Here is a 56147-nt window from a genome sequence, read left to right as displayed (position 1 = left end):
CAGATGGTGCGACAGAGCATGGCGGCGATGCGGCACAGGTCTACTGCCCGCCGCTTCGTGAGATCCGCCTGTCGCTTCATGGGTCCGATCGTAGGGACGTACGGGCGGGCATGTCACCGTTGTGTCGTATATTGAGACACGATCGTCCACAATGCGGGACAAGAGCAAGCTTGCCGCGCCGCGCGGGCCGGACCGGGGCTGATCGGGCCCCTCGGCCATCTACGGGTCGGACGTGTCCGTCTCATTATGTGGCGCAGTGGCTGTCGGGGCTCCTACCCAGCCGCGGCACGCCTCACGTATCGGGCCGCCTATCCGCCGAGCGGGATGTCCGAACCCGTCACGGAGATCTCCAGGCCGTTCTTCGCCGGCTCGATCCTCTGCAGCTTCAGGCCGTTCGGCAGGGCCCCGATCTCCCGCTCGAAGTCGGTCTTCCTGCGCACCAGGCCTTCGAGGCCGGGGATGCCTTCACCCGGCACCTTGTCCGCGTGCACCCGGATCGTGCGGCCGTGGACCAGGGTGACGGTGGAGGTCACGCTGCGTGTGAGCGTGCGGCCGAGGATCTCGACGGCGCCGGTCACCTTCACCTTGCCGTTGCCGCCGTACTGGACGACGACGCCGTCGTCGGCCGCGTGCGTCAGGTCCTCGTACGAGACGGTCGCCGTGCCGGTGGCCCGGGCGGCGGTGGCGCTGGAGAAGCCGTCGGCCAGCCTGACGTCGTGGAGTTCGGCGTTCATCTCGCTGATCCGGATCCTGCGGCCGGCGGCGTCGGTCTCGATGCCGGTGAGCTTGATGTCGACCTCGTCGAGCGCGGATCCGGCGACCTGCGTCAGAAACGGGAAACCCTTGATGGAGATGTCCGTCGAGTCGACCGTGGAGCCGCTGATCTCGACCCTGCCCTCGGCCTCCGACTCGGCGAAGTACACCGCCGCCCGGTCGACGGCGATGAAGATGCCGCCCAGAACCACCACCATGACCAGCAGTATTCGCAGTGCGCGCATGCCTGTTCTTCCCCCACCCTGCATCCGATCCGGCCGGACCCGCCTGGTGTCCGTGAGCCTACTGCGGCTGCACGGCACCCCCGGGGTGACCGACGAGCCGGGGCCCTCCCCGGTTCCCGGGCCGATGCACAGGTATCGGCCCGGGACGGGCCGGGGCGTGTGGGGCACAGGGGGCGTGCCGGGTCAGGAGAGGGCACGGCCGATCAGATAGACAGCGGGCGCCGCTGCGGTCAGCGGCAGCGCCACACCGGCGGTCATGTGCACAAAACGTGACGGGTAGTCATAGCTGGCCACCCGCAGCCCGATCAGCGCGCAGCCACCGGCCGCGAGCCCGAGGAGGGCGCCCTTCGCACCGAGGTCGGTGAGCCCGCCTGCCGCGACACCGGCGCCCGCGGCGGCGAGCAGCGCCACCACGACCGAGGCCGGCCCGGGCAGCGGCAGCGCGCGGGCGAGCACGGCGACCGCGACGGCCGCACCGCCCACCGTCACCGCGTCCGGCACCGCCGCGAGATGCCCGGCGGCGAGGATCGCCAGGGCCGCCGAGGCGACGGTGGCCATCAGCCCGTACATCCGCTCGTCGGCGCCCGCGTGGCTGCGGAGCTGGAGGACGACGGTGAGGAGCACCCAGATGCCGAGGGTGCCGAGGATCGCCGCAGGGGCGTTGTCCCGTCCTGCGGCGAGCAGCACGACATCGGCGACGAACCCGCCGGCGAAGGCGAGTGCGATGCCCTGCCGGGCCGGCCACATGCCGTTCAGCCGGAACCAGCCCGCCGCGGTCACGGCCTGGAGCAGCACCAGCGGCACGAACAGGGCGTACTGCCCGATCGCGGCACCGAGGGCGAGCAGCAGCCCGAGACCGGCGGTGATCGCGGCCGGCTGCATACCCGGCGCGATGATCGGCGACCGGCCCTCTGCGCGGGCGCGCTGGGCGTCGGTGACACGGCTGTTGCCCAGGGTGGTGGGCGCGCTGTAACCGGAGGTTTCGGGCCCCGCCGCGGTGTCGGGGGCGACCTCGGCCGCGCCCGCCTCGGCAACCGCGACGGCCGGGACCTCGGGGGGCAGCGGATACGAGCCCGAGGCGCCCTGCGGAGTGGGACGGGCGTCGGCGGCGGCCGGGGCGACCGGCTGCTGCGGCTGTGCCGGCCGGACCGGGTACGGCTGCTCGTACTGCTGCTGGGCATAGGGCTGCTCGTACTGCTGCTGCCCGTACTGCTGGTCGTACTGCTGCTGGTCGTACGGCGGCTGCTGGTACTGCGGCCGGTGCTGTGCGGGCCGGACGGTCGGCTGGTACTGGGTGTCCCAGGTCTGCCCCTCCCACGTCTGCGTGGCACCGGGGTCCTGGAACGCCTGGTTGTCCGGGTCGTACGGGGCCTGCTGCCCGTACGGCTGCTCGCCGTACGGCTGCGGCTGCCCCTGTCCGTACCCGTACCCGGCCCCGGACTCCTGTCCGTACGGCTGCTGCTGATCGCTGCTGGTCATGTTCTGCGGTTCACCCTCCTGCGAACGGCGGGAGCACCTCGACCGTGCCGCCCTCGGCAAGGCGTACGGTCTCATGGCTGCGGGTCCCGACGGGGTCGCCGTCGATCAGGAACGAGCACCGTTGCAGCACTCGGGTGAGCTCACCGGGGTGCCGCTCACGCACCGCGTCGAGCGCCTCGGCGAGCGTCGCAGCTGCGTACGGCTCCTCCGCGGTTCCGGCGGCCGCCTTGGCGGCGGCCCAGTAGCGGATCGTTCCCGCTGGCATGGCGGCGCTCCCTTCGTCTCGCGTCAGCTGTCCATCATGAATCACGCGGCGACCGACCAGTCCGCGATACGGGTGAGCAAGTTCTCGTCCGCTGCATTCTCGGCGTGCCCCATGCCCCGCTCCAGCCACAGTTCGGCGCCGCCCTGTGCCGCGTCCACCAGCATTCTCGGGTGGTCGAGCGGGAAGTACGGGTCCTTGTCGCCGTGCACGATCAGCAGCGGGGCCGGGGCGATGAGCGGGACCGAATCGACCGGGGAGAGCGGCACGGGGTTCCACTCGTTGTGGTCGATCCGGGTGCGGAAGCCGTACCGGCCGACCAGCCGGCCGGTGGGCCGGGTGACCACCCAGTGCAGACGTCGCATCGGAGCCGTACCCCGGTAGTACCAACGGGCGGGAGCACTCACAGCAACCACTGCATCCGCGTGCGCTTCTGTGCGCCCCCCGTGCGCGGGAACCATATGGGGCAGCTGTTCCGTGGCCGCAGTCGTGCCCGGTGCCGTATACAGCGCGCCGTGCCGAAGCACTACAGAACCCCCCATCGAGAATCCGACCGTAACCACCCGGCGGTGCCCGAGGGAGCGCGCCCAGGCCACCGCGGCGGCCAGGTCCAGCACCTCGCGATCACCCACCGTCGACCGCCCGCCGGACCCTCCGTGCCCCCGGAAGGAGAACGTGACCACGGCCGCACGCTGGGAAAACACACCCGCCGCGCGCCGCACGGCGGGCCGGTCCACCGATCCGGTGAAACCGTGCGCGACCACGATCGCCGTATCGGCGGCGGCCGGGTCGGCGGCAGGCCCGGCACCGGCCGTACACGGTTCGTACACCGCCTCGATCGACAGCCCGTCATCCGTCCGCAATGTCGTACGCCGGGCTCCCGGGGTGATCAAGCAAACAGAAGAACTCCGAAACGAACTCTCGGACACAGAACTCATGTGGGCTATTCTGCTGGGAAGAGGATCCGGGCAATGCAGCCCCCGGGTCCTTTTGTGCTTTCCGCGCGTTGTTACGACGACGTTTCGACAAGCTCAGCGGTCCCAGGGCGTGGGGCCGCACCGTAAAACCCGTATGACAGATGTCGTACGGCCGCACCGAACTGTACGAAGAAGTGCCGCATACTCCCCCGGGCCCCGCCCGGGAGTGCCCCTCTCGCAGGGAACGAGGAGGACCGACGTAATGGGCGAGCAAGGCGAGCAAATCGTGCACGATCATCGACCGACGACCCAGGCAGGTGGGCGGCGATGAGTTCACTGCTGCTTCTGACGAATGCCCTCCAGCCGTCGACGGAGGTGCTTCCCGCCCTCGGTCTGCTTCTGCACAGCGTGCGGGTGGCCCCCGCCGAAGGACCCGCTCTCGTCGACACCCCCGGTGCCGACGTCATCCTGGTGGACGGCCGCCGCGACCTGCCGCAGGTGCGGTCGCTGTGCCAGCTGCTGCGGTCCACCGGACCGGGCTGCCCGCTGATCCTCGTCGTGACGGAGGGTGGCCTCGCGGCCGTCACCGCCGACTGGGGCATCGACGACGTGCTGCTGGACACGGCGGGACCGGCCGAGGTGGAGGCCCGGCTGCGGCTCGCCACCGGCCGGCAGCAGCTCACCTCCGACGACTCCCCGATGGAGATCCGCAACGGCGACCTGTCGGTCGACGAGGCGACGTACAGCGCGAAGCTGAAGGGCCGGGTCCTCGACCTGACCTTCAAGGAATTCGAACTTCTCAAGTACCTCGCGCAGCACCCGGGCCGGGTCTTCACCCGCGCCCAGCTGCTCCAGGAGGTCTGGGGCTACGACTACTTCGGCGGTACGCGGACGGTCGATGTCCATGTCCGGCGGCTGCGAGCCAAGCTCGGCCCCGAGCACGAGTCGCTGATCGGCACGGTCCGCAACGTCGGCTACCGCTTCGTCGCACCGGAAAAGGTGGAGCGTGCGGCCGGGGAGGCCAAGGCCCAGGCGGCGGCGAAGACTGCGGCGGCCGCACCGGCCGAACCCGTCACCCGTCCGGAGCACTCGGAGGTAGCGGAGGTCACGGACGAAGCCCCGGTCCGGCCTGCCTAGAGGTAGTTCCATCCGCGTAGACTGCCGCGCGTGGCCAAGGTGACGCGGGACGATGTGGCGAGACTGGCGGGGACGTCGACCGCGGTCGTCAGCTACGTCATCAACAACGGACCCCGGCCGGTTGCCCCGGCCACGCGCGAGCGGGTGCTCGGCGCGATCAAAGAGCTGGGTTACCGGCCCGACCGGGTCGCGCAGGCGATGGCGTCACGGCGGACCGATCTCATAGGAATGATCGTTCCGGACGCCCGGCAGCCGTTCTTCGCAGAGATGGCGCACGCGGTCGAACAGGCCGCGGCCGAGCGCGGGAAAATGGTCCTCGTCGGCAACTCCGACTACCGCGACGAGCGCGAGGTCCACTACCTGCGGGCCTTCCTCGGAATGCGGGTCTCCGGGCTGATCCTGGTCAGCCAGGGCCCCAGCGAGCGGGCGGCGGCCGAGATAGAGGCGTGGGACGCACGCGTCGTGCTGCTGCACGAGCGGCCGGAGGCGATCGACGACGTCGCGGTCGTCACGGACGACATCGGTGGCGCGCAACTGGCCACCCGGCACCTGCTCGAACACGGCAACGCGTACGTGGCGTGCCTCGGCGGCATGGAGACGACCCCGGCGGTCGGCGACCCGGTCGCCGACCACGTCGAGGGCTGGCGGCGGGCGATGCACGAGTCGGGACGGCCGACGGAGGGCCGGCTCTTCCAGGCCCCGTACAACCGTTACGACGCCTACCGGGTGGCGCTCGGGCTGCTCGCCGGCCCGGACCGCCCGCCGGCGATCTTCTGCTCGACGGACGACCAGGCCATCGGGGTGCTGCGGGCTGCGCGCGAACTGCGGATCGATGTGCCCGGGGAGCTCGCGGTGGCGGGCTTCGACGACGTGAAGGAAGCGGGTCTGACCGATCCGCCGCTGACCACGATCTCCTCGGACCGCCCGGCGATGGCGCGGGCCGCGGTGGACCTGGTGCTCGACGACTCGCTGCGGGTGTCGGGGTCCCGGCGGGAGCGGCTCAAGCAGTTCCCGTCGGCGCTGGTGGTGCGGCGGTCGTGCGGGTGCGGGGAGCCGGCGGCCGGCCAGGGGCGGTAGGCGGCGACGCCTGTACGGCCTTTATATCGGGCATACGAGGTTCTGCCGGGCTTCTCAGGACGTGCTCAGGCTTCTCTCATGTTCGCTGGACACAGTCGGGGACATGACTGAGAGCCAGCGCCCGAGCGGCGAGTACCCGATGTACCCCTCGTACGGCAACGGCGACGCGGCCTACCCGCCGCCGCCTGCGCACCAGCCCGCGCAGCCGATCTCCACAGGCCCCGGAACGACCGTATGGCCCGGCAACGGCGGCGCCGACGGTCACGATGGCGGCGGCTACGGCGGCTTCGGTCAGGGGCTGCCGCAGCCCGCCCCCCAGCCGTCCCGGCACGGGCGCCGGGCCAAGCGGCCGGTCGCCCTGCTGGCGGCCGTGGCCATCGCGGCGGCAGTCGTCGGCGGTGTCACCGCCACCGCCGTCGGTCAGTTCACCGGCACCGGTTCCAGCGGCGCCGACAGCAGCTCAGTGGTCAGCGGCACGACCGTCTCGCAGAGCAGCACGGGCACCGTCGCCGGTGTCGCGAAGGCGGTGTCGCCGACGATCGTCGAGATCGGTGCGACGTCGAGCGCGGGCGAGTCCACCGGCTCCGGCGTGGTCATCACGTCCGACGGCGAGATCGTCACCAACAACCACGTCATCGCGGGCGCCTCGTCGATCAAGGTGACGCTGAGCACCGGCAGGACCTACACCGCGAAGGTCGTCGGCACCGACGCCGACAAGGACCTGGCGCTGATCAAGCTGGAGGGCGCGAGCGGGCTGAAGACGGCAACGCTCGGCGACTCCTCCGGGATCAAGGTCGGCGACCAGGTCGTCGCGATCGGCTCGCCCGAGGGCCTCACCGGCACCGTCACCAGTGGCATCGTCTCCGCGCTGAACCGCGATGTCACCGTCGCCAAGGACAGTGAGGGCGGTCAGGAACAGGGGCAGCAGGGCGGCGGCAGTGACTGGCCGTTCGAGTTCGGCGGACAGCAGTTCAACGGCGACACCGGCAACTCCACCACCACGTACAAGGCCATCCAGACCGACGCCTCGCTCAACCCCGGCAACTCCGGCGGTGCGCTCATCAACATGAACGGCGAGATCATCGGCATCAACTCCGCGATGTACTCCGCGAGTTCGTCCGGCGGATCGAGCAGCTCCGGTGCGGGCAGCGTCGGTCTCGGCTTCGCCATCCCGGTGAACACGCTCAAGGCCGACCTCGACACCCTGCGGGGCGGCAACAGCTCCTGAGGAGATCAGCCATGAACCACCCGTCCGACACCCCCACCGGCCCGGCAGACCTGGCGCTGCCGCTCGCGTCGGCGGCTCGGTCCGCCGCGACGGCCCGGCGCGCCACGGAGCTCCGTGCGACCACCACGGTCACCACCGGCCGCAAGCGCCAGGCCGCGCGACGCCGCGCCACGGCCGTGCGAGGCTGAAGGCACCCCCGCAGAACAGAGAGAAGAGGACGACGAGCGATGAGCCCCGCCGAAGACGATCCGCAGCGCATCCTGATCGTCGACGACGAGCCGGCCGTGCGCGAGGCCCTGCAGCGCAGTCTCGCCTTCGAGGGATACGGCACACTGGTCGCCGTCGACGGAATCGACGCGCTGGCCAAGGCGGAGTCGTACGCCCCCGATCTGATCGTCCTCGACATCCAGATGCCGCGGATGGACGGCCTGACCGCCGCCCGCCGCATCCGTTCCATCGGCGCCACCACTCCCATCCTGATGCTCACCGCCCGCGACACGGTCGGCGACCGCGTCACCGGACTCGACGCCGGCGCCGACGACTATCTGGTCAAGCCCTTCGAACTGGACGAGCTCTTCGCCCGCATCCGGGCCCTGCTGCGCCGCAGCTCGTACGCGGCCGCGGCGGGCGGCGACGTCCCCGACGACAATGTGCTGTCCTTCGCCGATCTGCGGATGGACCTCGCCACCCGCGAGGTCACCCGCGGCTCGCGCCGCGTCGAGCTGACCCGGACCGAATTCACGCTGCTGGAGATGTTCCTGGCCCACCCGCGGCAGGTGCTGACCCGCGAGCAGATCCTGAAGGCGGTCTGGGGCTTCGACTTCGAACCGAGCTCCAACTCCCTGGACGTGTACGTGATGTACCTGCGCCGCAAGACGGAAGCGGGCGGCGAACCGCGGCTCGTGCACACGGTGCGGGGCGTCGGGTACGCGCTGCGGGCCGGCGGAGGTGACGGGTGACGGGCCCGCTGCACCGGATCCGCGCCCTGCCGCTGCGCTCCCGGCTGGCGATGCTGGTCGCGACCGCGGTGGCGGTCGCGGTGGCGGCGGTTGCCCTGGCCTGCTGGCTGACCACGCGGGATCGACTGATCGAGCAGCTCGACTCGAGCCTGCGGCAGGTCAATGTCGACCGGCAGATCGTCGAGAATCTCAACGCCGCCTGCCTGCAGGGGCTGCCGCAGGACAACAACCCGGGCGCGCCGGAGATCCCCTACACGATCCAGGTGGTGACGCCCACGAGCACGAAGCCGTGCACCTGGCCGGGCAAGTCCGCGATTCCGGTGCAGTCCGCCGACCGGGCCGTCGCAGCCGGGGAGCGGCAGGACGCGGTGCACACCACCGAGGCGAAGGACGGCGTCAAGATGCGCGTCCACACCTCGGAAGTCCACATCGGCCCGCTGGTCCGGCCCGGGCTCGCCGTCTCGGTGGCCTTGCCCATGGAGCAGGTCACCGCCCCCCTCAACCAGCTCGCGGTCGTCCTCCTCATGGTGTCCGGCATCGGCGTCATCGGCGCGGGCGCCGCGGGGCTCTGGGTCGCCCGCACCGGCCTACGCCCCGTCGACGAGCTCACCGAGACCGTCGAGCATGTCGCCCGCACCGAGGACCTCTCACTCCGCATCCCGGTCGAGGGCGAGGACGAGATCGCCCGGCTGTCCCGCTCCTTCAACTCGATGACTGCCGCCCTCGCCACCTCCCGCGACCGGCAGGCGCAGCTGATCGCGGACGCCGGGCACGAGCTGCGCACGCCGCTGACCTCGTTGCGTACGAACGTGGAACTGCTCGCCCGCAGCGAGGAGACCGGCCGGCCGATCCCGCCGGACGACCGCAGGGCGCTGATGAAGTCGGTCACGGCACAGATGACCGAGCTGGCGTCGCTCATCGGCGACCTCCAGGAACTGGCCCGCCCGGACGCGGCCCAGCCCGGCCCGCTCCAGGTCGTCGGCCTGCACGACATCGCCTCGGCCGCGCTGGAGCGGGCACGGCTCCGCGGCCCGGAGCTGACCATCACCGCGGACCTCGAACCCTGGTACGTACGGGCCGAGCCGGCGGCGCTGGAGCGGGCGGTCGTCAACGTCCTCGACAACGCCGTGAAGTTCAGCCCGCGGCACGGCACGATCGCCGTGGCCCTGCACGGTGGGGAGCTGACCGTGGTGGACCGGGGCCCGGGCATCCCCGAAGAGGAACTCCCCTACGTCTTCGAGCGTTTCTGGCGCTCCCAGTCCGCCCGCCAGCTGCCGGGTTCGGGCCTGGGTCTGTCGATCGTCGCCCGCACGGTCCAGCAGGCGGGTGGCGAGGTCGCGCTGCGCCAGGCGCCCGGCGGCGGCACGGAGGCATGGATCCGGCTGCCGGGTGCCCCGCAGCCGCCGCCGGAGTCCTCCTGAGCCGCCCCCGGCGACCGCTCAGGCCCCGCGGTTGTGCCGGATCAGTGATGCGACCAGGCCGGGCCGGGTGGCGGGGAAGTCCAGCGGGACGATCCCGAGCCCGGTCCAGCCGGACGCCTCGGAGCCGTCGAGGAACGACTGCACCTGCGGGTTGAGCCGGTCCGCGTTCCAGCGGGGCGGCATCAGGGCCGCCGTGCTCACGTAATTCATGAACAGCTTCCCGGGCTGCTGCGCGGCCCTGCGGAACTGGGACTCGATCTTCGGGTACTTGGCGAACGGCTCCGCCATGTAGTCGTCCTGGATGTCGAAGAGTGCGGGATCGGCGTAGCGGACGCCGGGCAGTCCACCGTTGTCGGCGAGCAGCACGACCTTGCCGCGGGCCTCGCCCAGCGCGGGCAGCGCGGGGTCGATCCGGAACAGCGGCCGCCAGCCCTTGGCGTCGAGGTACAGGTCGAAGATCCGCCGGAACTCGGCGTCGCTCCCCTCGGAGTACTCCTGCTTGACCCGCATCAGCACGGTCTCGGTGGGACGCTCGGCCAGGAAGTCCCAGCAGGCGCCGAGGACGTCACCGAACATCAGGTTCTGGTACGAGGCTCCGTGGTGGATCGCGAAGGAGTCGCCGGTGATCCGGCACCGTACATCGAGGAAGCGGATGCCGCTGCTGAGCTGTTCGGCGACGGTGGTGTTCTGGCACTCGGACCACGGGCCGCCGTAGCGGGCGCCGGAGTCGTGCGTTCCGGGGATGGTCAGGCGTTGCACGGGGGTGGCATCGGCGAGGCCGGCCATCCAGTCCTGCGTGGTGAGAGCTGCCCGGCGGGCTGCGGCGGTCGCGGGTTCCGTCCCGCCGAGAGCGGTGGCGGAGAGGGCGAGTGCGCCGGTTAAGAAGGTTCTGCGGGTGCTCATGCGGGTGCCTCCGTCGGCTGTGTGGGGGTCAGCCTTCGGAGTATGACGGGTACACGCCATAACGGGAACGGGTCCGCATCGCCGGGACAGGGGGCACCCGGCCACCCCTAGACCGTGGCCGGGCCCGTCGCCTGGCGCACCGCCGCCACCGTGCTCGCCTCCACCGCCGCGACGCCCGCTTCGCTCGCCGGCCCCAGGCCGTGGCGGGCGGCGAGCCATGAGGCGTCGTTGCAGGTCACCCAGGTGTCGCCGGCGGCGTCCTGCCAGGCCAGCGCCTTCGACGGGAGGTCGATCCCGGCGGTCTGCCGGTCCTGCATCAGCTGCGTGCCGCCCTCCGGCTTGCCGAAGATGAGCAGCTCGGTCGGCCGGAGTTCCAGGCCGATGCGGGCGGCATGGTCCGCATGGTCGATCCGTGCGAACACCTGGAAGCCCGAGGCGGTGATCGCCTCCTGGAGCCGGTCGATCGTTTCGCGGACGGACCCGTTGCAGGCGACGGTGACCAGGCCGTCGTCTGCGTCTGCTTCGGCTTCTGCAGTCATGCTTCCGACACTAGGCGAGGCCCGGGCCCGAACCCGTGACGACAGCGGGGCGGTGGGCCGGATGGCCCACCGCCCCGCTCACTCGATCACCGGACCTACTGAATGACCGTGATCCGGTCCGTGGCCGGCGGGGCCAGCGGCGCCGTGGCCGACGAGTGCGCCGCCAGATACGCGTTGAACAGGTCCAGGTCGGATGCGCCGACCAGCTTGTTGGTGCCCTGTCCGAGCGCCGCGAAGCCGTCGCCGCCGCCCGCGAGGAACTCGTTCATCGCGACGCGGTACGTCTTGGCCGGGTCGATCGCCGCACCGTTCAGCTTGATCGTGTCGACGACGACGCGGGCCGCACCCGTCTTCGTCATGTCGAGGGTGTACGTCAGGCCCTTGGACACCTGAAGGATCTTCGGGCTGGCCTCGTTGGCGCCGCTGACCTGCTGCTGGAGCGCGCTGATCAGCTGGGCGCCGGTCAGGTCGACGACATTCATCATGTTGGTGAAGGGCTGCACGGTGAACGACTCGCCGTACGTCACCACCCCGTCGCCCTCACTGCCGGTCGACTTGTACACCAGGTCCCCACGGATGCCGCCCGGGTTCATGAAGGCGACGACCGCCCCGCCCTTGTCCGCCGGGGCCAGGCCCTCCAGCTGCGCGTCGGCGATCAGGTTGCCGAGCGGCTTCTCGGGGGCAGTGGAACCGCGGCCGTTGATGTCGGCGGAGATGAAGCCCTGCGGCTTGCTCGCGATGGGAGCCGCGAGGGTGTTCCAGCGGGCGATCAGGGCCGTCATGTCGGTGGCCTTGGGCTGGTCCCGCGTGACGACGTGATTCGCCGAGATCGGGTTCGAGGAGCTCGACGACTTCACCGACGTACGCACGATGTCCTGGGTGCTGCGGTCGTACGTGAGGGTCGTGTCCGTGTACAGCTTGCCGAACGACGACGCCGAGGTGACCAGGCGCGGGTTGCCCGCCGGGTCCGGCACGGTGCACACGTACGCCTGGTGCGTGTGGCCCGTGACCAGCGCATCGACCTTCGGGCTGATGCCCTTGGCGATGTCCACGATCGGCCCCGAGATGCCGTCACCGGCGCCGGGGCTGTCGCAGTTGTAGTTGTACGAGGAGGAGGCCGGAGCCCCGCCCTCGTGGATGAGCGCGACGATGGACTTCACACCCTGCCGGTCGAGCTCCTTGGCGTACTTGTTGACCGTCTCGATCTCGTCGTGGAACTTCAGGCCCTTGACGCCGTTGGCGGTGACGATGTTCGGCGTGCCCTCCAGGGTCACCCCGATGAAGCCGATCTTGACGCCGTCCTTCTTCCACACCGTGTACGGCTTGAGGATCGGCTTGCCGGTCTTCTCGTCCGTCACATTGGCGGCGAGGTACGGAAAGTCCGCGCCCTGGAACGTCCTGTCCTTCTCGTAACACCCCTCGACCGGGTGGCAGCCACCGTTCTGGAGACGGGCCAGCTCGACGGCCCCCTCGTCGAACTCGTGGTTGCCGACGGTCGTCACATCGAGATCGATCTTGTTGAGCGCCTCGATGGTCGGCTCGTCGTGGAAGAGCCCGGACAGCAGCGGGCTCGCGCCCACCATGTCGCCGCCGGCCGCGGTGATGGAGTACGGGTGGCCCTCGCGCGCGGTGCGCAGCGAGGAGGCGAGGTACTCGACACCACCGGCCGGGATCGCCTTCGTCGTGCCGTCGGCCTGCGTCTCGGTGACGTTGCCGGCCGAACCGGCCGGCGGCTCCAGGTTGCCGTGCAGGTCGTTGAAGGACAGCAGCTGCACGTCGACGGTGCGGGCGGGCGTGTGGTCGCCGTGGTCCTGGGCGCCGGCCGGCATCGCCGCGACGAGTGCGCCGACGGTGGCCAGCCCGGCCGCGGCGGCGAGCACCCGCCGTGACGCACGGTTCTTCTGCGGTGTCGCTGACATCGGTCCCCTTGTGAGTTCAGCGGGAGGGTTCGGCCCGCAGCCTAGAGTCAACGCGCGTAGCGCGACAGGTGTTTCGCGTTACGAACCGGTTGCCATGTGGTCGGTAAGGGGATCAACTACCCTGCACCGCCCGCATCTCGCACCTATCCGATCGAAAACGTCACGGCAATGGCCGAGCCCCGCGACGCCGCACTGACCCCCTCACGACCCCGCCCCGCCGTACGCTCGTACGCATGACGACTGATGTACCCCTCCCCGCCCCCGGGCGTGAGATCCGGACGCTCGACGTGCTCTCTGCCGACCAGGCCGGAGCCGTCCTCGATCTGCTCGACGAAGCGACCCGCGCCGACGGCAGGCCCGCGGTCTCCGAGCAGGGCCGGCTGCAGCTCAGGGGCGGGCGTCGGGAGGGTGTGCGGCACCTTCTGCTCACCAGCTCGGGCACCCTCGTCGGGTACGCGCAGCTGGAGGACACCGACCCCGTCGAGGCGCCGGCCGCCGAGCTGGTCGTACACCCCGCGCACCGCGGCCAGGGGCACGGGCGGGCGCTGGGCGCCGCGCTGCTCGCCGCGACCGGGAAGCGGCTGCGCGTCTGGGCACACGGCGGGAAGTCCGCGGCGCGCCACCTCGCCCAGGTCCTCGGCCTCTCCCTCTTCCGTGAACTGCGTCAGCTGCGCCGCGCCTTGAGCCCGCTGGACATTGCGGAGCCCGTGCTGCCGCCGGGCGTCACCATCCGCACCTTCGTGCCCGGCCAGGACGACGCCGCCTGGCTCGCGGTGAACAGTGCCGCCTTCGCCCACCACCCCGAGCAGGGGGCGCTCACTCAGCGTGACCTGGACGACCGCAAGGCCGAGCCGTGGTTCGACCCGAAGGGCTTCTTCCTGGCCGAGCGCGACGGCGAGCTGATCGGCTTCCACTGGACGAAGGTGCACGCCGAGGAGCAGCTCGGCGAGGTGTACGTCCTCGGCATCCGGCCCGACGCCCAGGGCGGCGGCCTCGGCAAGGCGCTCACTGCGATCGGGCTGCGCCATCTCGCCGCCGAGGGGCTGCCGACCGCGATGCTCTACGTCGACGCGGACAACAAGGCGGCCCTGACGGTGTACGAACGGATGGGCTTCGCCACCCATGAGGTGGACCTGATGTACCGCACGGAGTCCTGAGCAGCCGGTACGGAGTCCTGAGCAGCCCGCCCGGAGTCCTGGGCGGCACAGCTCTCCCCGGGGCGGCGTCGCTTGACGCCGCCCCTTCTTTCCGACACCCTTTCACTACTCAATTAGTGAAAGGGGTGAACATGGCACGGTCCGCAGCGGTCGAGTTCCGCATCGACCGGCACAGCGGCGTCGCCACGTACCTCCAGATCGTCCAGCAGACCAAACAGGCCCTCCGTCTCGGCCTGCTGGAGCCCGGCGACCGGCTGCCCACCGCACGCGAGGTCGTCGAGGCCACCGCCATCAACCCGAACACCGTGCTCAAGGCCTACCGCGAGCTGGAACGCGAAGGTCTCGTCGAGGCCCGGCGCGGGCTCGGCACGTTCGTACGCCGGGCCCTCGGCTCCACGGCCATCACGGACACGCCCCTGCGGGGGGAACTCACCGACTGGGTCCGCCGGGCCCGGGAGGCGGGACTGGAACGCGACGACGTGAACGCGCTCTTCACCGCCGTACTGGACAGCACGTTCAAGGGGGACAGACACACATGACAGGCGCTGCGATCGAGGCGAACGGCCTCGGTATGAAGTACCGGCGCAGGGACGGGGAATGGGCGCTGCGCGACTGTTCGTTCCGGCTGCCCACGGGGCGCGTGTGCGCGCTCGTCGGGCCCAACGGCGCAGGCAAGTCCACCCTGCTCGCCCTCGCCGCCGGGTTCCTGCGGCCGGCCGAGGGAACGGTCCGGATCCTGGGCACCACGCCCGCCGAGGCACGGTCCCGGATGGCGTTCGTGGCCCAGGACAAGCCGCTGTACCCGCAGTTGACGGTCGCCGAGACACTCTGGGCGGGCGCCGAGCTGAACCCCGCCACCTGGGACCAGGACACCGCCGAGCGCGTCATCGGGGACCTGCCCAAGGACGCCAGGGTCCGTACGCTCTCCGGCGGCCGGCGCACTCGCCTGGCCCTGGCCCTCGCGCTCGGCAAGCGGCCCGAACTGCTGCTGCTCGACGAGCCGATGGCCGACCTCGACCCGCTCGCCCGCCACCGGCTGATGGGCGTCCTGATGGCGGAGGCCGCCGAACACGCCACCACCATCGTGATGTCCTCGCACATCCTCGCCGAGCTGGAGGGTGCCTGCGACTACCTCCTGCTCGTCGACGGCGGCCGGGTCCGCCTCGGCGGCGAGACGGAGGACATCCTCGCCGCGCACGCCCTGCTGACGGGTCCGGTACGGGACCTGGCACCACACACCGTCGTCGAGTCCCGCACGACGGGACGGCAGCTGACCGCACTGGTACGGAGGGAGGGCCCGGTGGACGACTCGGCCTGGGAGATCGCGGAACCGTCGCTCGAGGAGCTGCTGCTGACGCATCTGCGGTCACCGGAGGCACCGGCGCTGCTGATGCCGAGCGCCGAGGCCGGCAGGGAGGTGGCTGCCGTATGAGCGCCATCGGTCTGCGTGTGCCCGCCGCACCCGCCGCCGGGTTGCGGGGCCCCGTCCACGTCCTCCTCCGCCAGCACCGCCGCTCCCTGTGGGCGGCCTGCGCGCTGCTGGTGCTGGGCATCGGCATTGTGGTCGGGTTCCGGATCTGGGTCGCGGTCGCGAGTTCGACCGAACGCTGCGCCGACGGCGACACCACCCGCTGCGGCGACGGCTCCTACCTGCCCACCTACGCCCGCACAGCCACCGAGACCTATCTGGCGGACGGCGGTACCGCTGTCCTGTTGCTCGCCGGGCTCATCGGCGTCTTCGTCGCGGGACCGCTGATCGCCCGCGAGCTGGAGAGCGGTACGTTCCGGCTCGCCTGGGCCCAGTCGGCCTCCCCGGCCCAGTGGCTGGCGGCCCGGCTCGCCCTGCCTGCGGCCCTGGCGACCGCCGGGATGACCGTTCTGGTCCTCGTCTACCGATGGGGCTGGTCGGGCATAAGGAGCAACCCGCGCGCCTCCGGACTGAGCTGGTTCCAGAGCGGTATACACCCCGCGCTCGGCCCGACCGCCGTCGCCTACGCCCTGCTGGCCGTGGCCGTCGGTGCCCTGTGCGCCGTGGTGGTACGCCGTACCGTCCTGTCCATGAGCCTCACGGCCCTCGTCCTGGGCACGGTCATACTCGGGTTGGGCAAGCGCCGCTACGAGCTCTGGCCGACCGTCCGCGCCCTCGGTGGCGACTACCCGAGCGGTGACGCCTGGTACACCGAGTCGGGCATGCTCACCGCCTCGGGCAAGGAGATCTACTCGAAGGACTGCATCCCGGCCGGCTCGGCGGAGTCCTTCACAAGCTGCCTGCGCAACCGGGGCGGCATCACGGGCTTCGTCGACTACCACCCCGCCTCGCACTTCTGGCCGCTCCAGCTGGTCGAGACCGGCATCCTGCTCGTCCTCGCCGCCGCTGCCGTCGCAATCGCCTTCCGCGTGCTGCGCCGCCGCCACGGCTGATCCGCCCCGATCACCGGGGTCCGGGCCGCAGAGGGGCGGCCCGGACCCCGCACAGGCGCCCCGTCGCCGCAACTGCGCACCCGCACACCGCTTCCTGCACGTCATGTCGCCGTTACCGGCCATTCAGACGCGCTTGCGACCCTCTCAGGATGCAGCCAGCTGTGCCGACCCCCCGCAACGGGAGAAATCCCGGCGGAGACCGTGCGATTCCCGCGGTCTCCGCGCTGTCCGACGCGCCCCAGGGGCCTTCCGCGCGGAACAATAGGGCCATGAGCCAGCAGCCCAGCTCCGAGGTCCCGGTCCAGCCCGCCGCGCAGCCGTCCATCGGCTCTCTCGCCGCGCACCGCCCGCATGCCGTCGCGTCGGCGAACGGCGCTCTTTCCACCGCCGCCGACCTGGATCCCGATCTCGACGCCGACGCGGATGCGTACGAACCCGATGTCGACGGCGACGAGCTGCCCCAGGGCCGGTTCCTCGACCGCGAGCGCAGTTGGCTCGCGTTCAACGAACGCGTGCTGGAACTGGCCGAGGACCCTGCTACGCCCCTCCTCGAACGGGCTAATTTCCTCGCCATCTTCGCCTCCAACCTGGACGAGTTCTTCATGGTCCGGGTGGCCGGTCTCAAGCGCCGTATCGCCACCGGCGTCGCCACCCGCTCCGCCTCCGGTCTGCAGCCCCGCGAGGTCCTCGACCTGATCTGGACCCGGTCGCGCGAGCTCATGGCCCGGCACGCCGCCTGCTACCAGCAGGACATCGCGCCCGCACTTTCCGACGAGGGCATCCAGCTGATCCGCTGGCCGGAACTGACCGAGAAGGAACAGGCCCGCCTGTTCACCTTCTTCCGGCAGCGGGTCTTCCCCGTACTGACGCCGCTGGCCGTCGACCCGGCGCACCCGTTCCCGTACATCTCGGGCCTCTCGCTCAACCTCGCGGTCGTCGTACGCAACCCGGTCAGCGGCCACCGGCACTTCGCCCGCGTCAAGGTGCCGCCGCTGCTGACCCGGTTCCTGGAGGCGTCTCCGCAGCGGTACGTCCCCATCGAGGACATCATCGCTGCGCATCTGGAAGAGCTCTTCCCGGGCATGGAGGTCCTTGCCCACCACATGTTCCGGGTCACCCGGAACGAGGACCTGGAGGTCGAGGAGGACGACGCCGAGAACCTCCTCAAGGCCCTGGAGAAGGAGCTCATGCGGCGCCGTTTCGGGCCGCCGGTGCGCCTGGAGGTCGAGGAGTCCATCGACCCGTACGTCCTGGACCTGCTGGTCCGCGAGCTCAAGGTGTCCGACGCCGAGGTCTACCCGCTGCCCGGACCGCTCGACCTCACCGGGCTGTTCGGCATAGCGTCGCTGGACCGGCCCGAGCTGAAGTTCCCCAAGTTCATCGCGGGCACCCACCGCGATCTCGCCGAGGTCGAGTCCGCCTCCGCACCCGACATCTTCGCCGCGCTGCGCGAACGCGATGTGCTGCTGCACCACCCGTACGACTCGTTCTCCACCTCCGTCCAGGCGTTCCTGGAACAGGCGGCGGGCGACCCGGACGTGCTCGCGATCAAGCAGACGCTGTACCGGACCTCGGGCGACTCGCCGATAGTCGACGCGCTGATCGACGCCGCCGAGTCCGGCAAGCAGGTCCTTGTACTCGTCGAGATCAAGGCCCGCTTCGACGAGCAGGCCAACATCAAGTGGGCGCGCAAGCTGGAGGAGGCCGGCTGCCATGTCGTCTACGGCCTCGTCGGGCTGAAGACCCACTGCAAGCTCTCGCTCGTGGTCCGCCAGGAGGGCGACACGCTGCGCCGCTACTCGCACGTCGGGACCGGCAACTACCACCCGAAGACGGCGCGGCTGTACGAGGACCTCGGCCTGCTGACCGCGGACCCGCAGGTCGGAGCGGACCTCTCCGACCTCTTCAACCGGCTCTCCGGCTACTCCCGCCGCGAGACGTACCGCCGGCTGCTCGTCGCCCCGAAGTCCCTGCGCGACGGGCTGATCTCCCGCATCAACAAGGAGATCGCGCACCATCGGGCCGGGCGCCCCGCCTACGTACGCTTCAAGGTCAACTCGATGGTCGACGAAGCGATCATCGACGCCTGCTACCGGGCCGCCCAGGCGGGCGTGCCGGTGGACATCTGGGTACGCGGCATCTGTGCGATCCGCCCCGGCGTCGCCGGCCTCTCCGAGAACATCCGGGTCCGCTCGATACTGGGCCGCTTCCTCGAACACTCCCGGGTCTTCTCGTTCGGCAACGGCGGCGAACCCGAAGTGTGGTTCGGCAGCGCCGACATGATGCACCGCAACCTCGACCGCCGGATCGAAGCACTGGTCCGCGTCACCGACCCCGCCCACCGCGTCGCGCTCAGCCGACTCCTGGAGACAGGTATGGCCGACACCACCTCCTCCTGGCACCTCGGTCCCGACGGGAACTGGACCCGGCACTCCACGGACACGGACGGCCAGCCGCTGCGGCACGTACAGGAAATGCTCATTGACGCCCGGAGGCGCCGGCGTGCGACGCCCTGACCACCAGACGACGACCCGGACGGACGTGTCCGCGGGTGCGGTCCTCGGCCCCTACCTGCAGGAACAGGCCGCGGACTTCCTGCGGAGCCTGCGACTGCACCACGAGAACAGCGCACCCACGGACGCCGGGACACTCGCCGCAGAAGAGGCCGCCGGCGCCCTGCGCCGGTCGGCCCGCCGCATCAGCGGCACCCTGCACACCTTCCGCTCGGCACTCGAACCGGGCTGGGCCGAACAGCTCCGTACGGAACTGGCCTGGCTCTCCGGCACCCTGGCCCGCGAGCACGCGTACGCGACCCGGCTCACCCGGCTCCTCGATGCGTTGCACGCCCTGTCCGGCACCGCGCTGCCCGCGGCCCGTGCGAAGGCCACGGGCAGCGCACCCCGCGATACCGATGCCGCCCGGCACGAGGTCGCCCAGCAGGCCGTCGTCCACGCCAAGGAACGCGCCGCGCTCGACGTCGGCGCGGCCCGGGCCGGGGCGCTGCTGGAGCGGCAGCTGACCCTCGCCAGGACCCGCGCGCACTCGGCGGCGCTCCAGGCGCTCGGCTCGTCCCGGTTCCACGCGGTCGCCGATGCCGTCGCCCTGCTCGCCTCCGAGGTCCCGCTCTCCGCCGCGGCCGACGCCCCGGCCGTCGAGATGCTGCACGGGCCCGCCGACCGTGCCGAACAGCGGCTGCTCGGTGCGGTGGCCGCGCTCCCGTCGGACGACGCGGTCGAGCCGTACAACGAGGCGTACGACGCGCCCTGGCACCAGACCCGCCTTCTGCTTCGACTGCACCGGTACGCCCACGAGGTGGTACGCGGTGCCCCCGACCCGGTCCTGGCCGCGCCCGGGCACGCGCTCGACCTGCACCGGGACGCGGCGGAGGCAGCGTCGGCGGCGGCATCGGCGGCCCGCACACCCCGGATCGCGCCGGCCACGGCGTACGCCCTGGGGGTGCTCCACGCCGACCAGCGGCACGAGGTGGAGGCGGCCCGCGCGGTGTTCCGGGAGACCTGGCCGTACGCGGCGGCCGTGACCGCGCCATGACCGGCACCACCGTGCAGGCCGCGGGGTGCGTGCTGTGGCGCCGGGCGCCGCACTCCGGAGAGCTGGAGATCTGCCTGGTACACCGGCCCCGCTACGACGACTGGTCGCACCCGAAGGGCAAGCTCAAGCGCGACGAGCCGGCGAGGGCCGCCGCCCTGCGCGAGGTCCTCGAGGAGACCGGGCACCACTGCGTACTGGGTGCCCCGCTGCCCTCCGTCCGGTATGTCGCGAACGACCGTCCCAAGGAAGTCACGTACTGGGCGGCCGAGGCGACGGACGGCGCTTTCGTCCCGGGCGACGAGGTGGACCGCATCCTCTGGCTCTCCCCGGAAGCGGCCCGCACCCGCCTCACCCAGCCCCGCGACCGCACCTTGCTGGACGCGCTGCTGACCGCCCTGCCGGCGGCATAGGGCGTTTTCGAGCCCGTCCGGCGCACCCCGGCACCGCCCGGCACATTCGAGCCCGCCCGGCGATCGAGGGCACTTTTGAGCCACCGGGCGATTGAGGGCAGAAGGGGCACCGACCCCCGGTAACCACACGCTCCGCGCACGCCCCGCAACCGCTCTGCGAGCGCCGCACCGCACCGCCCGCCACGGTTCACCTTCCGTTCACTCTCCCCCGTAGGCCGCTTCACCTGTTCTGCCTAATTTCGGCAGTGCACGGTGCGCGGCGAAACGCCGCACCACCCACCACATCGCACGCCGTCGTAGAACGAACAAGACCTCGGCGGCTCCTGGAAGGAAAAACCCGAAAGTGAAGCTTCAGCGCAAGAACCGGCTTCGTGCCACCGCGCTCGGTGCCCTCGCCGTCTCCAGCGCCCTGGTCCTCACGGCGTGCGGTTCGGACAACAACAGCGGTGGCAGCGCCACCGGTGGCAGCGGCGAGAAGACGAGCGCCGCGTCGGACGTCAAGTGTGACGACGCCAAGGGGCAGCTGCTCGCCTCCGGCTCCAGTGCGCAGAAGAACGCCATGGACCTCTGGGTCAAGAACTACATGGCCGGCTGCACGGGCGTCGAGATCAACTACAAGGCGTCGTCCTCCGGTGAGGGCATCATCGCCTTCAACCAGGGCACCGTCGGCTTCGCCGGCTCCGACTCGGCGCTGAAGCCCGAAGAGGTCGCCGACTCGAAGAAGATCTGCAAGACCGGCCAGGGCATCAACCTCCCGATGGTCGGCGGCCCGATCGCGATCGGCTTCCACCTCGAGGGTGTCGACAGCCTGACGCTGGACGCCCCCACGCTTGCCAAGATCTTCGACGGCAAGATCAAGAAGTGGAACGACAAGGCGATCGCCAAGCTCAACGACGGCGTGAAGCTTCCGAACAAGGCGATCCAGGCCTTCCACCGCTCCGAGGACTCCGGCACCACGCAGAACCTCGGCAAGTACCTCGCCGCCACCGCGCCGAACGACTGGAAGTACGAGCCCGAGAAGAAGTGGCCGGCCCCCGGTGGCCAGGCCGCGTCCGGCTCCGCCGGTGTCGCCGCCCAGGTGAAGCAGGTCGACGGCTCGATCGGTTACTTCGAGCTCTCGTACGCCTCTTCGCAGTCCATCTCCACGGTCGACATCAACACCGGTGGCTCCACCCCGGTCAAGGCCTCCTCGGAGAACGCCTCCAAGGCCATCGCCGCCGCCAAGATCGCGGGCACCGGCAAGGACCTGGCGCTCGACCTCGACTACACCACCAAGGCCGAGGGTGCCTACCCGATCGTCCTGGTGACGTACGAGGTCGTCTGCGACACGGGCAACAAGGCCGAGACGCTCTCCACGGTCAAGTCCTTCCTGAACTACACCGCCGGCGACGAGGGCCAGAAGCTCCTCACCGACGCCGGTTACGCGCCGATCCCGACCGAGATCAACGCCAAGGTCCGCGAGACCATCGCTTCCCTCTCGTAACCAGAAGCAACACCCGTAACACCAGCTGAATCAGCTCCACAGGCAACACGCGGCAGCCGGCCCGGTGCACCCCTCCGGGCCGGCCCGCCGCCCCACCCCATCCGGTGCACCGCCGCCAGGGGAGCGACACCGCTCCCCCACACAGACCGGAAAGACCATGGCTTCCACCACACCGATAGACACGCCACCGGCGCGCCCGGTGCAGCGCAAGCGCGCCAGGCCCAAGGCCCCCGGACGCGCAGGCGACAAAATCTTCCTGGGCCTCTCACGGGGTTCAGGCATTCTGCTGCTCGTGATCATGGCGTCGATCGCCATGTTCCTGACCTACCGCGCGACCCTCGCCGTCTCCAAGGACCAGGGCAACTTCTTCACCACGCTGGACTGGAACCCGGTCGGCGACAAGCCGGTCTTCGGTATCGCGGTCCTGCTCTTCGGCACAGTCGTCAGCTCGATCATCGCGATGGCCATCGCGGTTCCGATCGCTGTCGGTATCGCCCTCTTCATCTCGCACTATGCGCCGCGCAAGCTGGCCGCGCCCCTCGCGTACGTCGTCGACCTGCTCGCCGCAGTGCCGAGCATCGTGTACGGCATCTGGGGCGCCCTCTTCCTGGTCCCGTACCTGGAGGGCCTGAACCTCTGGCTCGACCAGTTCTTCGGCTGGACGTACGTGCTGGACAAGACCGAGGTCGGCGTCGCCCGCTCGCTCTTCACCGTCGGTATCCTGCTCGCGATCATGATCCTGCCGATCGTGACGAGCGTCAGCCGCGAGGTCTTCCTCCAGGTCCCGAAGATGAACGAGGAAGCCGCCCTCGCCCTCGGCGCCACCCGCTGGGAAGTCATCCGCCTCTCGGTGCTGCCCTTCGGCCGCTCCGGCGTGATCTCGGCGTCGATGCTGGGCCTCGGCCGCGCACTCGGTGAGACGATGGCCGTCGCCACGGTCCTGTCGCCGAGTTTCCTCATCTCGGCGCATGTCCTGAATCCCGGCGGCGGAACGTTCGCCCAGAACATCGCCGCGAAGTTCGACGAGGCCGACCAGTTCGGGCGTGACGCCCTGATCGCCTCCGGCCTCGTCCTCTTCATCCTCACCCTGCTGGTCAACGGCGCGGCCCGGCTCATCATCGCCCGCCGCAAGGAGTACTCGGGGGCCAACGCATGAGCCAGGCAGCCAACACCGGCATTCAGGAACGCCCCACCCCTACGGCGGCCGCTTCCAGGAACAGCCTCAGCAGCCGGGCGCTCCCCCGCTGGGCCCCGCTCGCCTTCGCGGCCGCAGCGATCGTGCTCGGCGTCGGCATCGGCGCGGCGGCGGGCTGGCAGAGCCGCATCCAGTGGGGCCTGTTCTCCGCGGTGCTCTTCGTCGTCATCTCGTACATCACGACGTCGGTGGTCGAGAACCAGCGCCAGGCCAAGGACCGGCTGGCCACCAGCATCGTCTGGGTGTGCTTCCTCCTCGCCATCGTTCCGCTGGCATCGCTGGTCTGGACGACTGTCAGCCGCGGCGCGAAGGTCCTGGACGGCTACTTCCTCACCCACTCCATGGCCGGCGTGCTCGGCACGGAGCCGGGCGGCGGTGTCTACCACGCGCTGATCGGCACCCTGGAGCAGGTCGGCCTCGCCACCCTGATCTCCGCCCCGATCGGCCTGCTGACCGCCGTCTACCTGGTGGAGTACGGCAAGGGCGCGCTCGCCAAGGCCGTGACGTTCTTCGTCGACGTGATGACCGGTATCCCGTCCATCGTGGCCGGTCTCTTCATCCTGTCGATCATGCTGATGACACAGCTCCAGCCGTCCGGCCTGATGGGTTCGCTGGCGCTCACGATCCTGATGATCCCGGTCGTGGTCCGCTCCACCGAGGAGATGCTCAAGCTCGTCCCGAACGAGCTCCGCGAGGCATCGCTCGCCCTCGGCATCCCCAAGTGGCGCACCATCCTGAAGGTGGTCCTGCCCACCGCGATCGGCGGCATCACCACCGGTGTGATGCTCGCGATCGCCCGGATCGCCGGCGAGACCGCACCGATCATGCTGCTGGTCTTCGGCAGCCAGCTGATCAACCCGAACCCCTTCCAAGGCGCACAGTCGTCGCTCCCCTTCTACATCTGGGAGCAGTACAAGATCGGCAGCGAGGCGTCGTACGACCGCGCCTGGGCCGCTGCTCTGGTCCTGATCGCCTTCGTCATGATCCTCAATCTGGTGGCCCGCGGCATCGCCCGCTGGAAGGCCCCGAAGACCGGCCGCTGACGCGGCACGAAAGAAGCAGTGATTCAGATGGCCAAGCGCATCGACGTCAGCGGCCTGTCCGCCTATTACGGCTCCCACCTCGCCATCGCGGACATCTCGATGACCGTGGAGCCCCGCTCCGTGACCGCCTTCATCGGCCCGTCCGGCTGCGGCAAGTCCACCTTCCTGCGCACCCTGAACCGGATGCACGAGGTCACCCCCGGTGGCCGCGTCGAGGGCAAGGTGCTGCTGGACGACGAGAACCTGTACGGCTCCCACGTCGACCCGGTCACCGTGCGCCGCACGGTCGGCATGGTCTTCCAGCGTCCGAACCCGTTCCCGACGATGTCGATCTTCGACAATGTCGCGGCGGGCCTGAAGCTGAACGGCTCGTACAAGAAGAGCCAGCTGTCGGACGTCGTCGAGAAGTCCCTTCGCGGCGCCAACCTCTGGAACGAGGTCAAGGACCGCCTGAACAAGCCCGGCTCCGGCCTCTCCGGCGGCCAGCAGCAGCGCCTGTGCATCGCCCGCGCGATCGCGGTCGAGCCGGATGTGCTGCTGATGGACGAACCGTGCTCCGCCCTGGACCCGATCTCCACCCTCGCCATCGAGGACCTGATCGGCGAGCTGAAGGAACGCTTCACGATCGTCATCGTGACGCACAACATGCAGCAGGCGGCCCGCGTCTCGGACCGTACGGCGTTCTTCAACCTCGCGGCGGTCGGCAAGCCCGGCAAGCTCGTGGAGATCGACGAGACGGAACGGATCTTCTCCAACCCGTCGGTCCAGGCCACGGAGGACTACATCTCCGGCCGCTTTGGGTGATCAAGGACCGCCTTGGGGTGCTGCATGGCGGTGCCACCCACAAGGCAAAGGGTCCGCCCCCGCTCCTCACAAGGGAGCGGGGGCGGACCCAATTTCGGGACCCGAACCACCTGACCGGCACATCGAGGCCGCGCGGCAATTCGTTCAAGCCGGGACGACGGGCAGATCAAGCTCTTCGGCCGATCGATCAGGACCGATCGGGGACCCGTCGGAGGGCACATCAAGCCCGTCCGGGGATCGAGGACAAAGCGGCCACCGGACGACCCCGGTGCTTATCCGCCCTAACCGAACATCAGCACAATGAGCCCGTAACTGGCCGCGGCCACCAACGCCGCAGCCGGCATCGTGATGAACCACCCGAGGATGATGTTCTTCGCGACCCCCCACCGCACCGCGTTCACCCGCTTCGTCGCCCCCACACCCATGATCGCCGAGGTGATCACATGCGTCGTGGAGATCGGCGCGTGAAACAGGTAGGCCGAGCCGAACATGATCGACGCCCCGGTCGTTTCGGCGGCGAAACCCTGCGGCGGGTCAAGCTCGATGATCTTCCGGCCGAGCGTCCGCATGATCCGCCAGCCACCCGCGTACGTACCCAGCGAGAGCATCAGCGCGCAGACGAGCTTCACCCAGACCGGGATCGGGTCGTTCGGACTCTCGACATCGGCGATGACCAGCGCCATCACCACGATGCCCATCGTCTTCTGCGCGTCCTGCAGACCGTGCCCGAGCGCCATCCCGGCAGCCGAGACCGTCTGCGCGATCCGGAAACCGCGCTTGGCCTTGTGCGGGTTGGAATTCCGGAACATCCACATGATCGCGACCATCACCAGATAGCCGCCGATCAGACCGACGACGGGCGAGATGAACATCGGGATGACGATCTTGTCGAGCACCCCGTCCCAGTGCACCATCGTTCCGCCGGCCAGCGCCGCACCGACCATGCCACCGAACAGGGCGTGCGAGGACGACGACGGCAGCCCGAAGTACCAGGTCACGAGGTTCCAGATGATCGCGCCGGTGAGCGCGGCGAAGAGGATACCCATCCCCTTCTGCCCCTCGGGCGTCGCGATCAGGCCCTCACTGACGGTCTTGGCGACCCCCTGGCCCAGGAAGGCACCGGCGAGGTTCATCACGGCGGCCATCGCCAGGGCCGCCCGCGGGGTCAGTGCCCGGGTGGAGACCGAGGTGGCGATGGCGTTCGCCGAGTCGTGGAAGCCGTTGGTATAGGTGAAGCCGAGCGCGACAGCAATGGTCACGACCAGCGCAAAGGTGTCCACGTGGTTCAGGACTCCTTGACCGCAATGGTCTCCACCGTGTTGGCGACGTGCTCGAACGCGTCGGCCGCCTCTTCCAGCACATCCACGATCTGCTTGAGCTTCAGCACCTCAATGGCGTCGTACTTGCCGTTGAAGAGATGAGCAAGCAGCTTCCGGTGGATCTGGTCGGCCTGGTTCTCCAGACGGTTGACCTCGATCCAGTACTCGGTGAGGTTGTCCATCGTCCGCAGACTCGGCATCGCCTCGGCGGTCAGCTCGGCCGCCCGCGCCAGTACCTCGATCTGCTGCTCGACACCCTTGGGGAGTTCTTCGACCTGGTACAGCACGACCAGGTCGACGGCCTCCTCCATGAAGTCCATGATGTCGTCGAGTGACGATGCGAGGTTGTAGATGTCCTCGCGGTCGAACGGCGTGATGAAAGAGGAGTTCAGCTGGTGGAAGATCGCGTGGGTGGCATCGTCCCCTGCGTGCTCCGCTGCCCGCATACGCTCCGCGATCTCGACTCGGGAGGCAGAGTCCGCCCCGAGCAGTTCCATCAGGAGTTTCGAGCCCGTGACGATGTTGTCCGCGGATGCGGAGAACATGTCGTAGAAGCTCGTCTCCCTGGGGGTCAGACGAAAGCGCACGTGGGGTCCTCGGGATGCTTTGGATTCGGTCAGGCTGATGCTAGGCGCATCATCCGGCCACGGCTAACCGGCGTTCTTCAGTGTCGCGCATCGGGCACAGTGATCAGCACGGGCCCCCGGTCACGTTTCAGCTGAATTCGTTAGGATATACCCACCAGGGGTATATAAAACGGCAGGGTAAAGAGAAAACGGGAGGCAGCAATGAGCATCACCGAGGCCACAGAGGCCACGGGTCCTGCGGAAGCGACGGACCCCACATCGATCGTCACCGACCACGACCGCGGCATACACGGCTACCACCACCAGAAGGCCGAGCACGTCAAACGGCTGCGCCGGATCGAGGGCCAGATCCGCGGCCTGCAGCGGATGGTCGACGAGGATGTCTACTGCATCGACATACTGACCCAGGTCTCGGCGTCCACGAAGGCCCTCCAGTCGTTCGCGCTCCAGCTCCTGGAGGAGCATCTGCGGCACTGCGTCGCCGACGCGGCGGTCAAGGGCGGCGAGGAGATCGACGCCAAGGTCGAGGAAGCCACGAAGGCGATCGGCCGCCTCCTCCGTACCTGAGGTGACCCACCCGACGTGGGCTTCCGTCACCTCTTCTGCGCCGCCCTCCCGACCGGCCCCCTTCGTCCGTCATTCCCGGTGGTCGGTCTGCCGGGGGACGGTGGTGCGTTCGGCGGTGGCAGTCACCTCGACGTTGAGCACTTCGTCGATACGGTCCGCACTGAGCCGTTCCCCGATCGCCGCCGATGCCGCGATCATCAGCTCACCGCACAGCTCGATCTCGGCAAGGGCCACATGGTCGTGATCGGTCCGAGCGCTGAGCGTCACCACGTACGTCACCTCTCACTGCCGTCGCCGACTTCCTAGCGTAGGGAGCGGACCACGCGCCGCGCATGGCACGGACGGACCATTTCGTCCCCGCCGGATGCCTACGCGCCCCGACCGCGCCGCCACCGACCCCGTCCGCACCGCTACCGCTGCCCCTGTTGGATCTTCCCGGTGTAGATGTCCCGATCATCCGGAAGCTGTACGGTGACCGGCGTCCCGAACCCGGACAGCAGCGTCGTCGACACCACCTGCACCATCGGGCCGCCGTTGCCCCCGTTGGCGAAACTGAACCGGTGCCGCACCTTCCGCAGCCGCCCCGCCTCGTCCAGATACACGTCGAACGGCACCGCGTTCGTGCGGAACCCTCGCGCCGCCGCGGCCAGCGCATCGCGTGATCCCGGCGAGGCGGCCCGTGCCGCCCGCCCGATGTCCGCGGTCCCCCGGTAGTGCCGGACCGGCACCCCGCCCAGCTCGCTCCGCCCCAGGTACGCCACCTCGCGCGCCCCGCGCAGCAGTTCGGCGGCGGCCATCGGGTCGGTGGCCCCGCCGGTGACCAGGTTGCCGTCCTCCAGAGCCGTCGTATCGACCCTGACCCACTTGCTGTCGGGCACTCCGGCGCCACGGTTCTTCATGTACAGCGCGCCGGGGGTGAAGAGCTCGGTGATGGGACGGTGTTCCTCCTCGCCCGCGGCATCCTTCGGCAGCACGAGCGTGAGCCGGCCCAGCTGCTTGTGGAAGTCGTACGTGCCCCGGCCGGTGATCGTCACCCGCGTCCCGCCGGCCGCGGTCTCCATCGACGTACGCACCTCGGCGCTTCCGGCAACGGCCCGCCCCCCTGGCTGGTTTCCGCCCCTCCCGTCACCCCCGGCGAGCACCTCGGCCGCCCGGCGGACGACATCGACGGAATCGGCCCCGCCCCGCTCGTCCGCGACGGCCCGGCCGCCGACGACACCGCCGCTTCCGCCGCCGGCCGAACATCCGGCGGCCGCCGCCATCACGCCCACCACGGCGAGGGCGCAGACAGCGCGCGCCCCGCCTCCGGACCTGTGCTGCTGCACCACCATCGCCTGCCAACCCCCAACGACGTAACTGCTTGCCCGAGCACCCCGCCCGCTTCGCATAACGACCACCCGTGTCCCCCGTCACGCCGTGCCCGTAGGCCTCACCGCCAGGTGGCCGTCCCCAGTACCGTGGACGCGTGTATGACCAGCACACGGACGAGGCACCGCCGGCCGCTCCCGGCGCAGCGACCGCACCTCCCGCGCACGAGCCGTTCACCATCGAACGCGGCTCGTTCTGCATAGCCCGCTGCAGCTGCGGCTGGACCGGTCCGGCCCGCCGCTCGCGCGACCGCGCCCGCACGGACACCGAAGAGCACCGCTCCGCCCCTTGATCACCGATCACCCCTCTGATCGCCGATCGCTTCCCGATCGCCGATCACCTCCCCGGTCGCCGATCACCCCGACCCGCGACGAGGCCATCACCCGGAGGTCCGATGAACCTGCCGAACCGGCGCACCCTGCTCACCGTGGGCGCGGCAACAGCCCTCGCCGGCGTCACCGCATGCAACACGACCAACTCCAGCTCCGGCTCCGACTCCGGCAGCAGCTCCTCCACCACCACGACCCGCACCACGTCGAAGCCACCCGCCTCCGCCGGCCCGAAGGGCCCGGCCAACTGGTCCGCCCTGGCCAACAGCCTCGAAGGCACACTCGTACGCCCCGGCGACGCCACCTATCCGACGGCGCGCCAGCTCTACAACACCCGGTTCGACAAGCTGAAGCCCGCGGCCGTCGCCTACGTCCGGCACGAGGCGGACATCCGCGAGTGCCTGGCCTTCGCCCGCCGCAGCGCCACGCCGGTTTCCATCCGCAGCGGCGGCCACTCCTACGCGGGCTGGTCGAGTGGCAACGGCCGCCTGGTCATTGACGTCTCATCACTCTCCCGCGTCGACCGGGACGGCACCATCGGCGCGGGCGCCAAGCTCATCGACGTCTACTGGGGTCTCTCTCGGCACGGCCTGACGATCCCCGGCGGCTCCTGCCCGACGGTCGGCATCTCCGGCCTGACCCTGGGCGGCGGCCACGGTGTGGCGTCCCGCGCATACGGCCTGACCTGCGACAGCCTCACCGCGGCCACCCTCGTCACGGCCGACGGCAAGACCGTGACCGCCGATGCCAAGCACCATCCGGACCTCTTCTGGGCGCTGCGCGGCGCGGGCAACGGCAATTTCGGTGTGGTCACCGAGCTGAAGTTCCGCACCCGCCCGGCCCCGCAGACAGTGATGGCGTACATGTCGTGGCCCTGGTCACGCGCCCAGTCCGTGATCGCGGCCTGGCAGGCATGGGGCCCGGACCAGCCGGACGAGATCTGGTCATCCGCGCATCTGGCGGCCGGGCCGGGCGGCGGCAGACCGACGGTGTCGATCGCCGCCTTCAGCCTCGGCACCTACGGCGACCTGCAGAATGCCGTCGATCGCCTCGCCGACCGGATCGGCGCATCGGCCACCTCGGTCTCGCTGCGCCGCCGCAGCTACCAGGACTCGATGCTCGTGTACGCGGGCTGCTCGACGATCACCGAGGCCCAGTGCCATCTGCCGGGCAGGACACCCGGCCGCACCCCGAAGGGCGCACTCCAGCGCGAGACGTACGCCGCCGCGTCAGACTTCTTCGACCACTCCCTGCCCCCGGCGGGCATTCGCGCCCTGCTCCACCGGGCCGAGGCGTTCACCCGGATCGGCGTGCACCCGAGCGGTGGCGGCGGATCGATCGCACTGACAGCGCTGGGCGGGGCGATCAACCGGGTCGCCCCCGGCTCGACGGCCTTCGTCCACCGCCGCTCCCGGATGCTCGCCCAGTACATCGGCTCATGGCGCCCCGGCACGGCGGGCACCGCCCAACAGAACTGGCTGAAAGGCACCCACGCGGCGCTGCACCCCTACGCGTCCGGGGCGGCGTACCAGAACTACACCGACCCGAAGCTGAACGACTGGCGGCGGGCGTACTACGGCACGGCGACCAGCCGTCTGACCCGCCTGAAGAGGCAGTACGACCCTGGGCGGCTGTTCACGTTCCCGCAGGCGCTGTGACGTGGGGCGGCGGGCCGCGGAACGAACCCCGGCCCGCCGCCGCCGAACGTCTGGATCTACCGCCTACGCGGCCAGATCCTTCTCGCCGACGCCGCCGCCCGACCCCCGGCGCGGCTCGGGGATCCCGAGCGCCCCGCCCCGGCCCTCGGCCGTGGCCGGCACCGGACGGCGCGACCGCACCAGCCGACCCACCCGTTCCGACCGGGAGACGGCCGTCACCACCGGAGTCAGCAGCGCCATCGCGAGCGGCGCGAGCAGCAGCGCGGTGGCCGTGCCGAGCGCGAATCCGCCGATGACGTCGGTGGGGTAATGGACCCCCATGTAGATCCGGCAGAACCCTTCCAGCAGCGCGAGGGCGATCGCGGCGAAGCCGAACCTGCGGTTGGCCACGAACAGCCCGACGGCCAGAGCCATCGCCATGGTCGCGTGGTCGCTCACAAAGGAGAAGTCGTCCTTCCCCGACACGAGGACGTCCAGTCCCTGGTGGTCGTGGAACGGACGCGGCCGCTCCACGAAGCCCCGGATCGGAATGTTGACGAGCAGTGCGATACCGGCGGCGAGCGGCGCCCAGACGATCCCGGTGACAGCCGTCACCGAATCCTCGGCCGTGCCGCGCCGGCGAACGCTCCACCAGCACCACAGGACCACCAGGACCATGCCGAGCATGATCCCGTACTCGCCGACGAACTCCATGACCCGGTCGAACCAGGTCGGAGCGGACTTCGCGAGCCCATTGATGTCGTAGAGCAGGCTGACGTCGGGGTTCGACCCATCCAGTGCGAGTCCAGCCATCTGCTGCGGCCCCTTGCCTTGTCTGCTGCCGCGGTGCACGCCCGTGTGCACCGCTTATGACGAACCCCCGTGTTCGGTTCGACCACCGCGTCGATCGCTACTTCGATCCCTGCGGCGATCGCTACTGCGTGATGCGTGTGACTGTGCCGGTCAGTGCCACATGGTCAGTGCGCATGCTGTCCCAGTCCAGGGAACGACACGCTCCGGGCGTACGTTCCACTCTCCACCGAATGATCACCATGACGTTATCGAAGAGTGACTCATCGTCGCAGCTCAGGGCCCAGGCTTCACAGAGAGTTCCGGCCACGTCCGACCCTGCGTCATACCGTCGGAAGCGCCGTCGGAAGGGCCGCGGCCCCGTCCTTCGTGACGCGTGTCGCACCGAAGTAGTCGGGCGTGTCGATCTTGTCGAACCGGATCACTGCCCCGGTGTACGGCGCATTGATCATGTATCCGCCGCCGACGTACAGCCCCACATGGCGGATAGCCCGGGAGTTGGTCAGGTCGTCCGAGAAGAACACCAGGTCACCGGGGAGCAGCTCGTCCCGTGACGGGTGCGGGCCTGCGTTGTACTGATCGTTCGCCACGCGCGGCAGCTCGATGTCGACGGTCCGGTACGCGGCCTGCGTCAGCCCGGAACAGTCGAACCGCCCGCCCTGATCGGCCGTGCCGTTCCCGCCCCACAGGTACTTCGTACCGAGCTTCCTCTGCGCGAAGTAGATCGCCCCGGCCGCCTGCCGCGACGGCTCGACCCGCCCGACCGGCCGGGCGAAGCTCTTCTCCAGGGACCGGATGATTTTGACGTAGTTCTGTGTCTCGGAGATCTGCGGTACGCCGCCCGCCCTGATCACCCGGTACGCACCGGCGTTGTACGCGGCGAGCATGTTGTCGGTCTGATCCCCCGGCACCTTCTTCACGTACCCGGCGAGTTCGCAGTCGTAGCTGGCGGCGGACGGGATCGCGTCGGCCGGATCCCATACGTCCCGGTCCCCGTCGTTGTCCCCGTCGATCCCGTGACCGGCCCAGGTCCCGGGGATGAACTGCGCGATTCCCTGCGCCTCGGCCGGGCTCTGGGCCCTGGGGTTCCACCCGCTCTCCTGGTAGAGCTGGGCGGCCAGCAGAGCGGGGTTGATGGCCGGGCAGAGGTTGCCCCACTTCTGGACGAGCGGCTGGAACTTCGCCGGCACGGCCCCCTTGGCCAGGCCGACGGCCCCGTTGCTGCCGAGGCCGGCGGCAGCGGAGTACGTACCGACGACGAGCAGCGCCATGAAGCACATGGCCAACCCGATGCCGATCCCACCGGCCATCCAGAATTTGCGCACGCCACAACCATCCCCCATCGGGGCAGGGTTCAAGGGCCGTTTCGCGGGTGTGTGCGAGTTGTCCGGATCACCACGGTCATGGCTGCCGTCGGTGACACCGACCAGCCATCAGGACGCCCCGGTGGACCAGTAGTCGGAGCGGACGTTGGGACGAGGCAGCGGGTAGACACCTTTGTACGACGGGCCGTTCGGCTCGGAGGTGGAATCGGCGACCTTCGACTCCTTCACGCACGGGCTGTCCGCCTCGAAGAACGCCTGCCCCTTTCCGCGGAAACTCAGATTGATGCCGAACCCGGCCTTCGTCTGCGCGTAGACCGCCGGGAACTCCTTGTCGTTGTTGATCCCCTTGATCCGGTAGTCGTTCTTCCGCCAGAACTTCTCCACCCTGTCGAGGAATTCCTCGCGCCGCCCGGCCGACACGATGGTCATCACGGTGCGCCTGCGGGTCACGTCGCAGCTTCCCGTCGTCGTCGGACCGTGCGGGCGCAGTGATCAGCGGCCGGTCCGCCACTGCACGTATGCGACCACACAGGCACCGGACGGGGCATGGGCCCCAGGACCCAAAATGCCTCTCAAATTCCGCAACGTCAGGACGCGCTGACCGACCAGAAGTCGGAGTGGACGTTGGGACGGGGGAGAGTCTCCACGCCCGTATAACTGGGCCCATTCGGCTGGGTGGTGGAATCGGCAACCTCCGACTTCTCCACGCATGGGCTGTCAATCTCGAAGAACGCCTGGCCTTCGCCTCCGATGATCAGAGTGACCCCGAAGCCGTCCTTCGTCTGAGCAAAGATCGCCGGCACATCCTCATCGTTGTTGACCGCCTTGATCCTGTAGCCGCTCTTGCGCCAGAAGCGATCCACTACTCCCAGGAAACTGCCGCGACGCTCGGCCGACACGATGGTCATTACTGCACGCCTTCGAGTTACGTCACACGTGCCGGTGGTGGTCGGACCGTGTGTCCACTGCACCTCCGGTTCAATCTCCTTCAGTACGGCGTCGAGGATTCCATCGGCCCGGACCGCCGCCTCCTGCATATTCATATCCGTCCGCTTCCCTCCATTCGCACAACCTGAGATTGCCATGCACAGCAGAAGTGCCGCCGTCGCGATCCGCAAGAGGAATCTCATCGGTACTCCTCCGTCTTAAGTTTTTGGGAGCGCCCTGCCGCAACTAGAGCGATGTTGCTTGCCGATACCGCGTCTCTGTCCGGGTCAAAGTACTGGGAGTGCGCATCGATCGAGAATCCTCTTCTGCTGATCAAATCCGGCCCTTCATCCACAGGAAAGCGCCTCGCACCAAATTCCCGACTAGCCGGGTCCTTGCCGAACCAGAGATCGTCATCTCCCGAGTCGGCGAGATCTCCAGCCACATGGGCAACGGGTGGCCCTCCAGCGATCAACCCCACCGCGCCGACAACAGCCTGCTGTTTGGAAGGAAGCTTGGTCACCACGTCGTTCTCGGCCGCCCCGACGAAGACGTGGTCCTTCCCGACCCCGAGATCCTCGGCATGGTCCACACCGACACCGGGACTGCCGACGAGGACGATGTCATCCACTCCGGGAATCCCGTCGCCTTGCTGTGTGGCTGCTCCGACAGTGCGCGAGCCATACGAGTGCCCAATGGCCGTCAAGTGCGGATCTTCATTCTCATTCGTGGCCACCAAGCCACGCATAAACCCGTTTAATGCGCTGCCGCCCCTCTCCGCCCTTTCGTCGCCCATTACCGCCAAGCTCCTAATTCCGTCCGGCGTCTGCGGTGCGTCATAACCAAGCCAGACGATCGCCGCACTGGAATGATCGAGGTAACGAGTTCCGATCGCCGTGTCACGAGCACGCTTGAGGTCACCCTCCGCGAAGTCCTTATCCAGCGCCGTGTTCAACCCCGGAACATATGCCGACACATTTCTTGCCGTATCCGGATTGCCAAACGAGACGATCGCCCGTCCGTTTCCCTCGTCGCCAATCCCGAGCAGATACATGGCGGGCTCACCAGGTTTGCGCGGCAACTGCAGTTGCCGATCGATCTCCCTCAGCCCCGCCAACTGCGTCTCCGCCATCTCGTCGTCCCGCCCCTCCAGCTTCCCGATCAGCAGCTGAAGGTTGTCCCGGTTGGCCGCATCCCGTACCACCGCCGGGATCCCGTCCAAGTTGCCGATCCGGTCCGGGTACACCGCGAGGTACTCCTCCCGCTGTTCCTGCGTCAGACCGGCCCACCACGCCTTCCGTTCGGCCGGGCTCGCATCGTGCGGGATGGCGTCTTTCAGGTATCCGCGTGCCGCCCCTCATACGGCTGCCGCGTCCGTCGCCGCGTCCGTCCAGGTGGCGTCGGGGACCTTCAGCCCCTCCTCGGCCTTCAACTTCCGCAGGATCCGCGCGTACCGCCAGTCGATCTCCGCGGCCGTCCGTACGGCCTTTTCCAGCCGGTCCGCGATCTCCTGCGCTTTCGCCGCATGCGGGTTGGGTGCGACGAGCCCCGAGGACGGCAGCAGTCCCGGTAACCCCCGCCCGGTCGCGGTCCCGCCCGGCAGCGGCTCCCCGTCGATCAGGCCTTCGCCGGCCTCGGGGTACGTCACCGACCCGTCCGCGTGCACCGTGAAATTCAGGGCGTCCGCATCGCTCAACGCTCCTTGCAGCACTCGCTGTTGGGCCCGCATCTCGTGCGCGAGGCTGTTCAGCGCGGTACGGAGCAGGCCGCACTCCGTGTACACGTACTGGAAGTTCCGGCTCAGCTGCCGCAGCCGCGCCACAGCCGCATCGGCAGCCTCGCCCTGCTGCGTACCGCTCAGGCCGTTCATCAGCTGCTTGTCGATGCTGTCCCGGCCCGCGTCGGCCCGGTTGCTCGCCCGGCCCCACCCGTCGGCCGCGCCCTCCAGCTCGGCGCACTTCAGATCACGTAACTGCGCCCAGGTGAGTGTCGAAGTCACTGCCCACCACCGCGCGCCGCCACCGGTGCGAAGGACTGCCTCACGGCCTCGTTCGTCTCACCCTGGGCGCGTGCGACATCCCGCAGATTCCCGGCGAGGCTCCGGCACTCGCCGCGCGCGGCTTCGATCCGCCGCTGCCACGACTCCCGTACGGCGCCCAGTTCGGTCAGCGCCTCCAGCCCTGCGGTACCCGCCACGACGCCCTCGTGCGCGGTCTCCAGCTCGGACTTCACCGGACCCAGCTGCGTGTGCAGCGCCTCCGCTCCCCCGGCAGCCCGCATCCAGGGTCCATCGCTGTGCCTCAGCTCATCCCCGCCACCGCCACCTCCCCCTGCCCCGCCCAGATCACGCAGCCTCTGCCTCTGCCCGCCCACCACGGCCACGCCGCTCACCCCGCTCCTTGATCGTGGAGCGGCACTGTGCCAAATCCGGCCTGCTCGACACGCCGACCGCGGCAGCCCCTGGGACGGGCGTACGGCCCTGAATTCCAGGGCCGTACGCCCGCCGCGCCCGTAGCCACATTCACCCGAATGATGGGCCGTCGGACCGCGGCCAAGGACTCGAGCCCGGTTCAAAAGGAAAGATATAGCCCATCTAGTCACACTTGTTGGCGAGATACCACTTTCCTGGCTGTCTCGCATGGTTCCATCTCGTCATGGAGGAGATCAGATGATGACTGGAGACCGACAGCAGGACAGCTACCGACAGGCGGCCACGTCTCGGCGGCGGCTGCTGGCCGCTGCCGCCCTGGCACCGGTGCTGGGCGGGCCGGGCTCGGCCGTCGCTCGCGCGATGCCCGCCGGGGGGCACAACCACCGGCGGGTCAGGCCGGTGACCACCACCGTGGCGGACTGGGCGGCCGTAGCGAAAGTGCTGGGCCGCAGCGGCAACCTGCTGCGAGGGACGACGTACCACACCCCCTTCCCCCGCGACGATCTTCGCGTCGTCGTCGAGGGCGACATCGTCATCACACCGGAGCTCGCACTGGGTGCGCACGTGGCCTTCGTCCGCTACGCCGACGGCAGCACGATGTGCATGGGCGATGTGGCGGTCACCGAGGACGAACTGCAGCGGGTGATCGACGCCTGGCAGGAGAATGGAATTGCGCAGACCGCGCTCCACAAGCATCTGCCCGCCCATAGCCCCGACATTTGGTGGGTCCACGTCCACGGACACGGCCATGACGAACTGGCCCTGGCGCGCGGCCTGAGCGCGGGATTCGAACGCACCGGCATCCCGCCGGCAAGACCGTCCGGCCCGCCGAGCCCCGTCCACCTGGACATTGCCGGAATCGAAGCTGCGCTGGGCGCCAAGGGTTCCAGCGACGGCATGGTCTACAAGGCCGTCTTCGCCCGCCGCGAGACGATCTGCGACGGCCATCTGGTATTGCCCTCCGGTCTGGGCGCGACCAGCGCGTTCATCTTCCAGCCGCTGAAAGACGGCAGGGTAGCGCTCAGCGGCGACTGCGTCATGCTCGCAGAGGAGGTCCAGAACGTACTGGGAGCCTTGCGGAGGGGCGGGATCGAGCTCGTCGAGCTGCACAACCACCACTTGACGGAGAGCCCCCGCCTGTTCTTCACCCATTTCTGGGCCGTGGGCGACGCCGTCGAGCTCGCCGGAGCGCTGCGCTGCGCAGTGGATGCCACCAACGTGGTGCCGACCAGCGGCGTGTGACGAGCAGACGGCGGATTGCTGCCCCCACGACATCCCCGTGCTGCCGGTGACGGTTCTTCGCGGTCGGCTGCCCCGCCCCCACCGCCCCGCAGGCCATCACCGGGGGCGGCCCGCGACCCCTTCATGTGGGCCAATTGCCCCACAGTGGTGCGTGCCCCGGCGGTCTGCGGGGTACCCACGACATACTTATGCCCTACTTCATCCCGGTAGGTGCTGCATCACCCCTCAGAACCCATATCTGGAGCTCCGTATGGAACCAGTCACCACCCCGCGGAACTGCCCGTTCGACTATGCCGAGGCCCTCGAATTCGACCCGCTGCTCAGGCAGCTGCAGTCCGAAGAACCCGTTGCCCGCATCCGGCTGCCCCACGGCGACGGAGAGGCATGGCTCGTCACCGGCTACGACGACGTGCGCACGGTGACCACCGACCGGCGTTTCAGCCGCAGTGCCATCATCGGCAAGGACTTCCCGCGCATGACTCCTGAACCCATCGTTCAGGACGAGGCGATCAACGTGATGGACCCGCCGGCCAGCAGCCGCCTGCGCAGCCTGATCTCCAAAGGTTTCGCGCCGCGCCACATGGAACGCATGCAGGTCCGCACCCAGCATGTCGTGGATGAGCTGCTGGACCGGATGGAGGAGCAGGGCTCGCCCGCCGACCTCTTCGAGCACCTGGCCGCCCCGCTGCCCCTGACCACCATCTGCGAGGTCCTCGACATCCCCGAGGACGACCGCGCGCAACTGCGTGCTCACGCGCGGACCATGATGGACACCACCATCGACAACCGGGACGACGCGGTACGGGCCAAGGCCGACCTCCGCGCGTACTTCGAGACGTTGACGGCGGACCGGCGCGAGAACCCGGGCGACGACCTGATCAGTGCGCTGGCCACCGCACGCGACGGGGACGAGCTCCTCAACGACCAGGAACTGACCGTCATGGCCATGGTCCTGCTCATCACCGGCCAGGACACCACCACGTACCAGATCGGGAACATCGCCTATACCCTGCTCACCCGGCCCAAGGAGCTCGCCATGCTGCGCGAGCGTCCCGAGATGCTCCCGCAGGCCATCGAGGAGCTGTTGCGGTTCATCCCCTTCCGCAAGGGCGTCGGCATTCCTCGCGTCGCCCTGGAAGACACGGAGCTGAGCGGGGTGAAGATCCGAGCAGGGGACATCGTGCACGTCTCCTATCTGACGGCCAACCGCGACGGCCGGAAGTTCGACCGGCCCGACGAGCTCGATCTGGAACGCAACGGTCCGTCCCATATGACCTTCGGCTGGGGCGGCCATCACTGTCTCGGCGCCCCGCTCGCCGCCACGGAACTCCAAGTCGCACTCGGAACCCTCCTCGAACGCTTCCCGGATCTCAGGCTGGCGAAGCCGGCCGAAGAAGTCCGTTGGAACAAGACGTCGATCTGGCGCTATCCGCTGGCACTTCCCGTCACCTGGTGACGTCGATATTTCCAGCAAGGCACCGACCCCTTACGTCCGGCAACGAGGGCGGCGCCGATCAGGTGAAGCAGCGCTGCGACGGCACGCGGACACCGGCGGGGCCGCCCCGCCGGTGTGGTGCCACGCCCCGCACGGCGCGATGTGTCCCGCCCGCCACGGGACGCGTAGCCAGGGGCGGCGGGACGGGTCGTGTGCGGGCCGGACGACCCCGGCTCCGGGGCCCGCTCGCCGCGACCACGGAAAGGGCTGTCATCGACCCCGGAAGGGGCCCTGACCGGCCCGGTGTCACCCCCGGGGGGACGGCAGGCCCGGCAACAATCAGGGCTGTCCCGACAGCGCGTTCTGCCCGAAATGCGACCCTCATCTGCCTGCCGTAGCGTGATGCGAGGGCCAGCCAAGGTGTGGCGGAAAACCCTCCGTCCATACGGTGAGAACTTGGTCTTTCGTCGGTCGGCCCGTCCGTGCCCACTCCAGGGACACCGAATCGCGGCACCGCAACCACCAACGACCCGCTTCGCGCAATCCCGCGCGTACCGCGCCGCAGTGGCGGCCGTCTGCCGGCGGATGTCCCCGACCTGTTCAGGGCTCGGCCGTGTGGACCACCGTCCGCTAGGAGGAGATCCATGGCGGTACTCTGCAAGCCGGCAATCGCAGTTCCCGAGTACGTCATCACCAAGGACGAAACTCTCGAACTGGCAGAACGGTTGCACGGCGACCATCCGCAGCTCAGTCTCGTCCTGCGTCTGATCGAGAACACCGGTGTGCAGAAACGGCATCTGATCCAGCCGATCGAAAAGGTGCTGGAGCACCCGGGGTTCGATGCCCGCAGCATCGTCTACGAGGCGCAGACCAAGGACCGAGTGCCGGCTGTTGTCCGCCAGGCACTCGACCAGGCGGAACTCGAGCCGTCACAGATCGACTTGATCATCTACGTCTCCTGCACCGGCTTCATGATGCCTCCGCCGACCGCATGGCTCATCGGCAAGATGGGCTTCCGGCCGGAGACGCGACAGATGCCGATCGCCCAGCTCGGCTGCGCCGCCGGTGGTGCGTCCGTCAACCGGGCGCACGACTTCTGCACGGCCTACCCCGACGCCAACGTCCTCATCGTCGCCTGCGAGTTCTGCTCGCTGTGCTACCAGCCCACCGATCTGGGTGTGGGATCCCTGCTGTCCAACGGCCTGTTCGGCGACGGAATCGCCGCGGCAGTGGTACGGGGCCACGGCGGCACCGGGATCCGCCTGGAGCGCAACGGTTCGTACATCATCCCGGACACCGAGGACTGGATCTCCTACGCCGTCCGGTCCACGGGATTCCACTTCCAGCTCGACAAGCGCGTGCCCGGGACCATGGAGCCACTGGCCCCGGCCCTCAAAGCTGTCGCGGACCAGCACCAGTGGAACGCCAGCAAGCTGGACTTCTACATCATCCACGCGGGTGGTCCGCGCATCCTGGACGACCTGAGCCTCTTCCTCGACGTGCCGCCCGAGGCGTTCCGCTTCAGCCGGGCGACGCTCACCGAGTACGGCAACATAGCCAGTGCGGTGGTACTCGACGCCCTGGCCCGCATGTTCGACGAGGCATCAGCCCTCCACGGCCAGCGCGGCATGATGGCCGGCTTCGGACCGGGCATCACCGCCGAGATCTCCCTGGGAACCTGGACCTCGGGGCCCGAGGCAGAGGGCTGAGCCGCTCAACAGCACGGTGTGGGCGCCCGGCAACCCGACCTGGGAGCCTCGCAACCACACCGCCCCGACCCCCGGTCCTCAAGCGCCTTCCGCAGCCTGAGGACCGGGGGCAGTACGTGCGGAGCAGCCCATGGCTCGCTGCCGCGGGAGCCCGGGAGAGCCGGCGGGGCGGCTCACGGACCCGGATATCGACGCCCTGCCGCGAACCGCAGCCCCGCACCCGTTCCCGTACCACCGAAATCCGGCCGATCCCGATCGTCTACATTCACCGGCCATGACAAGACCATCCGATGCTGTCCCCCGCAGCCCTCAGTCGCTCGCGCGGGCTGCACAGATCCTCATAGGGCTGTACGCCCTGCTCGACCCCACGCGGCCGAAGCTCTTCGATGCGACCGACGACGGGCTCTTCTACTCCCGCTACGTGTCGGCCTCCTTCCTCGTGGGGCTCGCCACGCTCGTCACCTTCCTGCTCTGGTTCCGCCGATGCCGGTACAACGCCCAGGCGTTGTCGGTCGGCCCGTTCGCCCACACACCGGGCTGGGCGGTGGGCGCCTGGTTCACGCCGGTACTGATGTGGTGGCGACCCCGTCGTATAGCTCTCGACATCCACCGGGCCGTCGGCCACGACCCCGCCCCGGACACCACCGTCACACTCATCAACGCCTGGTGGGCGACGTGGATCGCGCACATGGTGGGAGCCGTGATGGCCACCTCCACGAGCTACACCGACTCCGTCGTTCTCTCGGTGGCGAGCCAGGCTCTGTATCTGATCGCCGCGGTGTTCGTCATCCTGGTCATCCAGCGGATCACCGCCGCGCAGACGAGGGCCGTCGCCACGTACGTACCGACCCAGGTACCGGCTGCCTGAGCGCCCTGCAACGGTTACGCGTAGGTCGGCACCGAGTGCTGGGCCGACCGGCCCGAGGGCCACATCTGACGCTCGCCGACACCTGCGTAACCCGATTGCACGGGTTCAGATTCAGTCGCGCGGAAGCCGCATCGCCAGGCCGTCGAGGACGACTTCCAGGCCGTAGGCGAACTTGGTTTCGCGGATCTCGACGGGGTCGAGGGCCACGGGAGCGGCGTAGGCGTCGGCGAGGTGGTCGTGGTCGGCCGCGGCCCGCTGGGCGGCGGGCATGAGGCGGGCGATGAAGTCGGCCTCGGTCTCGCCGGAGCGGGCGATCGTGGTGAGCCAGGCCGCCTCCGTGGTGCTCATGCCGATGACGTACGACAGGACGGTGTCGATCGCACGGCTCGGCTCGGGAAAGCCGGCGGCCGTGAACAGGGCGGCCAGTCGCTCGGAGAAGGACATGAGGTTGGGGCCCAGGTAGGCGAGGCCCGCCTGGCCGAGGACCGAGGACAGCCACGGGTGGCGCAGGGCCGTCGCCCGGAAGGACCGGGCGGCCTCGGTGGCGGCGGCGCGCCAGCCGGGGCTGTCGGCCTCGGGGTCTCCCCGGACGAAGTCCGGGGAGGGGACGGTGATCTCAGCGGCGACCTCGTCCACCGCGAGCTCCATCAGCTCGTCCTTGGTCGCGACGTGCCGGTAGAGGGAGGTCGCGCCGGCGTTCAGGCGGGCGCCGAGCTTGCGCATGCTGAGCGCCTCGATGCCCTCGGCATCCAGCATGACGATCGCCTCGCGGACGATCGCGGCCCGGCTGAGTGCGGGCTGGTCGGGCGCGGGCTGCTGCCGGGCCCACACGGACGGGATCGGGTTCGTCCTGGCGGTCATGGCGCCTCCTAATGCGTACACCGTTCGCATCCAGCGTACATGAAGGAGGGTTGCGCACGCTGTGCCCAGTTGCGTACAGTGTGCGCATCGAAGGAACAGCGTGCGCAGCCGAAAGGAAATCCCATGGAAACCCGCAATCCCCGCCGCTGGTGGATCCTCATCGTGCTGTGCCTGAGCACGCTGGTCCTGGTGATCGACAGCATGGCGCTGACCGTCGCGGTGCCGTCGATGACCGAGGACATCGGCGCGAGCGCCCAGGACATCCAGTGGATCCTCGACTCCTACATCCTGGTATTCGCCGGGCTCCTGCTCACCTCCGGCAGCCTCGGTGACCGGTTCGGCCGCCGAAAGATCATGATCATCGGCCTGCTGCTCTTCGGGGCGGCGTCGCTGGCCGCGACCTTCTGCACGAATCCCGGCGAGGTGATCGCTGCGCGGGTCGCGATGGGCGTCGGCGGGGCGCTGATCATGCCCTCGACACTGTCGATCCTCATCACCGTCTTCGACGAGGAGGAACGCCCCAAGGCGATGGCGGCGTGGGGCTCGGTGTCGATGCTCGGCCTGGTCGGCAGCCCAGTGCTCGGCGGCGTGCTGATCGACCACTTCTCCTGGCACTCGATCTTCTTCATCAACGTCCCGGTCGTCGCACTGGCCGTCCTGGCGGCCCTCATCCTCATGCCGGAGTCGAAGGGGCCGTGGCAGAAGCCCGACCCGCTCGGCGCGGTGCTGTCCGCGGCCGGCATGACCGCCCTCATCTGGTGGATCATCGAGCTCCCGCAGCACGGCGCCTTCGGCGGCCGCTCGGCGATCACCCTGGCCGTCGCGGTGATCGCCCTCGGCGGGTTCGTGGTCTGGGAGAACGTCACCCCCGCACCGATGGTGCCGCTGGTCCTGTTCAAGCACCGCAACTTCAGCGGCGGTTCGCTCTCGCTGACCCTCGTGCAGATCGGCAACGGCGGCCTGCTGCTGGTGCTCACCCAGTACCTGCAGTTCGTCCTCGGCTACTCGCCGGTCAAGGCGGGCCTCGCGTTCGTGCCGCTGGCCGTCGCCGCGCTGATCGGCAACACCGTCGGCGCCGGACTCGCCGCGAAGATCGGCAACCGCTTCCTGGTGCTGGCCGGGATGCTCGTCATGGCCTCCTCCTTCGCACTGCTGACCACCGTCTCGGCAGACTCCGGCTTCACCGTCCCGGCGGTCGCGCTCGGACTGCTCGGCCTCGGCGCCGGCCTCGCGATGCCGGCCGCGGTCGGCGCACTGATGGGCACCATCCCGCCGGAGAAGGCCGGCGTCGGCTCCGCCCTCAACGACACCATCCAGCAGGCCGGCACCGCGCTCGGCATCGCGATCCTCGGCTCGCTGCTGACGAGCGGCTTCCGCAGCGAGATGCCAGCCGACGCACCCGAGCAGGCCAAGCAGTCGATCGCCGGCGCACTGACCGCCGCCCACGGCGACACCGGCCTCGTCCACGCCGCCCGGGAGGCGTTCACCGCCTCGATGTCGGCCACCTTCACCGTCAGCGCGATCGGCGTCCTCGCCGCCGCCCTCCTGGCGACCCTGGTCATGCGCGACACCAAGCCCGAGCCTGCCGCGGCCCCGGCGGAGGAGTCCGAACTCGTCGCCTGACGTCGCCGAACGACCGGCGCCCACCAGCGGGGCCTCATCCGCGTCACCGGATGAGGCCCCGCTACCCGTGCTTCCTCTCTTTCCCCGCCTTCGCTGCGCACTCCACCCAGAGCAGCTTCCCGCCCTGCCCCGGCAGGCCGCCGCGCATCGGGTGCGCGCCCCAGCTGTCCGCCCAGAGGGTCACGAGGTAGAGCCCGCGCCCACGTTCGGCGAGCTCCGCCGGGGCCTCCGCGCTCCATTCGAACGGTGCCGGGATGTGCGGGTTGGTGTCCCGGACGCTCAGTCTGATCCGATGCCGCCCGGCATCGCGCAGACGTAGGGAGTACGGGCCCTTGGAGTACAGGTACGCGTTGGTGACCAGCTCGCTCGCCAGGAGTTCGGCAGTTTCGGCGAGCTCGCTCATGCCGTGTACGCGCAGGACGGTACGGAGGGTGGCGCGAGCTACGCCGGGGGCACGGGGATCCTGTGGGAGTTGGAGGGTGTACGTCCAGGGCGGCGTTACGGTGGCCAGGACCATGGAAGTCTCCGATCGCGGAGGGAAGTTGGATCGTGCGTTTCTGCTTGCCCGGTGACGAGGCCGCTCCGTCGAGCGGGGTACTTCCGGGCGGGTGGCCTGGATCAGAGACTAGGTTCCCGCAAGGATTCTTTGCGTCTGCTGACCGGAATCCTTGAAGAGATCCACTCGTGTGAGTGACAGACCAACTCGTTAGATTTCTGAGGAGAGTTCGAGATGGCAGGCAGGGCCGCCCCTACCGCGCGCCGCGCCCGACTCGGCGCCGAGTTGCGCAAACTGCGCGAGCGGGCCGGGATGACCACCACGCAGGCAGCAGACCTCCTCGGCACCAGTTCCGGGCAGTTGAGCAACATCGAAGTGGCGCGATTCGGGGTGAGCGCCGACCGCGTACGCGTCATGGCCCACACTTACTCGTGCACGGATCCAACGCTGATCGAAGCTCTGGTCGCCATGACTGGTGACCGCAAACGTGGCTGGTGGGAGGAGTACCGGGACATCCTGCCGCCCAAACTCCTCGACCTCGCCGAGATCGAGCACCACGGCACCAGCCTCCACGCGGCGCACAGCATCCACATCCCTGGGCTGCTGCAGACGGTCGATCACGCTCGGGAGATCTACCGGCAGGCCGTGCCCGAGATGTCACCGCCTGAGATCGAGCACCGCGTCTCGTACCGCATCAAACGCCAGACGGTGCTGTACGGGCAGGACGCCGCCCCCTATCACGCGGTCATTCATGAAGCTGCACTCCGCATGCGGTTCGGGGGCGCAGATGTGGCCCGTGCCCAGCTTCAGCACTTGCTGAAGGTGAGCGAACAGACCCACGTGACCATGCGCGTGATCCCGTTCGAAGCCACGTACTACCCGGGCTCGGGGCAGTCGCTGTACTACGTACGCGGACCGGTGCCCGCACTCGATACCGCCCAGCTCGACCAGTCCCACGGCCCGGTGTTCATCGCCTCCGAGGCCCAACTGTCGCAGTACCGACTCCTACTCGATCGGCTCGACGCGGCTGCGCTGAGCCCCGAGCACTCGCGAGAACTTATCCACAACATCGCCCAGGACCTGTGAAAGGAACAGAGATGGCAGCATCCACCTGGCAGAGGTCGTCCTACTGCGCGCAAGGCGAGGCCTGCATACACGTCGCCGCCCACGACGACACGATCAACGTCATGGAGAGCAGCGATCCCACCGGCGCGATACTCCACACCACCCCCGCCGCCTGGGCCGCCCTCATCCGGACCGTCAAGGACACCGCCCACCATGGCTGACCGGGCGACCCCCGCCGAACTCACCTGGGTCCGCGCCGCTCCCGAGGACACAGAGGGCCCCGGCCCCTGGATCGAACTCGCCTTCGGCCCCGACGAGCTCGTCCACCTTCGAGAGACCAGCGACCCGACCAACATCGTCACGACCACCCGGACGAAATGGGAGGCCTTCACCAAGGGCGTCGTGGCCGGCGAGTTCGACCACTTCGCCGAACACGACAACCAGGGCCCGGCCACCCCGTCCTGATTGCTCGGCGCCGGCCTGCCAGACAGCACGAGCCGGCGTGCGGAACACCGTGCCGGGTGGCAGCGTGCCCGGTTCCGATCACCGAGTCCCGGCGGCAAGGGGTACCGGTGGAACCGGGAGCGTTCCTTCTCCCGACGGCGATGCGCCACTCACTGACCGCTTCTCCGGAACTGTCCGGAACTGTCCTCCGTTCCTCCGACCGGCGAACGTTCGCTACGCAACGAACTCGTCCGCGCATTGAACTCGCTGCTGTCCGGGCACAACAGAGCACATCGTCACCGTCAGGCCCCGGCAGCAAGGACTGATCCATGAACCGTCTCGCGCGCTCGATAAACATCACGGAAGACGTACCGGGCCGGATTCTGCACTGGAACTTCTTCATCGGCGGCCACTTGAGTGCCTCGGTACCCGTACGCCTCGTCGAGCGCACGGACGAGGGTCAGCTGGTGTGGATGGAGACAGGCGCACCCATGTGGCGCACGGAGCTCCCCGGCGGCGCACATCTTCGCGACATCGCCCCGGACGACCGACCCGCCGCCGGATACCCGGTGGTCCCCGGCCGCTGGCCGATGGGCAGCGCCCTGTTCTACCAGCCCACCGGTGCCGCGCATTCCGTACTCTGGCTCTTCGGCCGCAGGGGGAAGTTCCGTGGTTGGTACGTGAATCTGGAGCGCCGCGTCCACCACGGCGACGACATCGACATCGCCGACCACGAGCTCGACATCAATGTGGCGCCGGACCGGTCCTGGCAGTGGAAGGACGAGGAATCCTTCGCCGAGAAGACCGGCCACCCCGTCTACTGGTCGGCCGATGAAGCGGCAGCCATCCGCGCCGAGGGCACGAGAGTCGCGCGGCTCGTCGAGGCCGGAACCTTTCCCTTCGACGGCTCCTGGTGCGACTTCCGGCCGCCGAGGACCTGGACGACACCGCCCCGCCCGCCGGGTCCCCGCCGCCCCATTCTCTGACTTTCCCTCAACTCGCCTGCCCTGATGGGCGCAGTCACGGAAGGGAGGGGGCCTCGGCCAGGGCGGCGGGATGCCGATCGTTGCCCGGGGTCACCCCCCGTGATACACAGAGTAACCATACATATGTGGTCACACACGGATTCGATCCGCAGGTCAGAGCGGTCGGACCGGTCAAACGTGCGAGATCCCATGAAAGAGAGCCGCCAAGTCGTCGCACCAGGACGGTTTCATCAGCGAAGATGGAGAGTGACCCGTGCCATGTGGCAGGGGCAGTGAACTACCCAACAGGGGCGGTGACTTACATGGTCCTGGCAGCTGACACTGATAAGGGCGGTATCAGCACCATCATCAACGGCATCGCACCCAAGTGGGGGCCGTTCGGAGCCCTGGGCGACGAAGCCAAGGTGATGATCGAGGTCGTCATGGCCGTTGCCATCCTGCTCTGCTTCGGCATCGCCATCTGGGGAGCGGCCAAGCAGCGCATCGGCGCGACGGCGCTGCGCGACACGTTCAGCGCAGAACAGGGCAAGGGCCTGATTGTTGCTGGTTTGACCGGTGTGTTCATCATCGGATCGCTGGGAACCCTGTTCACCATCGTCTACGGCATGGCCATCTAACCATCCGTCAGCCTGCCCGGATGCGCCCCCGCTCCGGTTCCGCTCCCACACCACCCGTCCGTCGTGCCCACCGACAGAGGTTGCGTCTCCCTGATGTCGAGTCACCACACCGCGCCCACGCGGAAACCAGTACGGCTACCGTCGTACCACGCGGAATCGCACATGGTTGAGGGGGCCTACGCGGCATGAGTCTCGGCGACGACGGCTACGGCAGCGATTCGCGCTCGGGCCGTACAGACGATGGATACAGCACTCTCGGCGGTACGCGCCAGACCCGTACCCGATTCGCCGACGGCACAGGCGGCGACGGATACGGCGGCAGCCGCCGCCCGGCCCGCAGCTCGCGGTCCCTGATCACGGTGGTCGGTGTGGTCGTTCTGCTCGTCGCGGCTATCGCGTTCGCGAACCTGGGCGGGAGCGGTGACGACAGCGGCTCCTCGGGCGGGAGCGGCGGCAACAAGGCGGGGGCGGCGCCCACCGCGGCGACGGGCACGAAGCCGGTGACGGGGAAGAACGGCACGATCGCGTCGGGGTTCGCGCACGATGAGCAGGGTGCGCAGAGCGCGGCGGCGAACTACTCGGTGGCGCTCGTGTCCGCCGACATCCTCAAGCCGGTCCAGCGTGCCGCGATCGTGCGGCAGGTCTTCGTCGCGAGCAGAGTCGACGAACTCGAAGCCAAGTTCAATGAGGCGTACAACAAGAACTTCCTCGACAGGGTCGGCCTCGACGAGGACGGCAACGCCGCCGCGGGCATGACCTACGTTTCGCGGACCGCTCCTGTCGGAACCAAAGTGACCCAGTCCTCGGCCACCTCCACCACTGTGGAGGTGTGGTGCACCGGGGTCTTCGGCACAGCCGGTGTCAGCTCGACAAACCCGGTCAGCAACGACTGGTTCACCATGACGCTGAAGCTCCAGTGGGAAGCCAACGACTGGAAGGTCGACAGCTTCTCCCAGAAGGAGGGACCGGCGCCAGTCAACACCGACCGTACGGCCTCCAACGCCGACGAGATCGCCAAGGCTGTCGAGGAGTACGGAGGGTTCACCTATGCCCGCTAGTCCACGCCACCTAGTCAAAATCGGTGCGGTCCTGGCCAGCGTCCAGGCAACGATGGTGATCCTGGCGACCCGTGTTGCCGCGGCACCTTCACCGTCGCCCACGCCATCGGGCTCGCCTTCCAAGGACAACTGCAGCCTCATCGTCGGCCCGGCCAGGGACTACTGCGAAAACGGCGACGCCGGCAGCCCCAGCACCACCTCCCCCGACGACGCCGCCAACGCCCTCGACCCCCTGTCCTCCCTCGCCCGCGGCTGCGCCGACGCCGCCGCCTGGATCGTCGGCAAGCTCAGCGACGCAGTCAAAGGCACCGCGAACGTCGACTTCACGAACCCCAAGTTTCTGCAGCAGTACGCGGTCATCTTCGCCGCCTCCACCGTGCTCACCCTCGTCCTCTGGCTGCTCGCCGTCGCCAAGCGCGCCATCCGTGGCGTTCCGGTGGCCACCGCGATCTCCGAGGCTGTCGGGTTCCTCTGGCTGACCGTGCTCGCGTCCGCGTTCACGCCGCTCATCCTCTACACGGTCGTCTCGGCGACCGATGGGGTCACCGACGTCATCGCGTCCTCCTCCGGCGGGCAGACCGATGTCTTCTTCGGGTCGTTCGCCGAGGCGCTGAGCAAGGGCTCCGACATCGGCGGCGGGCCGATCATGCTGATCGTCGTCTCGCTCGTGTCGATCCTCGCCGCGGGCGTGCTCTGGCTGGAGCTCGTGATCCGGGCGGCCCTGCTGTACGTCGGCGCGCTCCTCGGCGTCGTCGTCTATTCGGGTCTCGTCGACAAGAACATGTGGGGCCACGTCCGCCGCTGGGCAGGCATCATGATCGCGGTGATCATGGTGAAGCCGGTCATCGTCATCGTGCTCGGGCTGGCCGGCGCGCTCTCCTCCGACGGCGGACCGAACGCGTTCTCCGCCGTCGTCTCCGGCCTCGCCATCATCCTGCTCGCAATCTTCGCCTCGGCAATGATCTACCGCTTCGTCCCTGGCTTCGGCGACGAGATCCAGGGTGCCCGCACCAACCGCAAGCAGGCCACCGACGGCGCCCAGGCCGCCGCCCTGATCAGCTCCCCTGCCGCTCTCGTCTCCCAGGGCATCAAGACCCACAGCAGCCGCAGCGGCGGAGACAACGGCGGACAGGGCGGCGGCAACAGCGGTGGCAGGCCCGCCAACCCGGTCAGCGGCGGGGTGGCCGCGCACAGCTCCCGCAACAGCGCCGGGAGCGGGAGCGGTGGCGGATCTGTCCCCTCCGCCGCACCTCCGCCCCGCAGCGGATCGGGACCCACCTCGGGCACCCCGCACAGCAGCCGCGCCACCCGAGGCGGCGGTACAGGCAACTCAGGTAACAACCGCACAGGAGGTGGAGGGCGTTGACGACCCAGTCCCATCCGGTCACGCCTCGCCGTACGTATCTCATCGGCCGGGCCCGGCCGAACGCGATCGTCGGCAAGAACCGCGAGACCGGCGAGATCGCGCTGATCATCGTCGGCGCGTTCCTCGGCATGATGAGCGGGCTGATCGTCCCCGTCCTGTCCCTGCGGATCGTGCTGCTCACCGGCTTCCCACTGATGGCGCTGGCCATGGTGTACGTGCCGTACAAGCACCGCACCTTCTACAAATGGTTTGAGATCAACCGCAGCTTCAAGCGGTCCCTGCGCCGCGGCACCACATACCGTTCCGTCGCCATGGAAGCCGGCGTACGGGCCGACGGCCGCGAGGTCGAGATCGGGCCGCCCCCCGGCATCGGCCGGATCAACTGGCTGGCCGCGCCCTTCGGCCCGGACGAGATCGCCGTACTACTGCATGCCGACCGCCGCACCGTCACCGCGGCCATCGAGATCGAGGGGCCCGGCGTCGGGCTGCGCGACAGCGAGGACCAGGAGGCGCTGGTCGACCGCTTCGGCACGCTCCTCAAGCATGTGGCCAACGGCGACGGCTTCGTGACCCGCATTCAGATGCTGGCCCGCACCCTCCCGGCCGACCCCGACGCTCACGCCAAGGACGTGGCCCAGCGCGGCGACAAGGCGGCCCCGGGCTGGCTGCAGGAGTCGTACGACCAGCTCCAGTCGATGGTCTCCACCTCCAGCGAACAGCACCGTGCCTACCTCGTCGCCTGCATGCACTTCAACCGCGAACTGGCCGCCGAGGCGAACGCCATGGCCCGCGCCGCCCGCCCGCAGGCCGGCCGCAAGCTCGACCGGGACGCGGGCCTCGCCGTCGTCATGGCGCGCGAACTGACCGACATCTGCGCGCGCCTCGCCGAGGCGGACATCCGGGTACGCCAGCCGCTCGGCCAGAGCCGACTTGCCTCGCTCGTGCACTCGATGTACGACCCCGACCACCCCATCGACCACATCCAGGCGATGACGAAGCGCAACGCCTGGCCCGCCGAGCTGGACGCCGTCGAGCCGACGTTCCTGCAGGCCAAGACCCGCGAGTCGACGACCCGTGCGCCCTGGTGCCACGCCACGGCATGGGTGAAGGAGTGGCCGATGACGCCCGTCGGCGTCAACTTCCTGGCCCCTCTCCTCGTACACACCCCGGACGTCATCCGCACCGTCGCGGTCTGCATGGACCTCGAACCCACCGAGGTCGCCATCGAGCGGATGCTCACGGAGAAGACGAACGACGAGGCCGAGGCGAGCCGCCAGGCCAAGATGAACCGGACGGTCGACCCGCGCGACATCGCCGCCCACGGCAGGCTCGACCAGCGGGGTGAAGATCTCGCGAGCGGCGCCGCAGGGGTGAATATCGTGGGGTACATCACCGTGTCGTCGCGATCACCCGAGGCCCTCGCCCGCGACAAGCGGACGATCCGGGCCTCGGCCGGCAAGTCGTACCTGAAGCTCGAGTGGTGCGACCGCGAGCACCACCGCGCCTTTGTGAACACGCTGCCGTTCGCCACCGGCATCCGTCGCTAACCGAGAGGGAGTCACGCCATGCGAGATCCTCTGTCCGCGTTGTCGGATGCCTTCACCTCCTTCCTCTTCGGGAAGGTGGAGACGACCAGGCTGCCCGTACGAACCTCGACCGGGCAGGCCCAGGCCGTCTACCTGCCCACCGCGGCCCCCGGACTCGGCGACTCGGGCGTGATCATCGGCCGCGAGGTGTACTCCGGCAAGGGCTACATCTACGACCCCTTCCAGCTGTACGGACAGCAGCTCCCCGCCCCGCACTGGCTGGTGCTCGGGGAGTCCGGAAACGGCAAGTCCGCGCTGGAGAAGACGTACGTGCTCCGCCAGCTCAGGTTCCGCGACCGCCAGGTCGTCGTCCTCGACGCGCAGGGCGAGGACGGCGTCGGCGAGTGGAACCTCATCGCCCAGGAGCTCGGCCTCACCCCCATCAGGCTCGACCCGACCGCAGCCCTCAACGGCGGCATCCGGCTCAACCCGCTCGACCCCTCGATCACCACGACCGGTCAGCTCGCCCTGCTCCGTACGATCATCGAAGTCGCGATGGGCCACGGCCTCGACGAGCGCTCCGGCTTCGCGCTGAAGGTCGCGCACGCCTACGTCAACGAGACGATCACCGACCGGCAGCCGGTACTCACCGACATCGTCGAGCAACTGCGCCACCCGGAGCCCGAGTCCGCCGAGGCGATGAACGTCGACATAGACGACGTACGGGCCTGGGGCCTCGATGTCGCCCTTGTCCTGGACCGACTGGTCGACGGTGACCTGCGTGGCATGTTCGACGGCCCGACCTCGGCCGGCATCGACCTGGACGCTCCGCTGATCGTCTTCGACCTGTCGCACATCGACCGCAACTCGATCGCCATGCCGATCCTGATGGCGATCGTCGGCGTATGGCTGGAACACACCTGGATCAGGCCCGACCGGAAGAAACGCATCTTCCTGGTCGAGGAGGCCTGGCACATCATCAACTCCCCGTTCGTCGCCCAGCTCTTCCAGCGCCTGCTGAAGTTCGGCCGACGGCTGGGCCTGTCGTTCGTCGCCGTGGTCCACCACCTCAGCGACGTGGTCGACGGGGCCGCGGCACGCGAGGCCGCGGCGATCCTGAAGATGGCCTCGACCCGGACGATCTACGCGCAGAAGGCCGACGAGGCCAGGGCGACCGGGCGCGTACTCGGCCTGCCCCGCTGGGCGGTCGAGATCATTCCCACCCTCACCCCCGGCATCGCGGTCTGGGACGTCAACGGCAACGTACAGGTCGTCAAACACCTGATCACCGAGGCAGAACGCCCCCTCGTCTACACCGACCGTGCCATGACCGAGTCCTCGGCCGCAGATCTCCTGCCGGAGGACGTACGAGCCGCGGAGCTGGAGGCGGAGCAGCGCGCGGCACGTATTGAGCATCAGCAACGGCTCAACGAGTCGTCCGAGTCAACGGTGGCATGACATGGCGGGACGCACAGAACAGCAGACCGGACCGAGCACCGGCGGCACCGGCGGCGTCCCGGACGGTCTGCTGGTCGGCCTGCTGGGCTTCCTGCTCGGGCTGACGGTCCTCGTCTGGACGGCCACCGGCCTGTCCGGACTGTTCACGCACGGCACCTGGCCGAAGGGCGTCACCTTCACCGAGACCCCACTGGCGATGCGCCGGCTGGCGGCGTCCCCGCACGACATGCCCGCCGCCTGGCCCGACACACCGGCGGGCGAGCTCTCCGGATACGGGCTGTTCTGGGGCCTGTTCATCGGCGAGCTAATGGTGCTCATGGTGCTGACGGTGTTCGCGATGGGCGTGGTGACCCGCTGGCGAGTGGTACGTGCACGCCGGCGGGATGAGCGCCGTCAGGAACATCATGAGGAGCGTTACGCGGAGCACACTCGGCGCGCAGAGCCCGCTGCGGTGGAATCGGTGGGAATGGTGGAAGCAACCGCCCCTGCGACGCCGTCTCCTGCTCCTGCTCCTGCTGCTGAGCCGGCCCCCGCGATCACGGCCACAGCAACAGCAACAGCAACGGAAGCGCCGGCCGAGGCCGGCCCCCGGACAGAGCTCCTCCCCCTCACCCCGGTCGTCCCCTCCCCGCGCACGCCCCTCGTCGTCTACGGCCCGGCCGCCACCCGTCGCCCCGCCGTCGTACAGGCCATCCGGGAGGCCGACGGACCCGCTCTCGTCGTCACGTCCGACCCCACCGTCTGGGAGGAGACGAAGGACGCCCGCGCCAAGCTCGGCCCGGTCCTCGTCTACGACCCGGGCCACCTCTGCGACACCCCGGCCCGCCTCCACTGGTCCCCCACCGCCGGGTGCGAAGCACCGGACACGGCCGCCGCCCGCGCCATCGCCCTCCTCGCCCCGGTCCGGCCGCAGGCCCGTATCGACGCGATGACGGCCGAGACCGCGGAGACCCTCCTCCAGTGCTGGCTGCACGCCGCCGCCATAGACGGTCGGCCGTTCCGCCAGGTCCACCGCTGGGCCCTCGGTGGCAACGCCCATGAACCGGTACGACTCCTCCGCACCCACACCAAGGCCGCCTCCGGCCTCGCCGGCCTGCTGGAGTCCGCGCTCACCGGTCATCCTGAACGCCGGGAGATGGCGCAGGAGCTGACGGTACGGGCGTTCGCCGCACTCTCCTCGGTCCACATCCGCGAAGCCTGCACGCCGAACCGATCCGATTCGCTCGCGCTGGAATCTTTTGCGAGCGAAGGGGGCACTCTTTATGTGGTCGGTGAACCCATCGAGGACCCTCGCTCCGGACCGGGTGCGATGCCGCTGCTCACCGCCCTCGCCTCACACGTGGTCGAGCACGGCCGCCGCATGGCCGCACGGTCAACCGACGGTCGGCTCGACCCACCAATGACGCTCGTCCTCGACGATGTCGCGGCTGTGGCGCCTCTTCCCCAGCTCCCGGAGCTGCTCTCGACGAACCAGGACCAGGCCCTGCCGACGCTGGTTCTTCTCCGCTCGAAGGAACAGGCCCGAGCCCGCTGGACGTCCCCGCTCCAGCCGTAACTCGGTGGCCGGAGCCGCGGCCAGGACCGGGACTTCGGGCAACAGCCCCTGAACCGGCCGAATCCGGTCCGGGGCGACAGCGGACCGCACCAGCACTGAAGACGTCAGACGGGGCGGACGATCTCGTACTCCAGCTCCAGCGCCGTCGGATCGTCCGGTACGGCAAGGGTCTCCCCGGTCGGCGCGAAGCCGAACCGCCGGTAGAAGGCAGCAGCCCGCGGATTGTTCTCATGCACGTAGAGCCGCACCCGCTCGATCCGCGGCTCGCCCAGTGACCACGCCCATTCGACCCCGGCGCGGAACAACTGCTCGGTCAGCCCGCTGCCCCGCGCCTCCGGCCGCACGAACACCCCGACCACATGGGCCTGGTGGACCTTGGCCGGTTCGCCGAACCGCAGATCCTCGTCCGGCCGCTCGACAAGCACGCTGATCGACCCCGCCCAGCTCCCGTCGGGCGCCTCGGCGACGAACTGACGCACCTCGTCACCACTGGCCTCGGCCCCACCGGCCGTGCGGCCCTGCCAGAACTCGTCGGGCTGGGCCACAGCCTGCTCGTACGTCTCCAGAAAGGCCACCGGCGCCACAGGATCCTGCAGAGCGGCGAGCCGGAGTTCCTTGGCGAGCGTCCATTCCTCGGCGCGCACAGGGCGAATCACATAGTCCATGCACGGATCCTGCCCCTCCCCATGTCTCCCAGCAATCGAATTCCTGCCCCCGCCCCGTACCTCAGCTCGTACCGTCTACTCCCGTGACAGACATGGATGACGAGATCAACGACGAGATGGCCGGCCTGCTCGCGGCCTATGACGAGCAGATGCGGGGCGTGCCGCCCAACCCTCCGGCGGGAGTCAGCTACGAACAGGACGGTCCCCTGACCCGGACCGTCGGCCAGTTCCGCGGCTTCATCAGCGCCCCGCGCGACGTGCAGGTACGCGGCGCCGAACTCGACGCACTGATCGCCCGTCAGCGTGACCGATTCGCCGCCCGGGGAGAGGCGGTGGAGTGGAAGATACGCGGCCATGACCTGCCGTCCGACCTCACCGACCGCCTGCGCGCCGCAGGTTTTGCAGCGGAGGCGGAGGAGACCGTCCTCATCGGCCGCGCCAAGGACATGGCATCACCGCCCGTACTCCCGGACGGCGTTGTACTCCGCCAGGTCACCGAACGCGCGGACATGCACCGCATTGCGGCACTGGAATCGACTATCTGGGGCCAGGACCTGACCATGATCGGTGACGACCTGGCGGGCCGCGTCGCTGCTGCCCCGGACGACCTCGTCGTCCTGGTCGCCGAGGCGGACGGCGAAGTCGTCTCCGCGGCTTGGCTGGTCCTCCGCACGGACACCGAATTCGCCGGCCTGTGGGGCGGCTCGACGCTCTCCGCCTGGCGCGGACGTGGCATCTACCGCGCTCTGGTCGCCGCCCGAGCCCACATCGCAGCAGCCCGCGGAGTCACTTATCTGCAAGTGGACGCGTCCAGCGACAGCGCACCGATCCTGCGCCGCCTGGGCTTCCACGCAGTCACCACCACGACCCCTTATGTATGGTCGCCGCGGCAGGAAACGGCCGGCCCGTAAACGCAGAAAAGCCCCGCACCAGAGGTGCGGGGCTTTCCCGGAATAATTGTTCGGCGGCGTC

54 protein-coding genes and 2 pseudogenes are annotated in these 56147 nt (G+C 69.2%); 36 read left to right on the top strand and 20 right to left on the bottom strand.

Going from position 1 to position 56147, the window contains the following annotated elements:
* Positions 1-308: 308 nt before the first annotated feature.
* The 4 genes from ACWCP8_RS34675 to ACWCP8_RS34660 all read right to left on the bottom strand — a co-directional run bounded on the left by ACWCP8_RS34675 (position 309) and on the right by ACWCP8_RS34660 (position 3677).
* Positions 309-998, bottom strand: a complete 690-nt coding sequence (locus ACWCP8_RS34675) for an LmeA family phospholipid-binding protein (protein ID WP_451120242.1) — start codon at positions 996-998, stop codon at positions 309-311.
* A gap of 183 nt (positions 999-1181) precedes the next feature.
* Positions 1182-2477: a hypothetical protein gene (locus tag ACWCP8_RS34670; RefSeq protein WP_352268755.1), complete on the bottom strand. Its 1296-nt coding sequence runs from the start codon at positions 2475-2477 to the stop codon at positions 1182-1184.
* Positions 2478-2487: 10 nt separating this feature from the next.
* Complete coding sequence (locus ACWCP8_RS34665; RefSeq protein WP_030925031.1) at positions 2488-2742, bottom strand: MoaD/ThiS family protein; 255 nt, start codon at positions 2740-2742, stop codon at positions 2488-2490.
* A gap of 41 nt (positions 2743-2783) precedes the next feature.
* Positions 2784-3677, bottom strand: a complete 894-nt coding sequence (locus ACWCP8_RS34660) for an alpha/beta hydrolase family protein (RefSeq protein ID WP_352268756.1) — start codon at positions 3675-3677, stop codon at positions 2784-2786.
* Between the two features lie 306 nt (positions 3678-3983).
* Here ACWCP8_RS34660 and ACWCP8_RS34655 point away from each other — a divergent pair, with 306 nt between their 5' ends.
* From ACWCP8_RS34655 to ACWCP8_RS34630, 6 genes are all read left to right on the top strand, one after another.
* Positions 3984-4793 (top strand): response regulator transcription factor, encoded by an 810-nt coding sequence (locus ACWCP8_RS34655; protein ID WP_352268757.1) that lies wholly within the window; start codon positions 3984-3986, stop codon positions 4791-4793.
* A gap of 30 nt (positions 4794-4823) precedes the next feature.
* Positions 4824-5870 carry a LacI family DNA-binding transcriptional regulator gene (locus tag ACWCP8_RS34650; protein WP_352268759.1) on the top strand — a complete coding sequence of 349 codons (1047 nt, stop codon included), beginning with the start codon at positions 4824-4826 and terminating at the stop codon, positions 5868-5870.
* Between the two features lie 103 nt (positions 5871-5973).
* Positions 5974-7098, top strand: a complete 1125-nt coding sequence (locus tag ACWCP8_RS34645) for a S1C family serine protease (RefSeq protein WP_451120239.1) — start codon at positions 5974-5976, stop codon at positions 7096-7098.
* A gap of 11 nt (positions 7099-7109) precedes the next feature.
* On the top strand, positions 7110-7286 hold the full coding sequence (locus tag ACWCP8_RS34640) for a hypothetical protein (RefSeq protein WP_352268761.1): 177 nt from the start codon (positions 7110-7112) through the stop codon (positions 7284-7286).
* 39 nt (positions 7287-7325) lie between these two features.
* Complete coding sequence (locus tag ACWCP8_RS34635) at positions 7326-8057, top strand: response regulator transcription factor (protein ID WP_352268762.1); 732 nt, start codon at positions 7326-7328, stop codon at positions 8055-8057.
* Entirely contained in the window at positions 8054-9478 is a 1425-nt protein-coding gene (locus ACWCP8_RS34630; protein WP_451120236.1) for a HAMP domain-containing sensor histidine kinase, read from the top strand. The genes ACWCP8_RS34635 and ACWCP8_RS34630 overlap by 4 nt, the downstream gene beginning before the upstream one ends.
* An 18-nt stretch (positions 9479-9496) precedes the next feature.
* On the opposite strand, the gene ACWCP8_RS34625 is transcribed toward ACWCP8_RS34630, so the two are convergent.
* The 3 genes from ACWCP8_RS34625 to ACWCP8_RS34615 form a co-directional block, all read right to left on the bottom strand.
* Positions 9497-10381 (bottom strand): phosphatidylinositol-specific phospholipase C, encoded by an 885-nt coding sequence (locus ACWCP8_RS34625; RefSeq protein WP_352268766.1) that lies wholly within the window; start codon positions 10379-10381, stop codon positions 9497-9499.
* Positions 10382-10488: 107 nt separating this feature from the next.
* The gene (locus ACWCP8_RS34620; RefSeq protein WP_037822716.1) at positions 10489-10920 is read right to left on the bottom strand and encodes a DUF302 domain-containing protein; all 432 of its coding nucleotides are present in this window, start codon (positions 10918-10920) and stop codon (positions 10489-10491) included.
* Between the two features lie 95 nt (positions 10921-11015).
* On the bottom strand, positions 11016-12839 hold the full coding sequence (locus ACWCP8_RS34615; protein WP_382842204.1) for a bifunctional metallophosphatase/5'-nucleotidase: 1824 nt from the start codon (positions 12837-12839) through the stop codon (positions 11016-11018).
* A 233-nt stretch (positions 12840-13072) separates the two neighbouring features.
* Between ACWCP8_RS34615 and mshD the strand changes: the two genes are divergently transcribed.
* The 11 genes from mshD to pstB all read left to right on the top strand — a co-directional run bounded on the left by mshD (position 13073) and on the right by pstB (position 24901).
* Entirely contained in the window at positions 13073-13996 is a 924-nt protein-coding gene (gene mshD, locus ACWCP8_RS34610) for a mycothiol synthase (protein WP_352268768.1), read from the top strand.
* A gap of 131 nt (positions 13997-14127) precedes the next feature.
* Positions 14128-14535, top strand: coding sequence for a GntR family transcriptional regulator (locus ACWCP8_RS34605; protein ID WP_352268770.1), 408 nt, complete (start codon positions 14128-14130; stop codon positions 14533-14535).
* On the top strand, positions 14532-15428 hold the full coding sequence (locus ACWCP8_RS34600; RefSeq protein ID WP_451120232.1) for an ABC transporter ATP-binding protein: 897 nt from the start codon (positions 14532-14534) through the stop codon (positions 15426-15428). The genes ACWCP8_RS34605 and ACWCP8_RS34600 overlap by 4 nt, the downstream gene beginning before the upstream one ends.
* Positions 15425-16417, top strand: a complete 993-nt coding sequence (locus ACWCP8_RS34595; RefSeq protein ID WP_352268772.1) for an ABC transporter permease — start codon at positions 15425-15427, stop codon at positions 16415-16417. Before ACWCP8_RS34600 ends, ACWCP8_RS34595 begins: the two co-directional genes overlap by 4 nt.
* 269 nt (positions 16418-16686) lie before the next feature.
* Positions 16687-18933 (top strand): RNA degradosome polyphosphate kinase, encoded by a 2247-nt coding sequence (locus tag ACWCP8_RS34590; protein WP_352268774.1) that lies wholly within the window; start codon positions 16687-16689, stop codon positions 18931-18933.
* Complete coding sequence (locus ACWCP8_RS34585; RefSeq protein WP_352268775.1) at positions 18920-19966, top strand: CHAD domain-containing protein; 1047 nt, start codon at positions 18920-18922, stop codon at positions 19964-19966. Before ACWCP8_RS34590 ends, ACWCP8_RS34585 begins: the two co-directional genes overlap by 14 nt.
* Positions 19963-20376: an NUDIX hydrolase gene (locus tag ACWCP8_RS34580; protein ID WP_352268776.1), complete on the top strand. Its 414-nt coding sequence runs from the start codon at positions 19963-19965 to the stop codon at positions 20374-20376. Before ACWCP8_RS34585 ends, ACWCP8_RS34580 begins: the two co-directional genes overlap by 4 nt.
* Positions 20377-20719: 343 nt before the next feature.
* The gene (gene pstS / locus ACWCP8_RS34575; protein WP_352268778.1) at positions 20720-21859 is read left to right on the top strand and encodes a phosphate ABC transporter substrate-binding protein PstS; all 1140 of its coding nucleotides are present in this window, start codon (positions 20720-20722) and stop codon (positions 21857-21859) included.
* Between the two features lie 157 nt (positions 21860-22016).
* A complete protein-coding gene (gene pstC, locus ACWCP8_RS34570) occupies positions 22017-23015 on the top strand; it encodes a phosphate ABC transporter permease subunit PstC (protein WP_352268779.1) in 999 nt (332 codons plus the stop codon).
* The gene (pstA, locus tag ACWCP8_RS34565; RefSeq protein ID WP_352268780.1) at positions 23012-24097 is read left to right on the top strand and encodes a phosphate ABC transporter permease PstA; all 1086 of its coding nucleotides are present in this window, start codon (positions 23012-23014) and stop codon (positions 24095-24097) included. Before pstC ends, pstA begins: the two co-directional genes overlap by 4 nt.
* Positions 24098-24124: 27 nt before the next feature.
* A complete protein-coding gene (gene pstB / locus ACWCP8_RS34560; protein ID WP_352268782.1) occupies positions 24125-24901 on the top strand; it encodes a phosphate ABC transporter ATP-binding protein PstB in 777 nt (258 codons plus the stop codon).
* Positions 24902-25182: 281 nt separating this feature from the next.
* On the opposite strand, the gene ACWCP8_RS34555 is transcribed toward pstB, so the two are convergent.
* The gene (locus ACWCP8_RS34555; RefSeq protein ID WP_352268784.1) at positions 25183-26181 is read right to left on the bottom strand and encodes an inorganic phosphate transporter; all 999 of its coding nucleotides are present in this window, start codon (positions 26179-26181) and stop codon (positions 25183-25185) included.
* A gap of 5 nt (positions 26182-26186) precedes the next feature.
* Complete coding sequence (locus ACWCP8_RS34550; protein WP_030924980.1) at positions 26187-26807, bottom strand: DUF47 domain-containing protein; 621 nt, start codon at positions 26805-26807, stop codon at positions 26187-26189.
* Positions 26808-27008: 201 nt separating this feature from the next.
* On the opposite strand from ACWCP8_RS34550, the gene ACWCP8_RS34545 reads away from it, so the two are divergent.
* Positions 27009-27374 carry a metal-sensitive transcriptional regulator gene (locus ACWCP8_RS34545; protein WP_352268785.1) on the top strand — a complete coding sequence of 122 codons (366 nt, stop codon included), beginning with the start codon at positions 27009-27011 and terminating at the stop codon, positions 27372-27374.
* Between the two features lie 69 nt (positions 27375-27443).
* Here the strand turns inward: ACWCP8_RS34545 and ACWCP8_RS34540 are convergent, their stop codons facing one another.
* On the bottom strand, positions 27444-27644 hold the full coding sequence (locus ACWCP8_RS34540; RefSeq protein ID WP_451120227.1) for a hypothetical protein: 201 nt from the start codon (positions 27642-27644) through the stop codon (positions 27444-27446).
* A gap of 140 nt (positions 27645-27784) precedes the next feature.
* Complete coding sequence (locus ACWCP8_RS34535; protein ID WP_451120225.1) at positions 27785-28705, bottom strand: hypothetical protein; 921 nt, start codon at positions 28703-28705, stop codon at positions 27785-27787.
* A gap of 134 nt (positions 28706-28839) precedes the next feature.
* Here ACWCP8_RS34535 and ACWCP8_RS34530 point away from each other — a divergent pair, with 134 nt between their 5' ends.
* Both ACWCP8_RS34530 and ACWCP8_RS34525 read left to right on the top strand, forming a co-directional pair.
* Positions 28840-29034 carry a hypothetical protein gene (locus tag ACWCP8_RS34530; protein ID WP_352268788.1) on the top strand — a complete coding sequence of 65 codons (195 nt, stop codon included), beginning with the start codon at positions 28840-28842 and terminating at the stop codon, positions 29032-29034.
* A 102-nt stretch (positions 29035-29136) separates the two neighbouring features.
* A complete protein-coding gene (locus ACWCP8_RS34525; protein ID WP_451120223.1) occupies positions 29137-30729 on the top strand; it encodes an FAD-binding oxidoreductase in 1593 nt (530 codons plus the stop codon).
* Positions 30730-30792: 63 nt separating this feature from the next.
* Here ACWCP8_RS34525 and ACWCP8_RS34520 read toward each other — a convergent pair whose 3' ends face one another.
* The 6 genes and pseudogenes from ACWCP8_RS34520 to ACWCP8_RS34495 all read right to left on the bottom strand — a co-directional run bounded on the left by ACWCP8_RS34520 (position 30793) and on the right by ACWCP8_RS34495 (position 36050).
* A complete protein-coding gene (locus tag ACWCP8_RS34520; RefSeq protein WP_451120221.1) occupies positions 30793-31521 on the bottom strand; it encodes a phosphatase PAP2 family protein in 729 nt (242 codons plus the stop codon).
* Between the two features lie 320 nt (positions 31522-31841).
* A complete protein-coding gene (locus tag ACWCP8_RS34515; RefSeq protein ID WP_451120265.1) occupies positions 31842-32828 on the bottom strand; it encodes an NlpC/P60 family protein in 987 nt (328 codons plus the stop codon).
* A gap of 123 nt (positions 32829-32951) precedes the next feature.
* A pseudogene (locus ACWCP8_RS34510) lies at positions 32952-33323 on the bottom strand (hypothetical protein); the annotation flags it as partial.
* Between the two features lie 107 nt (positions 33324-33430).
* A complete protein-coding gene (locus ACWCP8_RS34505) occupies positions 33431-33973 on the bottom strand; it encodes a hypothetical protein (protein WP_451120219.1) in 543 nt (180 codons plus the stop codon).
* A pseudogene (locus ACWCP8_RS34500) lies at positions 33970-35769 on the bottom strand (alpha/beta hydrolase). Before ACWCP8_RS34500 ends, ACWCP8_RS34505 begins: the two are co-directional and overlap by 4 nt.
* The gene (locus tag ACWCP8_RS34495; RefSeq protein WP_352268795.1) at positions 35766-36050 is read right to left on the bottom strand and encodes a hypothetical protein; all 285 of its coding nucleotides are present in this window, start codon (positions 36048-36050) and stop codon (positions 35766-35768) included. Before ACWCP8_RS34495 ends, ACWCP8_RS34500 begins: the two are co-directional and overlap by 4 nt.
* A 391-nt stretch (positions 36051-36441) precedes the next feature.
* On the opposite strand from ACWCP8_RS34495, the gene ACWCP8_RS34490 reads away from it, so the two are divergent.
* The 4 genes from ACWCP8_RS34490 to ACWCP8_RS34475 all read left to right on the top strand — a co-directional run bounded on the left by ACWCP8_RS34490 (position 36442) and on the right by ACWCP8_RS34475 (position 41455).
* Positions 36442-37443 carry a DUF1259 domain-containing protein gene (locus ACWCP8_RS34490; RefSeq protein WP_451120217.1) on the top strand — a complete coding sequence of 334 codons (1002 nt, stop codon included), beginning with the start codon at positions 36442-36444 and terminating at the stop codon, positions 37441-37443.
* A 250-nt stretch (positions 37444-37693) separates the two neighbouring features.
* The gene (locus ACWCP8_RS34485; protein ID WP_356003265.1) at positions 37694-38899 is read left to right on the top strand and encodes a cytochrome P450; all 1206 of its coding nucleotides are present in this window, start codon (positions 37694-37696) and stop codon (positions 38897-38899) included.
* A 623-nt stretch (positions 38900-39522) separates the two neighbouring features.
* Positions 39523-40587, top strand: a complete 1065-nt coding sequence (locus ACWCP8_RS34480; RefSeq protein ID WP_451120215.1) for a type III polyketide synthase — start codon at positions 39523-39525, stop codon at positions 40585-40587.
* Positions 40588-40861: 274 nt separating this feature from the next.
* Entirely contained in the window at positions 40862-41455 is a 594-nt protein-coding gene (locus tag ACWCP8_RS34475) for a DUF4328 domain-containing protein (RefSeq protein ID WP_451120213.1), read from the top strand.
* 111 nt (positions 41456-41566) lie between these two features.
* On the opposite strand, the gene ACWCP8_RS34470 is transcribed toward ACWCP8_RS34475, so the two are convergent.
* Positions 41567-42316, bottom strand: a complete 750-nt coding sequence (locus tag ACWCP8_RS34470) for a TetR/AcrR family transcriptional regulator (RefSeq protein ID WP_352268802.1) — start codon at positions 42314-42316, stop codon at positions 41567-41569.
* Positions 42317-42439: 123 nt separating this feature from the next.
* Here ACWCP8_RS34470 and ACWCP8_RS34465 point away from each other — a divergent pair, with 123 nt between their 5' ends.
* Complete coding sequence (locus ACWCP8_RS34465; RefSeq protein WP_451120212.1) at positions 42440-43939, top strand: MFS transporter; 1500 nt, start codon at positions 42440-42442, stop codon at positions 43937-43939.
* Positions 43940-44000: 61 nt separating this feature from the next.
* Here ACWCP8_RS34465 and ACWCP8_RS34460 read toward each other — a convergent pair whose 3' ends face one another.
* Positions 44001-44456 (bottom strand): ATP-binding protein, encoded by a 456-nt coding sequence (locus ACWCP8_RS34460; RefSeq protein ID WP_451120211.1) that lies wholly within the window; start codon positions 44454-44456, stop codon positions 44001-44003.
* Positions 44457-44669: 213 nt separating this feature from the next.
* Between ACWCP8_RS34460 and ACWCP8_RS34455 the strand changes: the two genes are divergently transcribed.
* The 10 genes from ACWCP8_RS34455 to ACWCP8_RS34410 all read left to right on the top strand — a co-directional run bounded on the left by ACWCP8_RS34455 (position 44670) and on the right by ACWCP8_RS34410 (position 54510).
* On the top strand, positions 44670-45521 hold the full coding sequence (locus ACWCP8_RS34455; protein WP_451120209.1) for a Scr1 family TA system antitoxin-like transcriptional regulator: 852 nt from the start codon (positions 44670-44672) through the stop codon (positions 45519-45521).
* 11 nt (positions 45522-45532) lie between these two features.
* Positions 45533-45721: a DUF397 domain-containing protein gene (locus tag ACWCP8_RS34450; protein ID WP_451120207.1), complete on the top strand. Its 189-nt coding sequence runs from the start codon at positions 45533-45535 to the stop codon at positions 45719-45721.
* Positions 45714-45965 (top strand): DUF397 domain-containing protein, encoded by a 252-nt coding sequence (locus ACWCP8_RS34445; protein ID WP_451120205.1) that lies wholly within the window; start codon positions 45714-45716, stop codon positions 45963-45965. Before ACWCP8_RS34450 ends, ACWCP8_RS34445 begins: the two co-directional genes overlap by 8 nt.
* A 308-nt stretch (positions 45966-46273) precedes the next feature.
* The gene (locus ACWCP8_RS34440) at positions 46274-46930 is read left to right on the top strand and encodes a DUF402 domain-containing protein (RefSeq protein ID WP_352268706.1); all 657 of its coding nucleotides are present in this window, start codon (positions 46274-46276) and stop codon (positions 46928-46930) included.
* Positions 46931-47232: 302 nt separating this feature from the next.
* A complete protein-coding gene (locus ACWCP8_RS34435; protein WP_030924923.1) occupies positions 47233-47547 on the top strand; it encodes a hypothetical protein in 315 nt (104 codons plus the stop codon).
* Positions 47548-47732: 185 nt separating this feature from the next.
* On the top strand, positions 47733-48605 hold the full coding sequence (locus tag ACWCP8_RS34430; protein WP_451120203.1) for a hypothetical protein: 873 nt from the start codon (positions 47733-47735) through the stop codon (positions 48603-48605).
* A gap of 52 nt (positions 48606-48657) precedes the next feature.
* A complete protein-coding gene (locus tag ACWCP8_RS34425; protein ID WP_451120263.1) occupies positions 48658-49971 on the top strand; it encodes a hypothetical protein in 1314 nt (437 codons plus the stop codon).
* A complete protein-coding gene (locus ACWCP8_RS34420) occupies positions 49968-51518 on the top strand; it encodes an SCO6880 family protein (RefSeq protein WP_352268701.1) in 1551 nt (516 codons plus the stop codon). Before ACWCP8_RS34425 ends, ACWCP8_RS34420 begins: the two co-directional genes overlap by 4 nt.
* A gap of 18 nt (positions 51519-51536) precedes the next feature.
* Entirely contained in the window at positions 51537-52955 is a 1419-nt protein-coding gene (locus ACWCP8_RS34415; RefSeq protein WP_352268700.1) for an ATP-binding protein, read from the top strand.
* Position 52956: 1 nt separating this feature from the next.
* Complete coding sequence (locus ACWCP8_RS34410; RefSeq protein WP_451120201.1) at positions 52957-54510, top strand: type VI secretion protein; 1554 nt, start codon at positions 52957-52959, stop codon at positions 54508-54510.
* Positions 54511-54614: 104 nt separating this feature from the next.
* On the opposite strand, the gene ACWCP8_RS34405 is transcribed toward ACWCP8_RS34410, so the two are convergent.
* Entirely contained in the window at positions 54615-55175 is a 561-nt protein-coding gene (locus tag ACWCP8_RS34405) for a GNAT family N-acetyltransferase (protein WP_356003239.1), read from the bottom strand.
* Between the two features lie 92 nt (positions 55176-55267).
* On the opposite strand from ACWCP8_RS34405, the gene ACWCP8_RS34400 reads away from it, so the two are divergent.
* Positions 55268-56086: a GNAT family N-acetyltransferase gene (locus ACWCP8_RS34400; RefSeq protein ID WP_451120261.1), complete on the top strand. Its 819-nt coding sequence runs from the start codon at positions 55268-55270 to the stop codon at positions 56084-56086.
* Positions 56087-56147 lie beyond the last annotated feature (61 nt).

Source organism: Streptomyces sp. NPDC002206 (assembly GCF_053593595.1).
The sequence above is the reverse complement of the archived record's forward strand: the minus strand, read 5'-3'. Positions and strand labels throughout refer to the sequence as shown.

Excerpts from the sequence above, each read along its gene's own strand:
- ACWCP8_RS34440 (WP_352268706.1), top strand. The coding sequence starts at position 46,274 with ATGAACCGTCTCGCGCGCTCGATAAACATCACGGAAGACGTACCGGGC.
- ACWCP8_RS34410 (WP_451120201.1), top strand. The coding sequence starts at position 52,957 with ATGGCGGGACGCACAGAACAGCAGACCGGACCGAGCACCGGCGGCACC.
- ACWCP8_RS34665 (WP_030925031.1), bottom strand. The coding sequence starts at position 2,742 with ATGCCAGCGGGAACGATCCGCTACTGGGCCGCCGCCAAGGCGGCCGCC.
- ACWCP8_RS34470 (WP_352268802.1), bottom strand. The coding sequence starts at position 42,316 with ATGACCGCCAGGACGAACCCGATCCCGTCCGTGTGGGCCCGGCAGCAG.
- ACWCP8_RS34590 (WP_352268774.1), top strand. The coding sequence starts at position 16,687 with ATGAGCCAGCAGCCCAGCTCCGAGGTCCCGGTCCAGCCCGCCGCGCAG.
- ACWCP8_RS34460 (WP_451120211.1), bottom strand. The coding sequence starts at position 44,456 with ATGGTCCTGGCCACCGTAACGCCGCCCTGGACGTACACCCTCCAACTC.
- ACWCP8_RS34520 (WP_451120221.1), bottom strand. The coding sequence starts at position 31,521 with ATGGCTGGACTCGCACTGGATGGGTCGAACCCCGACGTCAGCCTGCTC.
- ACWCP8_RS34495 (WP_352268795.1), bottom strand. The coding sequence starts at position 36,050 with ATGCGGGCTGCCGGGGGAGCGGAGGCGCTGCACACGCAGCTGGGTCCG.
- ACWCP8_RS34405 (WP_356003239.1), bottom strand. The coding sequence starts at position 55,175 with ATGGACTATGTGATTCGCCCTGTGCGCGCCGAGGAATGGACGCTCGCC.
- ACWCP8_RS34435 (WP_030924923.1), top strand. The coding sequence starts at position 47,233 with ATGGTCCTGGCAGCTGACACTGATAAGGGCGGTATCAGCACCATCATC.
- ACWCP8_RS34480 (WP_451120215.1), top strand. The coding sequence starts at position 39,523 with ATGGCGGTACTCTGCAAGCCGGCAATCGCAGTTCCCGAGTACGTCATC.
- ACWCP8_RS34640 (WP_352268761.1), top strand. The coding sequence starts at position 7,110 with ATGAACCACCCGTCCGACACCCCCACCGGCCCGGCAGACCTGGCGCTG.
- pstB (WP_352268782.1), top strand. The coding sequence starts at position 24,125 with ATGGCCAAGCGCATCGACGTCAGCGGCCTGTCCGCCTATTACGGCTCC.
- ACWCP8_RS34475 (WP_451120213.1), top strand. The coding sequence starts at position 40,862 with ATGACAAGACCATCCGATGCTGTCCCCCGCAGCCCTCAGTCGCTCGCG.
- ACWCP8_RS34490 (WP_451120217.1), top strand. The coding sequence starts at position 36,442 with ATGACTGGAGACCGACAGCAGGACAGCTACCGACAGGCGGCCACGTCT.
- ACWCP8_RS34595 (WP_352268772.1), top strand. The coding sequence starts at position 15,425 with ATGAGCGCCATCGGTCTGCGTGTGCCCGCCGCACCCGCCGCCGGGTTG.
- ACWCP8_RS34415 (WP_352268700.1), top strand. The coding sequence starts at position 51,537 with ATGCGAGATCCTCTGTCCGCGTTGTCGGATGCCTTCACCTCCTTCCTC.
- ACWCP8_RS34515 (WP_451120265.1), bottom strand. The coding sequence starts at position 32,828 with ATGGCCGGTGGGATCGGCATCGGGTTGGCCATGTGCTTCATGGCGCTG.
- ACWCP8_RS34655 (WP_352268757.1), top strand. The coding sequence starts at position 3,984 with ATGAGTTCACTGCTGCTTCTGACGAATGCCCTCCAGCCGTCGACGGAG.
- ACWCP8_RS34545 (WP_352268785.1), top strand. The coding sequence starts at position 27,009 with ATGAGCATCACCGAGGCCACAGAGGCCACGGGTCCTGCGGAAGCGACG.
- ACWCP8_RS34625 (WP_352268766.1), bottom strand. The coding sequence starts at position 10,381 with ATGAGCACCCGCAGAACCTTCTTAACCGGCGCACTCGCCCTCTCCGCC.
- ACWCP8_RS34400 (WP_451120261.1), top strand. The coding sequence starts at position 55,268 with ATGGATGACGAGATCAACGACGAGATGGCCGGCCTGCTCGCGGCCTAT.
- pstC (WP_352268779.1), top strand. The coding sequence starts at position 22,017 with ATGGCTTCCACCACACCGATAGACACGCCACCGGCGCGCCCGGTGCAG.
- ACWCP8_RS34620 (WP_037822716.1), bottom strand. The coding sequence starts at position 10,920 with ATGACTGCAGAAGCCGAAGCAGACGCAGACGACGGCCTGGTCACCGTC.
- ACWCP8_RS34465 (WP_451120212.1), top strand. The coding sequence starts at position 42,440 with ATGGAAACCCGCAATCCCCGCCGCTGGTGGATCCTCATCGTGCTGTGC.
- ACWCP8_RS34525 (WP_451120223.1), top strand. The coding sequence starts at position 29,137 with ATGAACCTGCCGAACCGGCGCACCCTGCTCACCGTGGGCGCGGCAACA.
- ACWCP8_RS34605 (WP_352268770.1), top strand. The coding sequence starts at position 14,128 with ATGGCACGGTCCGCAGCGGTCGAGTTCCGCATCGACCGGCACAGCGGC.
- ACWCP8_RS34645 (WP_451120239.1), top strand. The coding sequence starts at position 5,974 with ATGACTGAGAGCCAGCGCCCGAGCGGCGAGTACCCGATGTACCCCTCG.
- ACWCP8_RS34535 (WP_451120225.1), bottom strand. The coding sequence starts at position 28,705 with ATGGTGGTGCAGCAGCACAGGTCCGGAGGCGGGGCGCGCGCTGTCTGC.
- ACWCP8_RS34425 (WP_451120263.1), top strand. The coding sequence starts at position 48,658 with ATGGTGATCCTGGCGACCCGTGTTGCCGCGGCACCTTCACCGTCGCCC.
- ACWCP8_RS34485 (WP_356003265.1), top strand. The coding sequence starts at position 37,694 with ATGGAACCAGTCACCACCCCGCGGAACTGCCCGTTCGACTATGCCGAG.
- ACWCP8_RS34445 (WP_451120205.1), top strand. The coding sequence starts at position 45,714 with ATGGCTGACCGGGCGACCCCCGCCGAACTCACCTGGGTCCGCGCCGCT.
- ACWCP8_RS34615 (WP_382842204.1), bottom strand. The coding sequence starts at position 12,839 with ATGTCAGCGACACCGCAGAAGAACCGTGCGTCACGGCGGGTGCTCGCC.
- ACWCP8_RS34455 (WP_451120209.1), top strand. The coding sequence starts at position 44,670 with ATGGCAGGCAGGGCCGCCCCTACCGCGCGCCGCGCCCGACTCGGCGCC.
- ACWCP8_RS34450 (WP_451120207.1), top strand. The coding sequence starts at position 45,533 with ATGGCAGCATCCACCTGGCAGAGGTCGTCCTACTGCGCGCAAGGCGAG.
- ACWCP8_RS34505 (WP_451120219.1), bottom strand. The coding sequence starts at position 33,973 with ATGAGATTCCTCTTGCGGATCGCGACGGCGGCACTTCTGCTGTGCATG.
- ACWCP8_RS34430 (WP_451120203.1), top strand. The coding sequence starts at position 47,733 with ATGAGTCTCGGCGACGACGGCTACGGCAGCGATTCGCGCTCGGGCCGT.
- ACWCP8_RS34675 (WP_451120242.1), bottom strand. The coding sequence starts at position 998 with ATGCGCGCACTGCGAATACTGCTGGTCATGGTGGTGGTTCTGGGCGGC.
- ACWCP8_RS34670 (WP_352268755.1), bottom strand. The coding sequence starts at position 2,477 with ATGACCAGCAGCGATCAGCAGCAGCCGTACGGACAGGAGTCCGGGGCC.
- pstA (WP_352268780.1), top strand. The coding sequence starts at position 23,012 with ATGAGCCAGGCAGCCAACACCGGCATTCAGGAACGCCCCACCCCTACG.
- mshD (WP_352268768.1), top strand. The coding sequence starts at position 13,073 with ATGACGACTGATGTACCCCTCCCCGCCCCCGGGCGTGAGATCCGGACG.
- ACWCP8_RS34660 (WP_352268756.1), bottom strand. The coding sequence starts at position 3,677 with ATGAGTTCTGTGTCCGAGAGTTCGTTTCGGAGTTCTTCTGTTTGCTTG.
- ACWCP8_RS34580 (WP_352268776.1), top strand. The coding sequence starts at position 19,963 with ATGACCGGCACCACCGTGCAGGCCGCGGGGTGCGTGCTGTGGCGCCGG.
- ACWCP8_RS34600 (WP_451120232.1), top strand. The coding sequence starts at position 14,532 with ATGACAGGCGCTGCGATCGAGGCGAACGGCCTCGGTATGAAGTACCGG.
- ACWCP8_RS34635 (WP_352268762.1), top strand. The coding sequence starts at position 7,326 with ATGAGCCCCGCCGAAGACGATCCGCAGCGCATCCTGATCGTCGACGAC.